46 protein-coding genes and 1 other RNA gene are annotated in these 43,700 nt (G+C 43.2%); 30 read left to right on the forward strand and 17 right to left on the reverse strand.

The window, feature by feature from the left end; translation table 11 throughout:
- Nucleotides 1-36: 36 nt before the first annotated feature.
- Nucleotides 37-1,146, reverse strand: coding sequence for a nitrogen regulation protein NR(II) (gene glnL, locus AZH43_RS01260; RefSeq protein WP_067665650.1), 1,110 nt, complete (start codon nt 1,144-1,146; stop codon nt 37-39).
- A gap of 341 nt (nt 1,147-1,487) precedes the next feature.
- Between glnL and rimO the strand changes: the two genes are divergently transcribed.
- From rimO to lpxA, 12 genes are all read left to right on the forward strand, one after another.
- Nucleotides 1,488-2,831: a 30S ribosomal protein S12 methylthiotransferase RimO gene (rimO, locus tag AZH43_RS01265; RefSeq protein WP_067665654.1), complete on the forward strand. Its 1,344-nt coding sequence runs from the start codon at nt 1,488-1,490 to the stop codon at nt 2,829-2,831.
- A gap of 63 nt (nt 2,832-2,894) precedes the next feature.
- Nucleotides 2,895-3,623: a UMP kinase gene (gene pyrH, locus AZH43_RS01270; RefSeq protein ID WP_067665658.1), complete on the forward strand. Its 729-nt coding sequence runs from the start codon at nt 2,895-2,897 to the stop codon at nt 3,621-3,623.
- A gap of 78 nt (nt 3,624-3,701) precedes the next feature.
- Nucleotides 3,702-4,256, forward strand: coding sequence for a ribosome recycling factor (frr, locus tag AZH43_RS01275; RefSeq protein ID WP_067665661.1), 555 nt, complete (start codon nt 3,702-3,704; stop codon nt 4,254-4,256).
- 6 nt (nt 4,257-4,262) lie between these two features.
- Nucleotides 4,263-5,015 carry a polyprenyl diphosphate synthase gene (uppS, locus tag AZH43_RS01280; protein ID WP_067665664.1) on the forward strand — a complete coding sequence of 251 codons (753 nt, stop codon included), beginning with the start codon at nt 4,263-4,265 and terminating at the stop codon, nt 5,013-5,015.
- A gap of 3 nt (nt 5,016-5,018) precedes the next feature.
- Nucleotides 5,019-5,843: a phosphatidate cytidylyltransferase gene (locus AZH43_RS01285; protein ID WP_067665667.1), complete on the forward strand. Its 825-nt coding sequence runs from the start codon at nt 5,019-5,021 to the stop codon at nt 5,841-5,843.
- Complete coding sequence (ispC, locus tag AZH43_RS01290) at nt 5,844-7,040, forward strand: 1-deoxy-D-xylulose-5-phosphate reductoisomerase (RefSeq protein ID WP_067665670.1); 1,197 nt, start codon at nt 5,844-5,846, stop codon at nt 7,038-7,040.
- 2 nt (nt 7,041-7,042) lie between these two features.
- On the forward strand, nt 7,043-8,398 hold the full coding sequence (rseP, locus tag AZH43_RS01295) for an RIP metalloprotease RseP (RefSeq protein ID WP_067665673.1): 1,356 nt from the start codon (nt 7,043-7,045) through the stop codon (nt 8,396-8,398).
- Nucleotides 8,399-8,487: 89 nt separating this feature from the next.
- The gene (bamA, locus tag AZH43_RS01300; RefSeq protein ID WP_406564597.1) at nt 8,488-10,983 is read left to right on the forward strand and encodes an outer membrane protein assembly factor BamA; all 2,496 of its coding nucleotides are present in this window, start codon (nt 8,488-8,490) and stop codon (nt 10,981-10,983) included.
- Between the two features lie 46 nt (nt 10,984-11,029).
- A complete protein-coding gene (locus AZH43_RS01305) occupies nt 11,030-11,527 on the forward strand; it encodes an OmpH family outer membrane protein (RefSeq protein WP_067665676.1) in 498 nt (165 codons plus the stop codon).
- 3 nt (nt 11,528-11,530) lie between these two features.
- Nucleotides 11,531-12,601, forward strand: coding sequence for a UDP-3-O-(3-hydroxymyristoyl)glucosamine N-acyltransferase (lpxD, locus tag AZH43_RS01310; RefSeq protein WP_067665679.1), 1,071 nt, complete (start codon nt 11,531-11,533; stop codon nt 12,599-12,601).
- Nucleotides 12,602-12,606: 5 nt separating this feature from the next.
- The gene (gene fabZ / locus AZH43_RS01315) at nt 12,607-13,092 is read left to right on the forward strand and encodes a 3-hydroxyacyl-ACP dehydratase FabZ (RefSeq protein WP_067665768.1); all 486 of its coding nucleotides are present in this window, start codon (nt 12,607-12,609) and stop codon (nt 13,090-13,092) included.
- Complete coding sequence (gene lpxA, locus AZH43_RS01320; RefSeq protein WP_067665682.1) at nt 13,089-13,877, forward strand: acyl-ACP--UDP-N-acetylglucosamine O-acyltransferase; 789 nt, start codon at nt 13,089-13,091, stop codon at nt 13,875-13,877. Before fabZ ends, lpxA begins: the two co-directional genes overlap by 4 nt.
- A gap of 57 nt (nt 13,878-13,934) precedes the next feature.
- Here the strand turns inward: lpxA and AZH43_RS01325 are convergent, their stop codons facing one another.
- Complete coding sequence (locus AZH43_RS01325; RefSeq protein WP_067665685.1) at nt 13,935-14,813, reverse strand: YbgF trimerization domain-containing protein; 879 nt, start codon at nt 14,811-14,813, stop codon at nt 13,935-13,937.
- Nucleotides 14,814-15,102: 289 nt separating this feature from the next.
- Here AZH43_RS01325 and ffs point away from each other — a divergent pair.
- An RNA gene (ffs, locus tag AZH43_RS01330) (signal recognition particle sRNA small type) lies at nt 15,103-15,199 on the forward strand.
- A gap of 73 nt (nt 15,200-15,272) precedes the next feature.
- On the opposite strand, the gene AZH43_RS01335 is transcribed toward ffs, so the two are convergent.
- From AZH43_RS01335 to AZH43_RS01350, 4 genes are all read right to left on the reverse strand, one after another.
- Nucleotides 15,273-15,875, reverse strand: coding sequence for a regulatory protein RecX (locus tag AZH43_RS01335; RefSeq protein WP_067665688.1), 603 nt, complete (start codon nt 15,873-15,875; stop codon nt 15,273-15,275).
- 78 nt (nt 15,876-15,953) lie between these two features.
- Nucleotides 15,954-16,997, reverse strand: coding sequence for a recombinase RecA (gene recA, locus AZH43_RS01340; RefSeq protein ID WP_067665691.1), 1,044 nt, complete (start codon nt 16,995-16,997; stop codon nt 15,954-15,956).
- Between the two features lie 142 nt (nt 16,998-17,139).
- Nucleotides 17,140-17,583 (reverse strand): RNA-binding S4 domain-containing protein, encoded by a 444-nt coding sequence (locus AZH43_RS01345; RefSeq protein ID WP_067665694.1) that lies wholly within the window; start codon nt 17,581-17,583, stop codon nt 17,140-17,142.
- Nucleotides 17,576-18,262, reverse strand: a complete 687-nt coding sequence (locus AZH43_RS01350) for an HAD-IA family hydrolase (RefSeq protein ID WP_067665697.1) — start codon at nt 18,260-18,262, stop codon at nt 17,576-17,578. The genes AZH43_RS01345 and AZH43_RS01350 overlap by 8 nt, the downstream gene beginning before the upstream one ends.
- A 16-nt stretch (nt 18,263-18,278) precedes the next feature.
- On the opposite strand from AZH43_RS01350, the gene AZH43_RS01355 reads away from it, so the two are divergent.
- A complete protein-coding gene (locus AZH43_RS01355) occupies nt 18,279-19,130 on the forward strand; it encodes a 3'(2'),5'-bisphosphate nucleotidase CysQ family protein (protein WP_067665700.1) in 852 nt (283 codons plus the stop codon).
- 52 nt (nt 19,131-19,182) lie between these two features.
- Nucleotides 19,183-19,920, forward strand: a complete 738-nt coding sequence (locus tag AZH43_RS01360; RefSeq protein ID WP_067665703.1) for a histidine phosphatase family protein — start codon at nt 19,183-19,185, stop codon at nt 19,918-19,920.
- A gap of 129 nt (nt 19,921-20,049) precedes the next feature.
- Here the strand turns inward: AZH43_RS01360 and AZH43_RS01365 are convergent, their stop codons facing one another.
- Nucleotides 20,050-20,490, reverse strand: a complete 441-nt coding sequence (locus AZH43_RS01365; protein WP_067665706.1) for a hypothetical protein — start codon at nt 20,488-20,490, stop codon at nt 20,050-20,052.
- Nucleotides 20,491-20,978: 488 nt separating this feature from the next.
- Between AZH43_RS01365 and AZH43_RS01370 the strand changes: the two genes are divergently transcribed.
- Nucleotides 20,979-23,654, forward strand: a complete 2,676-nt coding sequence (locus AZH43_RS01370; RefSeq protein WP_067665709.1) for a M66 family metalloprotease — start codon at nt 20,979-20,981, stop codon at nt 23,652-23,654.
- A 107-nt stretch (nt 23,655-23,761) separates the two neighbouring features.
- Here the strand turns inward: AZH43_RS01370 and rpsT are convergent, their stop codons facing one another.
- Complete coding sequence (rpsT, locus tag AZH43_RS01375) at nt 23,762-24,031, reverse strand: 30S ribosomal protein S20 (RefSeq protein ID WP_067665712.1); 270 nt, start codon at nt 24,029-24,031, stop codon at nt 23,762-23,764.
- A gap of 213 nt (nt 24,032-24,244) precedes the next feature.
- Here rpsT and AZH43_RS01380 point away from each other — a divergent pair, with 213 nt between their 5' ends.
- The 5 genes from AZH43_RS01380 to AZH43_RS01400 all read left to right on the forward strand — a co-directional run bounded on the left by AZH43_RS01380 (nt 24,245) and on the right by AZH43_RS01400 (nt 29,077).
- Nucleotides 24,245-24,910, forward strand: a complete 666-nt coding sequence (locus tag AZH43_RS01380) for an NAD(P)H-binding protein (RefSeq protein ID WP_067665715.1) — start codon at nt 24,245-24,247, stop codon at nt 24,908-24,910.
- An 11-nt stretch (nt 24,911-24,921) separates the two neighbouring features.
- Nucleotides 24,922-25,434, forward strand: a complete 513-nt coding sequence (gene rraA, locus AZH43_RS01385; protein WP_067665718.1) for a ribonuclease E activity regulator RraA — start codon at nt 24,922-24,924, stop codon at nt 25,432-25,434.
- A gap of 122 nt (nt 25,435-25,556) precedes the next feature.
- Nucleotides 25,557-26,336, forward strand: a complete 780-nt coding sequence (locus AZH43_RS01390; RefSeq protein WP_067665721.1) for a glutathione S-transferase N-terminal domain-containing protein — start codon at nt 25,557-25,559, stop codon at nt 26,334-26,336.
- 183 nt (nt 26,337-26,519) lie between these two features.
- Nucleotides 26,520-27,200, forward strand: a complete 681-nt coding sequence (locus AZH43_RS01395) for a response regulator transcription factor (protein WP_067665771.1) — start codon at nt 26,520-26,522, stop codon at nt 27,198-27,200.
- On the forward strand, nt 27,200-29,077 hold the full coding sequence (locus tag AZH43_RS01400) for a sensor histidine kinase (protein WP_081406747.1): 1,878 nt from the start codon (nt 27,200-27,202) through the stop codon (nt 29,075-29,077). The genes AZH43_RS01395 and AZH43_RS01400 overlap by 1 nt, the downstream gene beginning before the upstream one ends.
- Before the next feature lie 99 nt (nt 29,078-29,176).
- Here AZH43_RS01400 and AZH43_RS01405 read toward each other — a convergent pair whose 3' ends face one another.
- The 3 genes from AZH43_RS01405 to AZH43_RS01415 form a co-directional block, all read right to left on the reverse strand.
- Complete coding sequence (locus tag AZH43_RS01405; protein WP_067665724.1) at nt 29,177-30,346, reverse strand: ribosomal protein uL16 3-hydroxylase; 1,170 nt, start codon at nt 30,344-30,346, stop codon at nt 29,177-29,179.
- Between the two features lie 343 nt (nt 30,347-30,689).
- A complete protein-coding gene (locus tag AZH43_RS01410; protein ID WP_067665727.1) occupies nt 30,690-31,283 on the reverse strand; it encodes a Maf family protein in 594 nt (197 codons plus the stop codon).
- Nucleotides 31,283-31,666: a DUF2237 family protein gene (locus AZH43_RS01415; RefSeq protein WP_067665729.1), complete on the reverse strand. Its 384-nt coding sequence runs from the start codon at nt 31,664-31,666 to the stop codon at nt 31,283-31,285. Before AZH43_RS01415 ends, AZH43_RS01410 begins: the two co-directional genes overlap by 1 nt.
- A 139-nt stretch (nt 31,667-31,805) precedes the next feature.
- On the opposite strand from AZH43_RS01415, the gene AZH43_RS01420 reads away from it, so the two are divergent.
- The 4 genes from AZH43_RS01420 to AZH43_RS01435 all read left to right on the forward strand — a co-directional run bounded on the left by AZH43_RS01420 (nt 31,806) and on the right by AZH43_RS01435 (nt 35,546).
- Nucleotides 31,806-32,993, forward strand: a complete 1,188-nt coding sequence (locus AZH43_RS01420; RefSeq protein ID WP_067665732.1) for a phosphoglycerate kinase — start codon at nt 31,806-31,808, stop codon at nt 32,991-32,993.
- Nucleotides 32,994-33,145: 152 nt separating this feature from the next.
- On the forward strand, nt 33,146-33,421 hold the full coding sequence (locus tag AZH43_RS01425) for a hypothetical protein (RefSeq protein WP_067665735.1): 276 nt from the start codon (nt 33,146-33,148) through the stop codon (nt 33,419-33,421).
- A gap of 122 nt (nt 33,422-33,543) precedes the next feature.
- Nucleotides 33,544-34,581 carry a class II fructose-bisphosphate aldolase gene (gene fba, locus AZH43_RS01430; protein WP_067665738.1) on the forward strand — a complete coding sequence of 346 codons (1,038 nt, stop codon included), beginning with the start codon at nt 33,544-33,546 and terminating at the stop codon, nt 34,579-34,581.
- Between the two features lie 107 nt (nt 34,582-34,688).
- Nucleotides 34,689-35,546, forward strand: a complete 858-nt coding sequence (locus tag AZH43_RS01435; protein WP_067665741.1) for an EamA family transporter — start codon at nt 34,689-34,691, stop codon at nt 35,544-35,546.
- A gap of 84 nt (nt 35,547-35,630) precedes the next feature.
- Here the strand turns inward: AZH43_RS01435 and AZH43_RS01440 are convergent, their stop codons facing one another.
- The 3 genes from AZH43_RS01440 to nfsB form a co-directional block, all read right to left on the reverse strand.
- Nucleotides 35,631-35,867 (reverse strand): hypothetical protein, encoded by a 237-nt coding sequence (locus tag AZH43_RS01440; RefSeq protein WP_406564598.1) that lies wholly within the window; start codon nt 35,865-35,867, stop codon nt 35,631-35,633.
- A gap of 202 nt (nt 35,868-36,069) precedes the next feature.
- On the reverse strand, nt 36,070-36,234 hold the full coding sequence (locus AZH43_RS01445) for a hypothetical protein (RefSeq protein WP_227509761.1): 165 nt from the start codon (nt 36,232-36,234) through the stop codon (nt 36,070-36,072).
- A gap of 175 nt (nt 36,235-36,409) precedes the next feature.
- Nucleotides 36,410-37,063 carry an oxygen-insensitive NAD(P)H nitroreductase gene (nfsB, locus tag AZH43_RS01450; protein ID WP_067665747.1) on the reverse strand — a complete coding sequence of 218 codons (654 nt, stop codon included), beginning with the start codon at nt 37,061-37,063 and terminating at the stop codon, nt 36,410-36,412.
- Between the two features lie 261 nt (nt 37,064-37,324).
- Here nfsB and hpaI point away from each other — a divergent pair, with 261 nt between their 5' ends.
- Entirely contained in the window at nt 37,325-38,122 is a 798-nt protein-coding gene (gene hpaI / locus AZH43_RS01455; RefSeq protein ID WP_067665779.1) for a 4-hydroxy-2-oxoheptanedioate aldolase, read from the forward strand.
- Between the two features lie 323 nt (nt 38,123-38,445).
- Nucleotides 38,446-38,664, forward strand: a complete 219-nt coding sequence (locus AZH43_RS01460) for a transposase (RefSeq protein ID WP_067665750.1) — start codon at nt 38,446-38,448, stop codon at nt 38,662-38,664.
- A 45-nt stretch (nt 38,665-38,709) separates the two neighbouring features.
- On the opposite strand, the gene AZH43_RS01465 is transcribed toward AZH43_RS01460, so the two are convergent.
- Together AZH43_RS01465 and AZH43_RS01470 are read right to left on the reverse strand one after the other, a co-directional pair.
- Nucleotides 38,710-39,429 carry a UDP-2,3-diacylglucosamine diphosphatase gene (locus tag AZH43_RS01465; protein ID WP_067665753.1) on the reverse strand — a complete coding sequence of 240 codons (720 nt, stop codon included), beginning with the start codon at nt 39,427-39,429 and terminating at the stop codon, nt 38,710-38,712.
- Nucleotides 39,430-39,545: 116 nt separating this feature from the next.
- Nucleotides 39,546-40,055 carry a peptidylprolyl isomerase gene (locus tag AZH43_RS01470; RefSeq protein WP_067665756.1) on the reverse strand — a complete coding sequence of 170 codons (510 nt, stop codon included), beginning with the start codon at nt 40,053-40,055 and terminating at the stop codon, nt 39,546-39,548.
- Nucleotides 40,056-40,222: 167 nt separating this feature from the next.
- Between AZH43_RS01470 and AZH43_RS01475 the strand changes: the two genes are divergently transcribed.
- The 3 genes from AZH43_RS01475 (at nt 40,223) to AZH43_RS01485 (ending at nt 43,515) form a co-directional block, all read left to right on the forward strand.
- Entirely contained in the window at nt 40,223-41,947 is a 1,725-nt protein-coding gene (locus AZH43_RS01475) for a glutamine--tRNA ligase/YqeY domain fusion protein (RefSeq protein ID WP_067665759.1), read from the forward strand.
- A gap of 104 nt (nt 41,948-42,051) precedes the next feature.
- Complete coding sequence (locus AZH43_RS01480) at nt 42,052-42,963, forward strand: bestrophin family protein (RefSeq protein WP_067665762.1); 912 nt, start codon at nt 42,052-42,054, stop codon at nt 42,961-42,963.
- Between the two features lie 327 nt (nt 42,964-43,290).
- Nucleotides 43,291-43,515 carry an SRPBCC family protein gene (locus AZH43_RS01485; protein ID WP_227509762.1) on the forward strand — a complete coding sequence of 75 codons (225 nt, stop codon included), beginning with the start codon at nt 43,291-43,293 and terminating at the stop codon, nt 43,513-43,515.
- A gap of 7 nt (nt 43,516-43,522) precedes the next feature.
- Here the strand turns inward: AZH43_RS01485 and AZH43_RS17995 are convergent.
- On the reverse strand, nt 43,523-43,700 hold a 178-nt coding region (locus tag AZH43_RS17995; RefSeq protein WP_145914988.1), incomplete at its 5' end, for an IS3 family transposase.

Raw genomic sequence — 43,700 nt, forward strand, 5'->3', positions numbered from 1 at the left:
CAACGCATGGCGCGGTCATCATCAATTACCCATATTTTATTTCGCGACATGGTCGGACTCCCAAGGTAAATATAAGCTAAATACTGTTTTTCCAGGAACTGACTGACATTCAATCATTCCGTTATGTTGATGCATAATGTTTTGTGCAATGCTGAGCCCTAAGCCAGTGCCTTTTGCGCGGCCGGTTACTAAAGGATAGAAGACGGATTCTATGATTTCTTCTGGAACACCGGGCCCATTGTCTTCAATATCAATGCGCACAGCTGAGCGCTTCAAAACACCATTGATTGTTACAAGGCGCTGAATGCGGGTTCTAAGAATCAGCTCAGGCTGATGATCGATAAAGAACTCTTTGTTTTCAGTCATCGCTTGAACCGCGTTGACACTGATATTCAGCATGACTTGAATCAGTTGATCGCGGTCAGCTAAAACATCGGGCAATGACAGGTCGTAATCGCGGGTGATTTTAATTTTCTTTTTGGTTTGATTGGCAATCAGGGTGCGGACCCGTTCAAGCGGATCATGAATATTGACAGGTTCATAGCTTGGTAATTGGCGTGAGCCCAGCATGGTGTCTGCCAAATTGCGTAAACGGTCTACTTCACTGATAATAATATCGGTGAATTCATTATATTTCGGGTCGTTTAAGCTGCGTGCAAGCAGCTGTGTCGCGCCGCGGATGCCGCCAAGCGGGTTTTTGATTTCGTGCGCAACGCCGCGAATAAGCTGGCGGGCGACTTGATGCTGCTGAATCAGGTTTTCTTCTTTTGAAATTTTCAGCATGCGGTCAATTTGATTCAGTTCAATCAGCAGCAGCGGATGGTAAGGCTTGCCGGAGTTGAGCTGTGAAGCAGTATAGTCCACATGAATATCTTTGAAATTCACATTGATTGTCGCTTCACGGCGGGTGTAGTGCTGACCGGAGTACAGTGTGTTTTTAAGCGCCTGTTCTGTATTGAACTCGTCATTTGGCATATGCAGCAGATTAAGCACCGGCATGCCGGATGCGCGCAGCAGGCTGATGTCAAACAGCGCCTCGCATGCAGAGTTTAGATAAAATATGTTCAGATCACTATCGACCAGTAAAATAGCTGTGGTTAAATTGTCGACCAGCAAGCGGTAATCGATAGAAATAGGATGATCCATTAGCGATGGTTTCCTGTATTAAAATAGCGCAATGGCATCTTCATAAATCGGGCGGTTCAATCTGATAAGGCCTGATATGATGCAAAATACACGCCAACTTTTATAAAATGACTAAGTTTTGGTGCTTATTTGAGAAAGTGCGCTGAAAGTGGACTTATCTGAAAATGTATAGCGGATTCTGCAAAGGCTGTAAATAAATAATGTTCCAAAATGGTGCGGTGTAAATTATATGGAGAAATTTATAGCATTATTTTAGTGCGTGATATAAAGAGTGCGGATTCCACCTGTTTTTATCATACGAAAAGACATACAATATGCGCATTCTAGTGGAGCGCAGATTCATGAAATCCCCCAAAGTCGGTTTTGTTTCTTTAGGTTGTCCTAAGGCATTGGTAGATTCCGAACGAATTTTAACTCAGTTGAAGACTGAAGGTTATGATGTTGCATCAGATTATGATGGTGCTGATTTAGTTGTTGTAAATACCTGTGGTTTTATTGAATCTGCAGTACAAGAGTCTTTAGATGCGATTGGCGAAGCCATGAGCTCAAATGGCCGTGTGATCGTGACCGGCTGTTTAGGTAAAGATGAAGACAAAATACGTCAAATGCACCCCAATGTTCTTAAAGTAACGGGGCCAGCAGCATATCAAGATGTTATGGAAGCAGTGCGCGAATATGTGCCTGAAAAGCCAAAACACAATCCATTTATCGATTTAGTTCCGGATCACGGCATTCGCCTGACTCCAAAGCATTATGCTTATTTGAAAATTTCAGAAGGCTGCAACCATCGCTGCACATTCTGCATTATTCCGAGCATGCGCGGTGATTTAGTGTCACGTCCGGTCGGTTCTGTGTTGAATGAAGCGCAAGCGCTGAAAAAAGCAGGTGTAAAAGAAGTCTTGGTGATTTCTCAGGATACATCTGCTTATGGTGTGGACACCAAATACAAGTTGGATTTCTGGAACGGCCAGCCTGTTAAAACCAAATTCTATGACATGTGCGAAGCGTTGGGTCAGCTGGGTATCTGGGTGCGCTTGCATTATGTATATCCATATCCTCATGTAGATGCTGTGATTGATTTGATGGCGCAGGGTAAAATTCTGCCGTATTTGGATATTCCTTTTCAGCACGCCAGTCCGCGCATCTTAAAATTGATGAAGCGACCAGCTCACAGTGAAAATACATTAGACCGTTTGAAAGTGTGGCGTGAAAAATGCCCAGACTTGGTTCTGCGTTCTACCTTTGTTGTCGGTTTTCCAGGTGAAACTGAAGAAGATTTCCAAATGCTTCTGGATTGGCTGCAAGAAGCGCAGCTGGACCGCGTAGGATGTTTCACATATTCACCGGTTGAAGGCGCAACTGCAAACGATTTGCCGGACCATGTGCCTGAAGAAGTTAAGCAAGAACGATATGAACGCTTTATGGAAGTTCAGCAGGCGATTTCTGCGGCTAAGCTGCAAAAGCGCATTGGTCAAACCATGACTGTATTGGTTGATGATTTTGAGGAAGAGTTCCCAGTTGCTGTTGCGCGCTCTTATGCGGATGCGCCGGAAATTGACGGCAATGTCTTTGTCGAAGATATCGATAAATCACAGATTAAAGCGGGCGATTTACTTGAAGTTGAAATTACTGACGCGGATGAGTATGACTTATTTGCCAAGCTGATTCGTATCAAAACTGCTTGAATCGATATATTCGAATAAAATTTTAGATCAAATTTAGATTAGATATAGGTATTGGAGTTTTAAATGATGGACTCAAAAAAACCGCGTTATGAACGTATTTTGCTGAAATTGTCTGGTGAAGCGCTTGCCGGTAATAAAGACATGGGGATTGATGCGCAAGTGCTCGATCAAATGTCTTTAGCGATTGCGCACTTGGTTGGCCTAGGTGTGCAAGTGGGTATTGTAGTGGGCGGCGGAAATTTATACCGTGGCAGCCAGCTGCAGCAAGATGGCTTGGTTGGCCGTGTAACCGGCGATCAAATGGGCATGCTGGCAACAGTGATGAACGGTTTGGCATTGCGTGATGCTTTGGTGCGCCGTAACATTAAAACCCGTTTAATGTCTGCTTTGCCGATTGGCGCAGTGGTAGAGTCATATTCTAGCCGTGATGCGATCCGCCACTTAACTCAAGGCGAAGTCTGCGTATTTGTTGCAGGTACAGGCAACCCATTCTTTACCACAGATACAGCGGCTTGCTTGCGCGGTATTGAAATTGAGGCGAATCTGATCCTTAAAGCCACTAAAGTAGACGGTGTCTACAATAAAGATCCAAGCAAATTTGATGATGCTGTGAAGTACGATGCATTAACATTTGATCAAGTGCTTGATGAAAAGCTGGGTGTAATGGATTTAACAGCAATTTGCTTATGCCGCGATCATAATGTGCCGCTTCAAGTATTCGATATGAATAAAAACGGTTCATTGCTTTCTGTAGTGATGGGCGAAAAAGAGGGTACTCACGTCACCAAATAATGACGTGAGCCTGAAAGCGCTTTATACTGCAATTTATTTTGTAAATTACATCTTTTAAAATTAAGTAAGGAAGATCACATGATTAACGATCTTAAAAAAGACAGCGAAGACCGCATGAACAAGACTTTAGAGTCTTTAGAACATGGTTTTGCTAAAGTACGTACAGGCCGTGCGCACCCATCTATCTTAAATGGTGTGATGGTTCCTTACTATGGTTCAGACGTGCCATTAAACCAAGTGGCGAACGTCGGTGTTGAAGATTCGCGTACACTTTTGGTGCAGCCGTTTGAACGCACTATGGTTGCTGCAATTGACAAGGCAATCCGTGAATCTGACTTGGGCTTGAACCCAGTGACGGCAGATGCTATTCGTGTGCCAATGGCAGCGTTGACTGAAGAAACCCGCCGTGACATGCAGAAAGTTGCGCGTAACGAAGCTGAAAACGCTAAAGTTGCAATCCGCAACATCCGCCGCGATGTGTTGGGTGATATCAAAGCGCTGCTGAAAGAAAAAGAAATTTCTGAAGATGATGAACGCCGTGCAAGCGATGAAATTCAGAAAATCACAGACAAGTTTGTTGCTGAAGTAGACAAGCGTCTGGCTGCCAAAGAAGCTGAATTGATGAAGGTCTAAGTGTCAATGGCCTCAGCTGAAGAAACTTCCCATCTTCCAAAACATGTTGCCATCATCATGGATGGCAACAACCGTTTTGCCAAAAAAAAACAAATGCAGAAAGGCGATGGACACCGTGAAGGTAAAAATGTCCTTGATCCGATTGTTGAACATTGCCGTTCTCACCACGTTCAAGCGTTAACTGTTTTTGCATTTTCAAGCGAAAATTGGAATCGGCCTCAATACGAGGTGGATTTGCTGATGAAACTGCTTGAAGAGACCATTCGTGAGCAATTGCCGCGTATGGAAAAGTTCAATATTGCATTGCGTTTTATTGGTGATCGTTCGCGTTTGTCGCCTGAGCTTTGTGACTTAATGTTGCAAGCGGAACAAAGGACTGCTAAGTTCACAAGCATGACGTTAACGATTGCAATCAGTTATGGTGGAATGTGGGATATGGCGCAAGCTGCAAAACAGATTGCCGCGGATGCCCTGAATAAAAAAATAGATCTTGAAATGATTGATGCCGACCTTTTTGGCCGGTACGTCTGTTTAAATGATCTGCCAGCTGTAGATTTGTTAATCCGTACTGGCGGCGATTTTCGACTTTCAAACTTTTTGTTATGGCAGGCAGCATATGCTGAACTGTATTTTACAGAAACATTATGGCCTGAGTTTACCATTGAAGAGTTGGATGACGCATTTGCGGTTTTTGCAGGACGCGAACGCCGTTTTGGTAAAACATCAGAGCAAGTTCAACAAGAGCAACTTGAGAATTAATAAATGTTAGAGCGGATTATTACCGCATTGGTATTGGTAGCAGTCGTACTGAGCTGTATGTTTACTACGCAGTCACATTATCCAATGTATATGCTGATGATCATTGCAGCTGGGGTTGCTGGATATGAGTGGTTCAAACTCATGCCGAGAAAATCAAAAAATGTCATTAAGCCTGTAGCTTGGGGCTATGGTTTGGTTACAGCGGTATTGTCAGCATTAGCCTTGCAATATAACGATTTTGCATTGCTGTTATGGACAGCGTCCATTTTCACTTGGATTTTAAGCGTATATTGGGTGAAATCCTATCCGGATTATGATGGCTGGTACAATAACTCTCTAAAATTTATTGGCTTAATTCTTGTTTCTGCTGCAGTCACTGCAATTTTTTCAGTTTGGCAAAGCTCGCCTTGGTGGCTCATGTACTTGTTCCTTCTTGTATGGGGTGCAGACAGCGGCGCATATTTTGTCGGACGCAAGCTGGGCAAGAAAAAACTTGCGCCTGATGTCAGCCCGAATAAATCTGTAGAAGGTTTATATGGCGGCGTTGCTACAGCCATGATTATTGTAATTGCTGTAGAAGTCCTTTACTTGGATTTGACTTTAGCTGAGCATATTCTATTTCTGATTCTTTCCGTTATTACGGTATTCAGTTCAGTATTGGGCGATTTATTTGAATCAATGATCAAGCGCCGCGCAGGCATTAAAGACTCAGGCCGAATTTTGCCGGGCCATGGCGGAGTGCTTGACCGTATCGATTCACTGCTGGCAGCTGCGCCAATTTTTGCGGCGGGCATATATGTTTTAAAACTTATAGGTGTAGATTTATAGATGTCACAATCTGTTTGCATATTGGGTGTTACAGGTTCAATCGGTCAAAGTACCTTAAAAATATTGGATAACCACCCAGAAGAGTATTCCGTTTTTGCAGTCACGGCGCATAGCAGAATTGTAGAATTGGCAGAAATTTGCAAGCAGTACCATCCGAAAGTTGCTGTTGTTCCGTCTAAAAAAGTAGATGAATTGCGTCAGCTTCTGATTCTTGCAGATTTGGCAGATATTGAAATTCTGCAAGATGAAGCCGGTTTAATCGCTGTTTCTGAACATCCTCAGGTGGATGTGGTCATGGCGGCCATTGTTGGCGCTGCAGGCTTGATGCCGACATTGGCCGCAGTTAAAGCGGGTAAGCGCGTTCTGCTTGCCAATAAAGAAGCGCTGGTCATGTCAGGTGATCTGATGATGCAGGCAGCGCGGGATCATCACGCTGCGCTGCTGCCGGTAGACTCTGAACATAATGCAATTTTCCAGTGCTTGCCTGAAGGTTATTTTCAGGCAGAACGCAACGGACAGCCTAAAATGGGCGTGTCCAGAATTCTGCTGACAGCATCCGGCGGCCCATTCTTGAATCATACGCTTGAGCAATTGCAAAGCGTAACGCCTGCTCAAGCCTGCAAGCATCCAAATTGGTCAATGGGGCAAAAGATTTCAGTTGACTCAGCGACTTTGATGAACAAAGGGTTGGAACTTATTGAAGCGTGCCATCTCTTTTCAATTTCAGAACATTTTGTAACAGTTGTTGTTCATCCACAGAGTATCATTCATTCCATGGTTCAATATGTGGATGGTTCAACTTTGGCGCAAATGGGAAACCCTGATATGTGCACGCCGATCGCTCATGCTTTAGCGTGGCCGAAGCGTATTCAAACACATGTCCCGCCTTTGGATTTGTTTGTTCACTCACATTTAAATTTTCAAGAGCCGGATACGCTGCGTTTTCCAGCATTAAAGCTTGCACGCCAAGCCATGCAGTCCGGTGGATTGGCCCCTGCAATTTTAAATGCTGCTAACGAAATAGCAGTTGCTGCATTCTTAAATAATCAGCTAGGATTTAGTCAGATTCCGCAAATTGTTGAACACACCTTGAGTCGTCTTGAAAACTCAGCGGCAGACAGTATTGATGTGATTCTGCAGGCTGACCGTTCGGCGCGCAAAATTGCCCAGCAATTTGTAATGAATAAAGGGAACTGATTATGAACGCCTTGTTTATTATACTTGCTGCCATTTTCCTGTTAGGGCCGCTTATTGCAATTCATGAATTCGGCCATTACATTGTAGCGCGCAAATTGGGCGTTAAAGTGCTGGTTTATTCCATTGGATTTGGGCCGACTTTGCTGAAGTGGACATCTAAAAAGTCTGGTATTCAGTATCAGCTTTCGGCGCTACCTTTGGGCGGTTATGTCAAAATGCTGGATGAGCGCGAAGGGGATGTTCCTGAGAAGGACTTGCCTTATGCATTCAACCGTCAAAATCCATGGAAAAGAATAGCGATCGTTGCTGCCGGCCCATTGATCAATCTGGCATTTGCTGTAGTTCTGTTTTGGATCTTACTGCTTCCGGCACAAGAGCAGCTGAATACACGGGTAGGTAAAGTACTGCCGAACAGTCCCGCAGCGGCTGTACAAATGCATGAGGGTGATAAAATCACAGCCATTGACGGTATGCAGGTTTCAACTTGGGAAAGGTTGAATTTTGCACTGGTTGACCGCGTTGGTGAAACGGGCAGCATTGCTGTTGCAGCGGATCGCGCAGGCGAAACCAAGAACTTTAATTTGCCGATTCAAAATTTTTTAAAAGATCAATCTCAGTCACCATTAGAAGCGCTGGGCTTCATTCCTTACCGCCCGCATTTGCCAGCAGTTATCTCTAAATTAACGGATGATGGCGCGGCGGTCCGCCAAGGTATGAAGGCTGGCGATCAAATTGTTGCTATTGATGGCGTAAAAATGAATGAGTGGTTTGATGTTGTGCAGGTTGTGCAGGCATCACCTGAAAAACTGCTCAAGATTGATGTTTTAAGAAATAAGCAATTGATTCATCTTGAAGTGATGCCGCAAGGCAAGCAAGATAATATGGGTAAAGTGACGGGTGTACTGGGCGTACAGAGTGATCCGGGTAAAGTCACAATACCGGCTGAATTTAAACAGACCATACAGTATTCACCAGTTGAAGCATTTACAATGGCAGTAGATAAAACTGGACAGATTTCCAGTATGATTCTGAACTCCATTGTTAAAATGGTTCGTGGCCTGATTGGGCTGGATAATTTATCTGGACCAATTACCATTGCCAAAGTGGCGGGTCAAAGTGCAGAAATGGGCTGGCAAACCTTTATTTCCTTCATGGCGCTGATGAGTGTGAGTTTGGGAATTCTGAATCTGCTTCCTATTCCAATGCTGGATGGCGGGCATTTGGTGTACTATTTAGTTGAATTAATTCGTGGTAAACCTGTTTCTGAACAAATACAATTGGTTGGACTGAAAATTGGTATGGTACTGCTTGGCAGCATGATGCTGCTGGCACTTTTTAATGATTTTATGCGTTTATGAAACTGCGTAGAAGATGGAATAAATTAACAGCGGAAAAGACTGGCATGCAGCACACACATTTATTTATGCCTCTGGCACTGGTTAGTGCTATGGCAGCAGCACAACAAGTATACGCGGCAGATGATTTTATAGCACAAGATGTAAAAGTAGAGGGTTTGGTCCGCCTAACCCCTGAAAGCGTATACGGTATGCTGCCGATTACCAGTGGTGACCGTGTTAATGACCCTGTAATCGCGAATGCGATCCGTACTTTGTATGCTACCGGCCTTTTTGATGACATCAAATCGGCTCAGGAAGGCAATACTCTTGTATTTAAAGTGGTTGAACGCCCTGTTATTTCTAAAATAGAAATGAAAGGCAATAAGCTGATTCCTAAAGAGGCGCTTGAAGAAGGCCTGAAAAAGATGGGCTTGGCCGAAGGTGAAGTTTTAAAACAATCTGCATTGCAGACTGTGGAAACGGAGCTTGAACAGCAATATATGCAGCAGGGCCGTTACGATGCTGATGTCACCGTGACAACAACGCCTAAGCCGAACAACCGTGTAGATTTATTGATTGAGTTTGCCGAAGGCAAAGCGGCTAAAGTCGTGGATATAAATGTCATTGGCAATACTGTCTTTAAAGATAGCGATATTAAGCAGGCTTTTGCTGTCAAAGAAAGCGGCTGGAGTTCAATTGTTTCACGCAATGACCGTTATGCGCGTGAAAAAATGGCAGCAAGCTTAGAAGCATTGCGCGCTATGTATTTGAACAAAGGCTATATCAATTTTAATATCACCAATTCAAGCCTGAACTTAAGTGAAGACAAAAAGCATGTCTTTATTGAAGTTTCAGTAGATGAAGGTGAACAATTCAAATTCGGTCAAACTAAATTCTTAGGTGACGCGCTTTATACAACAGATGAATTAAAGCCTCTGCAGCTGTATAAAGATGGTGATCTGTATTCACAAGAAAAAGTAAATGGTGTTAAGCAGCTGATGCTGCGAAAGTACGGCAATGCAGGCTTTTACTTTGCAGAAGTCAATGTTGTGCCTGAAATCAACAATGAAACAAAAATTGTCGATTTAAATTACTATATTAATCCGGGGCAGCAAGTGACTGTCCGCCGCATTAACTTTGCCGGAAACTCAAAAACTGCGGATGAAGTGCTACGCCGCGAAATGCGTCAAATGGAAGGCGCATTGGCAAGCAATGAAAAAATTGATTTATCTAAAGTGCGTTTAGAGCGTACGGGCTATTTCAAAACTGTTGATATTAAGCCTGCGCGTATTCCAAACTCGCCTGACCAAATTGACTTGAATGTCAACGTGGAAGAGCAGCATTCAGGGACAAGCACCTTGGCTGTCGGTTTTTCGCAAAGCGGCGGTATCACATTCCAGGCCGGTTTGAGTCAAACGAACTTCTTGGGTACAGGCAACTCTGTATCGATTGATTTATCACGTTCAGAAACTCAAGATTATTACAATTTAAGTGTAACAGATCCTTACTTTACGATTGATGGCGTACGCCGCGGCTACAACATGTACTATCGTAAAACTAAGCTGGATGATGACTATAACGTTAACAACTATGTTACAGACAGTTTGGGCGGCGGGATTAACTTTGGCTATCCTATTGATGAAAACCAGAGCATCAGCGCAGGTTTGAATATCGATCAAACGAAAGTGACAACGGGCCCTTATGTGTCGACTTATGTCCGTGATTATTTGCTTGCAAACGGCGGTAAGGCGACAGATAAAGGATCGTACTGTCCTGCGGATTCTTCAGGTAATTCTCAGCTCACTGTTCCAGTCTATGATACAGATGGCACAACAGTCTTGTCTTATACATGCGCTGTTCCTGAGGTTACCTACGATAATGCTTTCGAAGGCGATTTTTTAACATATAACTTGAACTTAGGCTGGTCATACAACACCTTAAACCGTCCTATCTTCCCAACTTCGGGTATGTCGCATCGTGTAAATGCAGAGATTGCGTTGCCGGGCAGTGATGTTGAATATCAAAAATTAACCTATGACGCGCAAGCGTTCTTCCCATTGGGTAAAGATTTTGTACTTCGCGGCTACGGTAAGCTAGGCTACGGTAATGACCTGCCTTTCTATAAAAACTTCTATGCTGGCGGTTTTGGTTCGGTTCGCGGTTATGATAACAGTACATTGGGGCCAAAATATCCTGGTGTAACTTATAATGAAACCAATACTAAAGATTATGATCCGGAAGAAGTGGGCGGTAATGCTTTAATTCAATTCGGTGCAGAATTGGCGTTGCCATTGCCGTTTAAAGGTGATTGGACGCGTCAAGTCCGTCCAGTATTGTTTGCGGAAGGCGCGCAAGTATTTGATACCCAATGTGATATTCCAAAAGGCACTTTGTATCTGAATTCGAGCAACACGGCTGTGAATGCTAAAAGTTATTGTGAAGACAACTTTGGCTTCGATATGAATAACATGCGCTACAGTGTAGGGGCAGGCTTTACATGGATTACCATGATTGGCCCATTATCTCTAAGCTATGCATTCCCGCTGAATGACAAAGCCGGCGATGACACTAAAGAAATCCAATTTGAAATTGGTCGTACTTTCTAAGTACGGCCTTTTGGCATAAATAATAATCTAAAATTTAAGGATTAATATGAAGAAGTTTTTCGGCGGTGCAGTTGCGTTAAGCATGTTAATGACTTCTGTGGCCCATGCGGCAGGGTATGGAATAGTTGATTTAGAAAAAATTGTTGAGCAAAGCGCTTATATCAAACAGCAAAATGCTAGCATGCAGCAGCAGATTAAACCGCAAACTGCAAAAATCGAGAGCTTAACGAAAGAGCTTGAAGCTTTGCAGCAGCGCGCGCAGCAAGGTGCAAATTTATCTGATGCTGAAAAGAAAACCATGACACAGCAGTATCAAACAAAATTGCAGGAATTGAATACGCTGCAACAAAAAGTTCAAGGCACTGTGGAGTCTAGTATTCAGGCTTTGAACCGCACAATGGACTCAAGAATTAAGCAGGCAGCGGAACAATTGCGTAAAGAGAATAGTCTTGATGTTGTTTTGAATAAAAATTCAGCGCTTGCCTATGACCCTAAGTATGATTTAACTGATAAAATGATTCAAAAGGTTAATGCAATCAAATAATCAATGAATCTTCAAAATTTCAGTTTAGAAAAACTCGCTCATCTTGTACAAGGTGAGTGTGTTGGTCAGCATGATCTTCAGCTGAGCGGTTTAGCAAGCTTAGAGCATGCTGAATCCCGGCATTTGGCATTTGTAAATGCAGATAAATATATTGATTCAGCCGAGCAGTCAAATGCTGGCGCATTGATTGTTACTGACGCTTTAAAACAGCACATTAAATCTAAGCAAAATTTCATTATTGTTTCCAATCCTTATTTGGCTTTTGCTATTTTGACGCATGTCTTTGAAAAGAAGCATACGAAAATAGGCATTGAAAGCACTGCACAAATTGATCCTTCAGCAATCATCTCGGATTCAGCCTATATTGGGCATTATGCTGTGATTGGCGAACATTGTGTTGTTGGTGATGGAACTATTATTCAATCTCATTGCAAAATTGATGATGATGTTGAAATCGGCAAGCAATGCTTTATTGATTCGCATGTGACGCTTACAGGTCAGTCCAAACTGGGTGATCGGGTGCGTATTCATGCCAATACTGTCGTTGGCGGTGAAGGATTTGGCTTCGCGCCATACCAAGGCAAGTGGCACCGTATTGCGCAATTAGGCTCTGTTCGCATTGGCAATGATGTGCGCATTGGCTCAAATTGCAGCATTGACCGGGGCGCATTGGATGACACAATTTTAGAAGATGGCGTCATTCTTGATAACCTTGTGCAAATTGCTCACAATGTAAAAGTGGGCGCGAATACCGCAATGGCCGCCAAATGCGGTATTGCTGGAAGCACAACGATTGGCAAAAACTGCATCTTCGCAGGCGCGGTCGGCGTGGTAGGCCACATAAATATTGCAGATAACGTGACGGTAACAGGGATGTCAATGGTCACAAAAAGTATTTCTGAGGCTGGAAGCTATTCTTCAGGAACACCGATGCTGGAAAGTTTGCATTGGAAACGCGCAGCAGTGCGCTTTAAACAATTAGCAGATGTGCCATTGACCCAATTGATGAAAAAACTTGATCATATGCAGTCTCAAGTAGAGTCCCTTGAATCCACTTTTAAATTGCGTAAATAATTATGATGACTGAGTCGAATACTCCCGCATTCACAAAGCCTGAACTGCCAATGCAAATTCAAACTATCCGTGAATATTTGCCGCACCGCTATCCATTTCTATTGGTGGACCGTGTAACTGATATTACAGATTCAGGCATTGTAGGCTATAAGAATGTCTCAATGAATGAAGAATTTTTGCAAGGACATTTTCCTGGCTTTCCCATTATGCCTGGTGTGCTGATTGTTGAGGCAATGGCGCAAATTTCAGGTATTCTAGGTTTTGTCATGAACAATCAGAAACCGTCAAGTGACAAAATTTTTCTATTTGCAGGCGCAGAACGCGTTCGTTTTAAAAAGCAGGTTGTTCCAGGGGACCAGCTTGTTTTAAAATCAGAGCTCGTGATGCAAAAGCGCGGCATTTATAAGTACAACTGTATTGCTACAGTTGATGGTATTGTTGCTGCGACTGCGGAAATTATGATTACGCAACAGAAAACAGAGCAAGCATGAGTAATAACGAATTTATTCACCCAACAGCGATTATTGACTCATCTGCAGTAATTGCGCCAGATGTGCAGATTGGCCCATATTCTATTATTGGACCAAATGTCACTATTGGTGCAGGTACAAAAATCCACTCACATGTGGTAATTGGCGGATTTACCCGCATTGGACAGAATAATGAAATTTTTCAGTTCGCCAGTGTCGGTGAAGTTTGCCAAGATTTGAAATATGCAGGTGAAGAAACGTGGCTGGAAATCGGTGATCATAATTCGATTCGTGAACATTGTAGCCTGCACCGCGGCACAGTACAAGATCAGGGCTTAACCAAGGTCGGCAGCCATAATCTATTGATGGTGAATACCCATATTGCGCATGACTGCATTGTGGGTGATCACAATATTTTTGCCAATAATGTCGGTGTGGCAGGACATGTGCATATTGGTGATTTTGTGATTGTCGGCGGCAATTCTGGAATTCATCAATTCTGTAAAATTGATTCGTATAGTATGGTTGGCGGTGCATCGCTTATTCTGAAGGATGTGCCTGCCTATGTCATGGTATCTGGCAATCCTGCGCATGCTTATGCAATGAATGTGGAAGGCATGCGGCGTAAAGGCTGGTCTAAAGATGTGATTCAAGGCCTGAGAGATGCATTTAAGCTGATTTATAAATCTGGTTTGACGACAAATGAAGCGCTGCAAAAAATTCGTGCAGAAATTTTGCCCGAAGTGTCTGAAGTGCAGCTGTTTATCGATTCTGTAGAGCAATCCGCACGCGGTATTGTGCGTTAAGTTCATGCTCTATTGAAAAAACCGCCATCAGGCGGTTTTTTTTGTTTCTATCTGCTTTTATTTAAAATATTTGGCATCTTCTGATTGAGGATAGTTCTTTAACAGTTTTTGCTTATATTGCGCTGCTTGTGCGGCATTGTGGTCTACGTCTTTAGCAATGCTGTAGAGCTGATAGAGCGCACGTGAAGCGCGTGATGAATTGGGATAAGTATTCACAACAATACCGTAATTGCGCTTGGCTTCTGCATAATTGGTTGGCTCAATTGCTAGATTGAATTCTGCGAGCCAAAAATGCGCATTGCTGATATAGACGCTATTCGGGTTGTTTTTGATGAAATTCTGCATCGGGGCAATAGCCTTTTTAGCGCCGCCTTGCTTATAGGCATCTAAGGCCACCGTATAAGCAGCTTTATCTAATTCAGATGCATTCTGCTGTGCACTGGCAGCAGTTGGCGGCGTTTTTGCAGCAGGGGCAGGAATAGAAGCAGCAGGCGCCTTTACAGCTGGGGGCTGGCTGGCTGCGGCAGGACTGCTGGGTGCAGTACCTTGTTGGTTATCCTCCGCATTGCTGTCTTCTGCTGCAGGGTCAACTTTTTGCTGCAATAATTCCAGACGCTGATCTAAATCCGCGTAGCGGTTAGTCAGTTCATTTTTAAGCTGGAAAATTTCATTATCCTGCTCTTCAATTTTTCCGCGCAGGGTGCGCAGATCATTTTCAAGCTGCTGATTCTTTTGCATTAGCTGCCAGCTTAAATTTGTTGATGCTGGAGCGCTTTCGGCAGAATTGCTGCTTCCATTTGTATAGGCGGCAGGGGTGCTTTGACTGTAGCTTGAACTGCTTTGGCTTAAGCCGCGGGATTCAATAGGAACACTAGCCAAAACAGAGGCAGAGCATAAAAAGGCGACTGTGCCTAAAACATGCTTATGTAGCATCATAAAATTTCCATTTCGTCTTGCAGATGGTTCATTTCTTTTTAGAAATATGCATCTTTGTATAAATGAGATAAGCACATTAAAAACGTCAAAGGTCTTAAAAGCAATCACCTTTTGCAAACTTGTTGTGTTTTAAAGTAAATTGCTCACTTGGATTTTCAGGCATGGTGCTCTTTAAAACCTTTGATTTGCTGTATAAATAATCAAACGAATGAGCAGCTTAGTTAAATCGGCCAATATGCCTTGCAAGTTCAATAAAAATCTCTATACTCTGTTCTTGCAATGGTAGCCCTGCCGGTTACTTCGCAATTGTAATCTACGAACCCCGCCAGGACCGGAAGGTAGCAACGGTAGTAGACCTATGATGTGCCGAAGTCTTGCTGGCAGGGTTGCCACCATATTTAAAATAAAAAATGACATTTTCAATTTATTTACTCCTTCTATATTTTAAATCTTCAATTCCTAATCATCTTCTTTGCGTGAAATCGCCTTTATAATGGCATCCATTTCAAACCCTCTATACATTAAAAAACGAATCTGTTTGGCTTTGATCTTCGGGTCTTTCGTTACTTCTGTGCCGTATTTTCTCACTTTGAGTTCATAAGCTTGCAGAACCCAGTCTGTTTCCTTCAGTTCCTCTGCAATTAAACCGCTGTCAATTTTTTTTGTTTTTAATGCCATTTTAATGCGGTTCGGGCCTTTGCCTTTGCGCTTTTGGCTGGACAGCATGATTTCTGCCACACGCTGGTCACTTTGATAATGCTGCGCGGCAAGTTCATCAACCAGTGTGATCACCTCATCTCTGGATTCAGCATATAAGGCCAGTTTTTCAATTAATTCAGCTTTTGAATATTCTTTACGGGTCAGTACGGCAAAGGCATAAGAGCGCAAACGGGAGCCTTGCAGGCCTGTTTTTTTGTCTGTACGATCTTGATCAAAACTTAAAGCGTCATTTTCTCGATCGATATCAGTTGCCGATGGGTTTTCAGCTGAATCTGCTTCGTCTTCAAGCTGCTGCTTGAGCGCTTGATAGTTGATGAGCTTAGGGAATTTAGAATCATTCATAAGTTTAATTGGTGGGTTTTGCTGAATATAGAAAAACGCCCCGAAAGGCGTTTTATAGTTTAACGTGCAATACTGTTATTAAGCATCGAGTAAATCAGGTTCTAAGTCATCTTTTTCATCGAGCGGCAATGTGACAGGTGTCAGCAGTTTTTCACGAATCAAACGATCCAGCTCTTTCGCAATTTCAGGATTTTCCTCTAAATGGCGAATAACGTTGTTTTTACCTTGGCCAATTTTATTGCCTTGATAAGAATACCAAGCGCCGGCTTTTTGCACTAATTCTTGCGCCACAGCTAAATCAACCAATTCACCCAGCTGATTGACACCTTTACCGTATAAAATCTGGAACAGGGCTTCTTTAAATGGCGGCGCCATTTTGTTCTTCACTACTTTAACGCGGGTTTCTGAGCCGACAATTTCATCGCCTTCTTTCACTTGGCCAATACGGCGGATATCTAAGCGTACAGAAGCATAGAACTTCAGCGCATTACCGCCAGTTGTAGTTTCTGGGCTGCCGAACATTACACCGATTTTCATGCGGATTTGGTTAATGAAAATAACCATGCAGTTTGAACGTTTGGCATTACCCGTCATTTTACGCAATGCTTGGCTCATCAAACGCGCTTGCAGGCCCATATGCGAATCACCCATTTCACCTTCAATTTCGGCGCGGGGGGTTAGGGCTGCTACAGAATCGACAACGATCATATCAACTGCGCCAGAGCGTACCAGCATGTCGGCAATTTCAAGCGCCTGCTCGCCATGATCGGGCTGCGATACCAGCAGGTTGTCGAGGTCTACACCGAGCTTGCGTGCATACTGCGGGTCTAAAGCATGTTCAGCATCAATAAATGCACAGGTACCGCCAGCTTTTTGACATTGAGCAATAGCCTGCAATGTCATGGTGGTTTTACCTGAAGATTCAGGGCCGTAAATTTCTACAATACGGCCTTTCGGCAAACCGCCAATGCCGAGTGCGATATCCAAGGTGAGTGACCCGGTTGATACTGCTTCAACAGCCAAAACGGTATTGTCACCTAAACGCATCACTGTATTTTTACCAAATTGCTTTTCAATTTGGCCCAATGCAGCATTCAGCGCTTTGCTTTTATTATCATCCATCTTACAACCTCAATACGATGTCACGAAACAATATACTCAAGTGGATGTCTTAAATCGAAACGTTGTCCACATCAATATAGTGACAGAATTTAATCTTAGGTTCATTAAAAATCACAATACGTGCGACATATTGTGACGCTCTTTATTCATCATCATTATAAGACCAATCTTGGCCTGACTGCTGATCATTTTCTCTTTTAAACTTCCCGATATCACGCCGGTCTTTTTTACTTGGCCGATGCTCCGGGCGAGCAAGATTATGCAATTTTCTTTGTGAGGCAAGCAACTCTCTGCGCTCAATACTGGCCTCAGTTTCTTCATAAAGAAGCTGAGCGGCAGGCGCTGGCCCCCGTACATCCGAAAGCGCTTTAACAAGGACGGTTTTTTTCTCTATGCCTTGCTGAATGGCAAGCTCCATCCCTACACGGACTTCACGTGATACTTTTACGCGTTCGCCATTATGATGGACTTTGCCACCTTCAATGGCATTTTTTGCAATGGAGCGGGTTTTAAAAAAGCGGGCTGCCCACAGCCATTTGTCTATACGCATACCAACCGCATCTTCGGCCAGATTTGATTTACGCATATTTCTTCCGTTCCTCGGCATTTTCTAAAATAGGGATTAAATCTGTTAATGCGTCCAGCATAGGATAATTGCAAGTGCTTCGCGGCGCATTTGCAGAAGACGGCTGCGCAATGCTGTAGAGATTTTCAATGCCGAATTTTGCGGCGCCATTCAGCACCTTTTCAGTGTCATCAATAAAATAGCAGTAGGATGCATCAAAGGGATGCATGGCCTGCAGTTTTTTCCAAAAAGGCTGGAACTCTTTGGCATGGCCTAAGGTTTCACTGCTGACCATCACATCAAAATATTCAGAAATTCCGGTTTCTTCAAGTTTAAAAGCCAGCCCAGCTTCATCTGCATTGGTGGCCAGCCAAACTGGATAATCATTATTTTTTAGGTAGCTTAAAAGCGCGATGCAGCCCTCACGTTTCGCGACACGGGTTTTGTGCTCGATTTGCATGGCCAGTACATCGACATCGACTTTTGCTGTCCAGAAGCGTGAGGAGTACCAATTTAGGGTATGATTATGTTCTTGGTAGAATTCAGACAGTGTGAGCCTGCTATGCTCTAGTGAGCAATGATGTGTTTCCGCGTAGCGGATTGGAAGTAAATGATTCCAAATGAAATCATCATAAGCAAGATCAAGCAGGGTTCCATCCATGTCAAAAATAATCACGGGTTTATCTGAATAATTTGGCATATATAAAAGGCTTTCTATGTTTAAAACAGCAGCGTTGCCGCAAGATTCTATGATTTTACAGCTGGTGCCCATTGTGACACAGGCATGTGAAATTTTGCGAGAAGAATATCGGAGATATTGTGCAGGCGATGTTTTTGATGTGCTTGAAAAAGAAGATCATTCACCTGTGACGCAGGCCGATTACCGCACTAATCGTTATATTACCCGTGAGCTGGCCAAAATTTCCGATTTGCCGCTGCTGTCGGAAGAAGGTGAAAAAGATGAACGGGAGAAGTGGCAAAAATTTTGGTTGCTGGATCCGCTGGACGGTACTAAAGAATTTTTGCATAAGCGCCCTGAGTTTACCATTAACTTAAGTTTGGTTGACGGTGCAGACACGGTGTTTGCTGTATTGGCCATCCCTTGCGAGCATTGCATTTATTTCTGTCCAGAGCAGGGCCTGCCTTTAAAATACAATTATCAGGCTGAACAATGGTTCGCTTATTGCGCTTTAGATCATGCAAGCAGTGTGCAGATAGGCTTAAGCCAAAGCAGTCAGAACAAGCCTAAATATGCTGAATATTTAGACGTTTTATCCACTTTAACTGAATTCAGCGTGTTTAAAGCAGGCAGCGCATATAAGTTTTGCATGATGCTTGAGGACAGTGTGGATATTTATCCGCGTTTTCATCCAACCTGCGAATGGGATACCAGCGCGGGGCAATGCCTGCTTGAACGGATTGGCGGCGGTTTGATTGATTTCAACGGGCGCCCGTTTACCTACAATCAGCGTGATACCTTGCTGAATGGCGGGTTTATGGCATTTAAGAATCAAGAGATGAAAGATATTGCGATGCAGGCGCTGGCATTGATGCAGAAACGCCATTGAGCAAAAAATTGATCATGCTATAGTGGTTTTGAATTATTGAGTTTAATGAATTATGCCCTTAGATTTGCTCCCGCCCAGTATGCTCAAAGCAATAGATTTATTGCCGGACGCAAAAATACCTGTGACTTTATTCACGCGGCATTCCATTCGTGAAGTTGTTACAGGGCAAGGGCTTGCAGGCTATGATTTGCAGCTGACGAATCAGGGGCGTGATTTGGCTCAGTCGTGGGGATCCTATCTGATTGATAATACAGACCGCGTGATTCAGCACTGCATTTCCAGCCCGATTCAGCGCTGTGTAGACACGGCCGCGTTAATGATTCAAGGCGCGGATGTGCAAACAGTAGAGCCGAATACCCATCATATCGAAATTATAGAGCAGGGACTGCTGGTTGAGCCGGGCAGCTTCGTGCTGGATATTAAGCAGGCCGGGCCATATTTTCAAAGACAGGGCGCTCTAGGCTTTATCAACAGTTTTGTGAATAATGCCTTGCCAGGCATGAAGCATCCGATTCATGGCGTTGTTGATGTTTTGGAGCTGATCTACAACACGCATCCAACCAATTCATATGGGTTGAGCCTAGCAGTAAGCCATGACACCATTTTAGCCGCGATTTTGGCGGTCATTTCCGGTAAGCATATTGTGACCAAAGAAGACTGGCCTAAAATGATGGAAGGCTTGTTTGTCTGGTTTGAGGGCGATGTCTTTCTGGAGTCCAAATTGAAATGGATTTGGCGCGGGGAGATTAATGAGCTGAATATTTGGGAATTTCAGCATTTGCAAATATGAATGCCTTAGCTGAACAGATTTATTAAGCAAATATGTAAGTTTGGCGAGCAAAATAATTAAATAAAGATTGTTTAAAGCGCTGTCTAGATCATTGCCTAGCAGCGCTTTTTAATCATTATGGCTAAGCTGCTAAATTTTGGCTTTGATGCGGTGCGGGAAATCCTGCAAATCAATCTTCAAGTCCTCATCATTTAAAGACCAGAGCGATGTATTGACAGGCATTTGCTGCTGATGAATTCGGCTGTATTTGTCGGCGGCAATGAGCGTCGCAATATCGTGGTCTGGAATGGTGTATGCATCGACAATATCTTTTGGATACTGCGTACGTGCATAAAAGGCTTCTTCGCTTTCACCTTGGTGCAGGGCGAAAATACGCTCAACGGCCGGCAGATACACGCCATAGCTCAGCCATGAGTCTACTCCCTGAGAGGCTTGAATTTCAGCAGTGCCTTTCATGTTGGATATAACTTTAGCTAATACATCTTTTTCGCCCTTAGTGGTGAAATATTCAATATATTGCTGTTCTGCAGGCTGAAATTTTTCGAGTGTTGGAAGAAATTTGTTAATCATTAGATTCCCCGAATATTTTATTGCTTCTTGCGCGGTGTGTTCAGGATGGGTGTGTCAAAGCGCTAATCTCAGAAGATAATACCATAATTTTTTTAAGGGTATTTTATATTCATTCAAATCTTTTAATGAAGCGAATATGAATCAATATTTTTTAATTATCGATTTGGTTTTTAGAGCTTATGCTTTATTGCAAAAAAGATTCATCTTTGAAGAAAAAAACTATGACATTTTTTGCCACATTTAAAATGCAAATAAGCATGTTTGATGGCAAAGTTTTATTTTTAAATACGATATATATCACGTAATTTCATGTCAAATTAATATTTTTTTCCTATTAAAATTAAAAAGCGTCTGTTTTTGACAAATCACGTCATTTGCAATAAAAAAACAATATTTATAGGATGCTATTTTGTGTGAACTTATTGATTTTTAATATTAATGTTGGGTTCGCTTTTTTAACTATAAGTGTATCTGTATTAGGGTAAATAATGAAAAGTGTGATTTGTTTTGCGACAAGCAATTTAAGTGTCTGTGTTTTGGCATTGATGCTTGCTGGCTGCGGCGGCGGGGGGAGTGATGATGGCAGTAAAGGGGGAACAGCGTATGATCCTGAGCTGGGGAAATATCAAGAACCTGCACAAGGTGCGCTTGAAGAAGGTTCGCTTGGATTTTATGACTACGATGCAGTTGAAGATGTCAGAAAAATTCGAGAAGATTTAGAGGGTGATTTTCATGCAATGATTCAATTTGGTCAGCAGCATGTTGTAGACCCTAATGGCAATGAGGCAAATAAAATGCCTCGCTTAACCAGTGAAAAAGAAGCATTGCTTTTAGTGACACCGACGGAAGCTATGGGAACGGTTTCTGGTTTAAGCGCTGAAATTTATCTGGATAATAAGTTAATTCGCACAATTGCATTGAACGATCCTTCGCTGATACCGGCATCTGATCAGAGCGGGCAAAAAGGGCGTCCTAACGTTTACTACAGTAAAAAAGCATGGTCAGGTCATTTGAATTGGGATGAGGTAAAGCCGGGCCTTAAAATTCGTCTCATGGATAGCCAACGCAGAAGTGGTGAACTTGCAGAGGAAAAAATTGACTTTGCGCCGCCAGGGGAGCTGGTGCTGAATAATATCCGTATAGGTATGTTAAGCGACCCCCCGATTTCTACGGGACATTATATGTTGCTGGAACCTGAAAAAGCAGGAACGGATTATTTCCAAACGATTCCGGCTGCTGAGATGGTTGTAGCTAAGTACGATGATATTCAATTAGATAAAGTGATGGTGGCATCTGGTGTTATTTATGACGATGTCAGTGCAACGGATGGCGGTGTGTACTCTGGTGACATGCGTGAAAATGTAGGCAAGTCTACATTTAGCGTGGGGATCAACTTAGCGAACTGGGGTGTAACCAGCGCTTCTATGTCAAGCCAATCTCAGCCGCAGCTCACGGAGTCTGTCATTGTGCATCACTCGCGCGGCCGATATGCAAATGGCTACAGCACTCATGGCTTGAGCGGCGGTAATGGTATGCTGACTTTGGTGGATTCGGTAGGCAATGAGTTCAGTCATGAAATTGGCCATCATTATGGATTAGGGCATTATCCGGGTGCGGTAACAACAGCGGGCGTCACAAACTATTTTTGGGCATCGCACCATGCGGATAGCGGCTGGGGATATATCGCGAACCGAAACAAAATGCGGGGTAATTTAATCTGGGCTTCGACCTCTTTATGGGATGCGAGCACGGGTACGGCAAATTTTAAAAATTTATTACCATATAGCCGTGATGCAATGTCCGGCGGCTATTCAAGCAGTACTTATTCAAAATATACGCACTATACTGGCTACAGCACATTCTTGAAAATTCAACCGCATTTTAATCGTGCAGTATGGGATGAAACGTCACCTACCGGTTATAAATTGTGGGATGCCAATACGCGTAAAATGGAAATTACACAGCCAAACGTGCCTGCATCTTCCGAGATTTGGTTTAACAGCGCGGATGGAAACTATTTAAAACCTAAGCAGATCGGTGTTCCTGTATTTACGATCTTGGGTGGGTATGATCCTGAACAGCAGGTTGGTTTGCTTTATCCGGCTGCACGAAGTAACTGGGGGAATGTTTTCGATTTACCGGCCGCAAATGCAGCCAGTGCAAGTTCAGCATGCTGGCTGGATGTCAAACTGCCTTCACAGAATAAAATTATAGCTTTGGCGCCAAAACGCATGGGGTCAAATGCCAACAAGCTTCATGTAAATATTGCAATTTCAGATCAGCCTAAATCTGTAGATTTGTATTGTCAAAAAGCTGAAGAGGCTGCAAAGCTATTATCTCATATTGATATACCGGCATATGCGGAAGCCATTAAGCCAGCGGTTAAAATTGGCCGTGTTTCTGGCTATAGCGCACTCCGTTCTATAGAGCTGCCACAATTGGAAGAAGCTTTAGTTACTCAGGCAGGCAAGGCCGTTGTGAATTTAAGCTCAGCAGAAGCATTACTGTATGACTCATACAAAAATGAAAAATCACTGCTGAGCAGGGCTGCTCAACAGCAATTGGAGCGCTATGAAACTCAACAAAATACAGTTTATCGTTTGAATCGCTGGATGAATGCTTATTCTAAGGATTTATTGAATAAAGTTGCTGAGGCTGAAACCGCACTTGAAAAATTCATGCAAAAACTTTCAGTCAGCCAAGAAGGATTGTTGAATGAAACTGCGCTGATTCAAAATGGCACCAACTGTTTGAAGTCAGAAACTTTGGAAGACGGCTCTTTAAATCTATATATCAGCGGTCAGACGGGCTGCAGTGCAGATGATAGTGAGAAATGGATTTATGATGCGCTTGGGCGTATTCATAATAAAGCGCAGTTAAGCCAGTGCTTAACAGGAAATGGCAGCGGCGCTAAAGTGACACTTGAACGTTGTGCATTAAATCAAGATACGCAAGTCTGGACTATGGATGCCGCGACAACGAGTATTCGTCAAAGCGGCCAATGCTTGGATTTGAGTTCTGGCCACTTGAGCAATAACCGTGGAACTTTAATCCGTTACAGCTGTACCAATGGTTCTAATCAGCGCTGGACGAACTTAAATACCAACAATAATCTGCTGCTGGCTTATCTTTCATCATCAAACTTAGAGATGCTGAATAAATAGGGCGGTATCTGGGATAATAAAGCCTGCATTTGCGGGCTTTATTATTTCTGCCTATAAATAATAGACAATAAAAAAAGCCCGAAAAGGGCTTTTTTTATTTTTTGCGATTAGTTAGAAGCTAATGCTTTAACTTGCGCGTTCAAGCGGCTCTTATGACGAGCAGCTTTGTTTTTATGGATGATGCCTTTATCAGCCATGCGGTCGATTACAGGTACAGTTGCTTTGTAAGCTTCTGAAGCAACAGCATAGTCGCCAGCAGCAATCGCAGCTACTGTACGTTTAAGATAAGTACGAACCATAGAACGTAAGCTAGCGTTGTGTTTGCGTGCTTTAACGTTTTGACGGGCACGTTTTTTAGCTTGAGCAGAGTTTGCCACTCGTGCACTCCTTGAATTAGATTGGTCTGGGCGGGCTGAACTTCAACTGAAAACCACATCAGCAGAACTATCACCAGCCCGTAAACAAGTGGCATATTTTGATTAGATTATGCAGTTAAGTCAAGTCTTGACATGCTTTGACAACATTTTAGATGAAGAAAAATTCCAAAGAAAACGTTAGATTAATAGGAATGGCGGGAGATTGTACAAAAAATGATTAATTCTATTGAAAATGCGATTGTCATCGGAGCAACAGGTTTAGTAGGGCGGGAGCTGATTCGTCAGCTCAGTCAAAATGAATATTGCGCAAATATTACGGCAGTCGTGCGCAAGCGCGATAATGAATTTAACCATTTGGAAAAAGTGCAGCAATTTGAGCTGGAAGACTTTCTGCTGCTGAATGAACAGGATGTCAGCGGCTATACGCATGCATTCAGCTGCCTTGGAACAACCATGAAGCAGGCGGGCACGAAAGAAAAATTTTATAATACGGATTTTGTCATTAACGCGCATTTTGCTGAGCTGCTGGAAAATATGGCTACGCACTATATTCTTCTCAGCGCTTTAGGCGCCAACCCGAAATCGCCTGTCTTTTACAATCGGGTCAAGGGAGAGCTGGAGTATTACGTCAAAAACTTGGCTTTAACCCGCACATCCATTGTTCGCCCGTCATTATTGCTGGGACAGCGTCAAGAATCGCGCAAGCTGGAAGACGCGGCGCAAAAGCTGTATCAGCGCTTTTCGCATTTAGTACCCGACAGTTTTAAATTTAAGCCAGTGACAGCGGCGCAAGTGGCTCATACTATGGTCGATGCAGCGCAAACACAGACTGAAAAATTTCAGATTTATGATAATTTACGCATACAAAAAACCAAATGAGGGGATAAACCGTGTCTACAGTGCCTTTTGTAACCTGTGATCTGCTTGATGATCATCCAGAGAAAGAAATTCAGGTGGTAACGCCATCAATGGATGGAAAATTTTTCAAAAGTTATGGCGCGCGTAAAAGTTTTGGCGGTCAGGCTGTTACGGTTAAATGTTTTGAAGATAATTCACGGGTGAAAGAGCTGCTGGCGACAGACGGTGCTGGCAAAGTATTGGTTGTTGACGGCGGAGCTTCTATGCGCTGCGCGCTGATGGGGGATTTAATTGCAGAATCTGCAGTAAAGAATCATTGGAATGGCGTGGTCATCTATGGGTGCGTGCGTGATGTAGACGCGATTGCAGCATTGGATTTAGGGGTTCATGCGCTGGCATGCATTCCGCAAAAAAGCAACCGTAAAGGCGCTGGAGAAACAGATATTCAGCTCAACTTCGGCGGTGTAAGCATACAGACCGGCGATTATATCTATGCGGATAATAATGGCATTATTGTGTCAAAAAACGCATTAGCCGAGCTTTAATTCAATCTAGCGGCATGAACGCAAAAGCGTCAGTACAGCAAGCTGGCTGATGCTTGCATAAAAATTTAAAAACAATAAAAGCACCACAGCTTTGAAATGGGCTGAATAATAAGGATTCGACTATGTTAATGCATCAAGTAAAAGTTCTGCAGGCTCTGGCGTCAGCGGCATTGGAAGGCGGTCGCGGCACCAATGGCACAGCGCACCCGCAGCAGCCGCCAAATGCGCTGAAGCTGTATGAATTTGAAGGCTCTCCGTTTTGCCGCCGTGTCCGTGAGGTGATGACCACACTGAATTTAGATTATGAAGTTTATCCTTGCCCTAAAGGCGGTAAGCGTTACCGTGATGAAATGAAAAAATTGGGCGGGCGCCGTCAATTTCCTTTCTTGGTAGATGAAAATACAGGCACGCAGCTGTATGAGTCACAGGATATTATTCATCATTTATTCAAGTATTATGGCAGCACTGGACGGACACCCAAAAAATATTCTCACTACCCTAAAGTGCCTGCTTTAGCGCTTGCCGGTACGCTGGCCAACGGCGCTCGCGGTGTTTGGGTCAATAAGAAGATTCTAGAGCGTAAAGCGCCTGAACAGCTGCTTGAGCTGTGGGGCTTCGAGGCGAGTCCTTATACACGTATTGTCAGGGCTGAACTGACAGTGCTTGAACTGCCGTTTAAATTCCACAATGTCGCCAAAGAGCGCTGGCAAGATCAGGGCTTGGCGGTGCTGCGCTTAAAGCCGGGGAAATACATTCCTCTGGCAGGCGGAAAGCGGGAGCATGTGTTGAAGGTCATGGGGGAGAATATTCAGGTGCCGTATTTGGTTGACCCCAATACTGGCGTCAAATTGTTTGAATCTGCTGAGATTGTAAAATATCTCCAAAAACAATATGGTTCTTAAGCTGGCAAAATGAAGGATAAGATTGTGCCTTGGCTTTATATTTTGTGCTGCCGAAGCTTTAATGTCCAAAGGCTGAATGCGTTAATTGAAGAATAACTGGGAATATACTTAATTATAGGGATATTCTACAGTTTTCTAATTCATTAGAATCAAAAATAGTTTAGGGGCAATCAGGGGATGGCGATGGAAGTAGTTTTACCAGTACCGGTTTTGGTCGTGGAAGATGAAGAAATCATTCAGTTTCGGCTCCGTAAAATTTTGAATGATCTTGGCTATGCCAATGATGTGCTGCTGTTTGCTAAGAATGTAAAAGAAGCATTTGAAATTTTAGAACAGCAGCCGATTTCACTGGCACTGATTGATTTAGGCCTGCCTGATGGTCACGGCACAGAAATTATCGAAAAAATTCGTGCCGCTGAAAGCAATACCATGATTCTGGTGATTTCTGCATGGAGCACGCAGGAAAGTTTAATTGGCGCAATCAAAGCTGGCGCAACAGGCTATGTGCTGAAAGAGCGGGATGATGCTGAAGTATTGCTGTCCATCCGCAGTATTTTGCGCGGCGGCGCGCCGATAGATCCTTTTATTGCCCGTGAAATTCTAAAGCAAATTGCTCAGACCGAAATCGAGCAGCAGACAGAAGTTGCAGGAGGCAATAGCAGCGCTGATCAAAACATTTTGACCTTCCGTGAAAAAGAAATTCTAAATTTGGTGGCGCAAGGGCTAAGCAACCGTGAAATTGCTGAGCAGCTGTTTGTTTCACGCTATACGGTAGAAAGCCATATTAAGCATATTTACCGAAAACTTTCAGTGACTAAACGGACTAAGGCTGTCAGCGCCGCGCGATCATTAGGAATTTTATAATGTTTCGATGGAAATACTTGTGCTGCATTTTGCTGAGCTGCTTGATCAGTTCATTCTGCAGCGCTTCTATTTCCTATCAAATCAACAGCCAATGCCAAGTTATTTTAAACAGCATTAGTAAAGTCCAAACTGCATCCAATTTAGAGCTGCCGAAGCAGGGCTGGGTGCCGGTTCAAAAACTGCCCGATAATTGGAATGAGGCGTGGCCGAATTATACAGGCGGGGCATGGTATAGGCTGATATGGAGCTGGAATTGCCAAGATCATGCGCGGCTGGCGGAACCGATTGCTTTTTCCATCAGTCATATCAATACAGCAGGGGCTATTTTTTTAAATGGCGATATGCTTTGGAGTGACAAGAGTTTGCATGAGCCTTTATCCAAAAGCTGGAACATGCCCAGATTTTGGATTATGCCCATATCCGGTTTAAAGAAAAATAGCAATGAAATACTTATTTATGTAACCGGTTATTCTGCAATGAGCTCAGGAATCGGAACAGTCAGTTTTGACAATGTTATTAAAGCAAATGCCGTGAATGATAAAAGAATTTGGAATATGCGGACCCTATTCCAAATCAATTTAATTTTATCGGCCACTTTAGGCATGTTTTGTCTGGTGATCTGGCTTTACCGCCGCAGTGAATCAAGTTTTGGCTGGTTTGCAATCAGCTGTTTTTTATGGATTCTTTTTATTTCCAATATTTTAGCCACGGAAACGTATATTTTTTCAAGTTCTGTAGCCGCCGCCCGAATGAATTTGATTATATTCATGTTGTATATTTTGTGTTTTTGCACATATTTGCTCAGATTCGTGCGGGTTAAAAAGCCAAAAATTGAACGCTTTCTGCTGATATTGACTGCAGTATTCATTCTCTGTATTTGGACAGTTTCATTGAATCAGATGAAGGGGCTGTTTGATTCAGTGTTCCTGTTTTATTGCGGTATTTATTTTGTGACATATATTCATTTATGCTGGGTTGCTGTGCGTGTAAAGCGCTCAGATTATATTCTGCTGGCTGTCTGCATGACAGCCATTATGTTTATTTCTGTCTATGATTTAAGACTTGTTTTTATAAGCTCAGTTCCTGATATTACGCTTTTATCACCCTATACCTCACCCTTATTTACACTGTTTATTGTTATTCTTCTCGGTTCTCGTTTGGATCGAAACATAAAAAAAATTGAACATTTCAATGATGAGCTGTCAACAAAAATACAGCAGGTCAGTTTGGATTTAAGCAGCAGCTTGAATGATCAGCACCGTTTGGAATTGTTTAATGCACGGCTGCAGGAGCGGATGAAATTATCTCATGACTTGCATGATGGGCTTGGATCCTCCATTGTCCGCTCTATGATTTTGGTCGATCAATGTGATAAAAAAATTCCAAATAAGCAGTTTTTATCGATGCTGAAACTGCTGCGTGATGATTTACGCCAAATTATTGACAGCGGATCTGTTGCAGGGAATAAAATACCGGAGACACCTTTGCTTTGGGCTGCTCCTGTCCGGCATCGTTTCAGTCAGCTGATGGATGAAATGGATATTCGTGCGCAATGGGAGTTTGCTGCGCAATGGGAAACTGAACCCACAGCCTTGCAGTGTTTGAACTTAATTCGTGTATTGGAGGAAAGCTTGACGAATGTGATCAAGCACAGTCAGGCAACACAGGTTAAAGTCAGCATGCATTATGCCAGCCCATCACAGCTGGAATTAATCATTCAGGATAATGGCGTTGGTTTTGATGTTGATTGCGTAAAGCAAAATGGCATGAGCATAGGCATGCGCAGCATGCAAAGCCGCATAGAGAAGATGAGCGGTAATTTCAGTATAGATTCAGGAGAAGATGGCACGATTGTTCATGCCTGCATTAAGCTTTAGACTGCTCTATATATCATTCAGCGCAAACAGTTTTATTCTGCCGTAAAAAAGAGGGACATGAGCCCTCTTTTTTTACAATGCGACAGTGTTGTTTTGCCGTTAACTTTCAGATTCTGACGGCAATAGCATGATGACAGATTCATTCATCAGCTCAGCAATATCTTCTAGAATATCCTGATCAAATAAAGTTTCATCTAAAGCTATGGCTTGGCCATCTGCCAGCTTTTTCAGATACGGCGCAAACTGCTCAGAGATACAGATGCTTTCGCCGTTTGCCCAAAATAGCAATTCATCATCCTGCTCGGTATAAAGCAGGCGGGAAGCGGGTTCAAGCATGAGCAAGTATCCTTGCTCTAAAGCATCTTCCAGATCACCCGTGCCGATTTCTTCAGCATCGGGAATATTTTCAGGATATTTAGGCTCCGATATGAGGCTGACAATGGCATCTTCGATTACAGTAGAGTTTTGCAATTGTTCAAAGATTTTTTCTTTTAAATATTCCAGTTCATTTTGTGTCAATTGACCAATTGCGCTTTGCTGATCGCGGATAATGTCCAACAGCGGGTTTTTAAGCGCAGGATTTTCAGAAAATTTATCACAAACGCGATCCATCATGTCCGCCACATTCGGCATGCGGAAACCAAATGAGAACGTAAGGCAGTCATCTTCTGCAACGCCGTAATGCGATAAACCTGGCGGTACGTAGAGCATGTCGCCGGGCGCCAGCACTTCATCAAAATGCACATCCATTTCCGGCAATAATTTTAATGGCTGGCCTGCAATAAAATCAGTTTCGGCATCACACATTTGGCCCAGCTGCCAGCGGCGGTGTCCATGACCTTGAACAAGAAATACATCGTAAAAGTCAAAGTGCTTGCCGACAGAACCGCCTTTAGGCGCATAAGACACCATGATGTCATCGCGGCGCCACTGTGGAATAAATGAAAACTTTTTCCACAGCTCAGCCAAGTCAAACGAGTAGTGATCAACGGCTTGCACCAGTAAAGTCCAAAGTTTTGGCATTTTTTGAAAATCCGCTTTCAGCAGCGGAGAAGATTTGACAGACCACTGATTGGGATCGCGGTCTTTCTGTTTGATCAGGCGGGCCGTGATATTTTCTTCCAGCGCAAGCTCCATCACATCATCTGGTTCTAAAATTCCAGCAATTTCAGGTAATGCATTGCGCACGAGCAGCGGTTTTTTTTGCCAATATTCAGCAAGAAATTGTTCGGCGCTGATTCCGCCAAGAACGTCTAAAGGTTGAGACATGAAATAGCCTAAGCAGATTTAAATCAATATTGGGCTTATTGTCTTATGATCAAAGGGAGCGGTGCAAGGGGATTATATTATTATTTGAATACGCTCAGTCTGCAGACAAGCCAGCATTGCATAAGACAGCACAAGACGCGCGTTTATTGTGTGATTGAATTTGACTTTTACGCTATTTTTGAACAGCAGATGTCAGATGCTTTTAGTACTCATTGTTGAAAAGCAGGCTTGAGAATCTTGAATGCAGGCGAATGATTGATAACGCCATGTATGGCTGGATGATATCAGCGAACAGCAAGCTGTGGCTATCCGCTGAATGAGGGGTGTGTAATGAGTATGAGCCTTAAGGAACTAAAACATTCAACTGACGCAAAATATTGCACAGCTTAATCATTGGCATGCCCATTAATGTGGTTTGGTCATGACCAATCATTTCTTCAAAAAGGCTGATTCCCAGACTTTCACATTTAAAGCTGCCGGCACAGTGCAGCGGCTGTTCTACTTCAATATAGCGTTCAATTTCAGGCAGGCTCAGCTTGCGGAATTTGACTTTGTAATGCTCGACCAGCGTCTGCTCAAAGCCAGCCTTCAGATGCTGAACGCTCAGTGCGGTACTGAAATACACAATTTTGTCTGAATTGGCCTGCAGCTGTCTGACGGCTTTTTCAGGACTTAATGGCTTGCCGATAAAAATATCCGGCGCGCCTTCACGCCAAGCGACTTGGTCTGAACCTATGACAATCGCATCGGGATGCTGTTCTGCAATACGCTTGGCTTTTTCAAAGGCCAGTCGTTGAGCTAAATCATCGGCATGGCTTTCACCGCGCGGAGATTCATCTATATCAGGAACAATAGACAGGTAATCAATTCGTAAACGATCCATTAAATCTTTACGGGTTTGGCTGCTGGAAGCCAAAATGATTTTTTGAGTATTCATTACACTGCATATTCCATGAGGACATTAAGCGGCACATAAGACAGCACAGCTTGATGACATGCCTGTATTTTAATAGGCGGAGCAATGCCGGCTTGGTATGCCTCCACCCAACGGGTCACACAAATGCACCAAAAATCACCCGGCTGCAAACCCGGGAAACCGACTTCTGGTAAGGGTGTGGTTAAATCATTGCCTGCTTTTTGAGAAAAGCTTAAAAATTCAGAAGTCATTTCAGCGCACATTGTATGCTGGCCCAAATCAGTCGCGGCTGTGTGGCAGAAACCGTTGCGGAAATATCCGGTAATCGGGTCATAGCAGCAACTGGCTAAAGACTCGCCTAAGACGTTTAAACGATTGATATTTGGATCTGGATGAATAGACATAAGCTCTGAATCTTAAAGGGGCTTTTCACTATGATAGCAAAAGTTTGGCTTTCGATGCCTTTTCTGCAAAAGAAGCTAACCTTTTTCTGCATAATCATTTAAAATCTCCGCGTTTTGATATCAATAAAGAGAGCTATACATGAACTTTCAGCGTATGACTGACCTTGATTTAGCGGGCAAACGTGTTCTTATTCGAGAAGATTTAAACGTTCCTGTTAAAAACGGTGTGATTACCAGCGATGCGCGCCTTCGCGCTGCATTGCCAACAATTAAAGCTGCTTTGGAAAAAGGCGCAGCTGTAATGGTTTATTCTCACCTAGGCCGTCCTGTTGAAGGTGAACCAAAAGCTGAACAGTCTTTGGCGCCAGTTGCGGCTTATTTAACCGAAGCATTGGGTCAAGAAGTTAAATTGTTTACAGATTATTTAGATGGCGTTGATGTTCAGCCAGGTCAAGTTGTGCTACTTGAAAACTGCCGTTTCAATACGGGCGAAAAGAAAAACAGCCCAGAGCTGGCTGCAAAATATGCAGCGCTTTGCGATGTATTTGTCATGGATGCCTTTGGTACAGCACACCGTGCAGAAGCATCGACTGAAGGCGTGGCGCGTTTAGCAAAAGTTGCAGCTGCAGGTCCATTATTGGCTGCTGAATTAGATGCACTCGGCCGTGCGCTGAAAACACCTGAAAAGCCAATGGCAGCTATTGTCGCTGGTTCTAAAGTGTCGACAAAACTGGACGTATTGACATCTCTTTCAGACCTTTGCGATCAAATTATTGTGGGCGGCGGTATTGCCAACACATTCCTTGCAGCGGCAGGCTTCAATGTCGGTAAATCATTGTGTGAACATGATTTAATTGATACAGCAAAAGCCATTGCTGCAAAAGTTTCTATTCCGCTTCCAACGGATGTTGTGGTTGCGGATGCCTCTGAAATTAACTTTGACGATTTCTTAGGTTCTTTGGCTGCAGCGAAAGCTGTCGTTAAGAAAGTAGAAGATGTTGCAGACAATGACATGATTTTGGATGTTGGCCCAGAAACTGCAAAAGCATTTGCAGAGATTCTAAAAACATCTAAAACCATTCTTTGGAATGGCCCAGTAGGTGTGTTTGAGGTTGATCAATTTGGCGAAGGCACGAAAGCATTGTCTTTAGCGATTGCTGAATCAAATGGATTCTCTATTGCCGGCGGCGGTGATACTTTAGCGGCAATTGATAAATATGGCGTTGCAGACAAAATCGGCTACATTTCGACTGGCGGCGGCGCGTTCCTTGAGTTTGTAGAAGGCAAAACGTTACCGGCAGTAGCGGTATTGCTTGAACGCGCTTAAAGCGTAAAGCAAGTTAAAAAAGGCTGACAGATGTTCAGCCTTTTTTATTGCTCTTTTTTTGATATTTAATCGATTCATTTTATAGTCATCAAAATGAAATATAACTGCAATAAAATTTTCTGCAGTTACTCATCTACCTGTAGGAAAATCTGATGAATCTTAAACTGGCACTTGCTGCATTAATCATTGCGCCACTTGCATTAACAGCATGTTCTAAGAAAGAAGAAGCGACTAAAACTGAAACTGAAGCATCTGCCCCCGCTGCTGATGCGCAGACAACGCCTGAACAGCAGGCTGCAATTGATGCATTGGACAAGCCAGTGCTTGATGAAAAAAATCAGGATGTGCCTGCAGAAGTGGCTAATGCGCCAGCAGATGAAGCGACTGCGGATGCCGAAACAGCGCCTGCTGAGCAGGCGGCTCACTAAGTTTGTTGTTTTTATTTTAAAAGTCCCTGCATAAGCAGGGATTTTTTTTATAAAACGGCTTTTTGATGCTGATTTGAAACCATTGTACATGTAGAATATGTCGCATTACCTGGGAGGACACTATGGCTCTTATTTCATTGCGCCAGCTCTTGGATCACGCCGGCGAACATGCTTACGGCGTACCAGCGTTTAACGTAAACAACTTAGAACAAATGCGCGCAATTATGCTTGCAGCAGATGCAACAAATTCACCTGTTATTGTGCAAGCCTCTGCAGGCGCGCGCAAATATGCAGGTGCGCCTTTCTTGCGTCACCTTATTTTAGCTGCGATTGAAGAATGGCCGCATATCCCGGTCGTTATGCACCAAGACCATGGTACCGACCCTGATGTATGTCAGCGTTCTATCCAATTGGGCTTCTCATCAGTCATGATGGACGGTTCATTAGGCGCAGACGGTAAAACACCGACAACATATGAATATAATGTTGACGTAACACGCCGTACAGTTGCAATGGCGCATGCATGCGGTGTTTCAGTTGAAGGCGAAATCGGCTGTTTAGGCAGTCTTGAAACCGGCATGGCGGGTGAAGAAGATGGCGTAGGCGCAGAAGGCGTTCTTGACCATTCACAGCTTTTAACTTCTGTTGAAGAAGCGCGTCAATTCGTTGCTGATACCAATGTAGATGCTTTGGCTATTGCAGTAGGTACTTCACACGGCGCTTACAAGTTTACCCGTCCGCCTACAGGCGATATTTTGGCCATTGACCGCATCAAAGAAATTCATGCGGCGCTGCCAAATACGCACCTTGTGATGCACGGCTCAAGCTCGGTTCCTCAAGAATGGCTTGCGGTCATTAACCAATACGGCGGCGACATCAAAGAAACTTATGGTGTTCCAGTTGAGCAATTGGTTGATGCAATCAAGCACGGTGTTCGTAAAATCAACATCGATACAGATTTGCGTTTAGCCTCTACAGGCGCAATGCGCCGTATGATGGCTGAAAAACCTAGCGAATTTGACCCGCGTAAATTCTTTGCTCAAACTGTTGAAGCAATGAAGCAGATTTGTGTGGACCGCTACGAAGCTTTCGGTACTGCTGGTAACGCAGATAAAATTCGCCCAATTTCTTTAGAGAAAATGGTTGAACGCTATAAATAATCTGTTATAGATTATTTGTTCTGAGAAGCCCGCACTATGTGGGCTTTTCTTTTGAAGCATTAAAAAATAAGGCGTAGCTGCGCTGAATTTAGAATAAAGAGATTGCTATGGAACTGATATTTGCAGCAGCATTATGCAGTGTTGCGGTGTCAATTTTGCTGAAAATATGCAAAGAAAAAGGCTTCAATACGTTTCAGATGATTGCATGGAATTACGCCGCTGCGAGCATTTTATGCTATCTGTGGTTTAAACCCGACTTACAGCATATTTCTGTGCAGCAAACGCCGTGGTGGCTGATCCTGATATTAGGCATTTTATTGCCTTCGATTTTTTTATGCCTAGCCAAGTCGTTGCAGACTGCGGGTATTTTAAAAACAGAGATTGCGCAGCGGCTATCGGTGGTGCTGTCGTTAAGTGCGGCTTATTTTATATTTCAAGAACAATTTAGCCAGCTGAAAGTGATTGGCATTGTATTGGGTTTAATCGGCGTTATATGTATTTTGGTATCACAGCGCACGGCCAGTCAAAATACAGAAAAACCATACGCAATTATTTACTTAACCTGTGTTTGGGTCGGCTATGCGCTTATTGATGTGCTGCTGAAATATACAACCGGTTTGGGGCTTCAATTTTCAGTCGCATTGAATTTGGTTTTTATCTATTCATTTATCCTTTCTATTTTGTATACAACAGTCCGCAACAAAAGCATTGGCACTGTAAAGGATGTTCTGGCAGGTTTAGGCCTAGGCATATTGAACTTTGCCAACATTGCGCTGTATGTCAAAGCCCACATGCTGCTGAAGGATACGCCAGCGATTGTATTTGCAGGCATGAATATTTTAGTGGTGCTGTTTGGTGTGCTGGGCGGCTTGATTATTTTTAAAGAAAAACTAAAAGTCTGGACAGGGTTGGGTTTGTGCATGAGTATCGTGAGTGTTTTATGTTTGGCCTATGCGATGGCTTAAAAATTTGATTTGACTGCATTCATCAAAAGGAAAGCCTGCATAAGCAGGCTTTTTTATAAGCTTGGCAAGACAAAAAATACAGCTTTAAGATGCTTCGGGATGCGCCGACTTCAGCATGCGCACATAGCTGGATAGAAACTGGATGGGATGATGAATCAGATCTTCAGTTTCTGCAATGCCTTGCAGCAGGCCAGCCTGCTGCCAGCTGGGGCAGGCAGGGTAATGATGATTATCCTGTGTGTAAGGATGCAAATAGCTCTGTTTGCATGTCGAACATTCAAATTTCATGGGCATGCCAAAAATGGCAGATCGATGACTCAATTTGTAAATGCTTAGCGCCATGGTGCACCTCATCATCAATATAATTATACTTGATTAAATATTAAGCAAAATGTGAGCCAGTAGCTGAGATTTTTTTGAAAGCGGTAAACATCAGTTTCTATTTAAATACGCAGGTCTGACGCTTACCGTATTTTGCATGTTTTTAAATTGAGTATTTACAATGTGTTGGTTGCTGCGCAACTTAACGGCTGAGGCGGAGCATAGGGCCTTGCAGATAGCTTTTTGCCACAGCGATAGGGTGTTTGATCAGATCTTGAACTTCAATTGTGCCTTGCAATTGCCCAGCGTGCTGGCAATCTGGACAAGTCGGATAGTTTAAAAATGCGTCAGAATTGTATTTATGCATATATACCGTTTTGCAGGCAGTGCATTTAAATTTCATGGGCAATTTTGGTGCAACAGGCATAATCAGTGACCTATTTTGTATTTGCGCAAAATATACTCGATAATTGTTTAAAAAATAAGTCCCGAAATGACAAAAAAAGGGAGAAAGTCTCCCTTTCATCGCTTTTTTATAAAGTTTATAGCAGTGTAAAGATATCTTCTTTAATCAGGCGCGATTTTGGCAATTTTGCATTGAAGTCATTTTCGCTGCGGTAGCCTAACGTCAGTAGTACAGATGGAATCAAGCCTTTTTCAGCCAAGCCGAGTTCTTCTGCAATCAGTTCTTCGTCAAAACCGCCGATCGGGGTGGCGTCAATGCCTTCAATGCCGGCTGCCAGCAAGGCCTGACCTAAGGCAATAAAGGTTTGGTTCTCTGCCCAGCGCTGAATATCGCCTTTTTCATTGCGGTAATAATCGACATAACCTGTGCGGCTGTCTTTTTGGCCTTGCTTGGCTTTTTCATCTTTAAAACGCCCGCTGATTTCATCACGGCTCAGTAAATTTTCAAGATGAGTTTCACTGATATCTGCTTGAGTGCAAAATAAAATGGTATGTGATGAATCCAATACCTTCGGCGCGTTGTAGGCATATTTACCAACCAAGGCTTTAGCAATACGCGCTTTAGCTGCTGTATTGTCTGCAATGAAATAGTGCCAAGGCTGAATATTGATTGAAGATGGGGCAAGGCGCAGAATTTCTAATAGGCGTTCAAACTGCTCTTTCGGAATTTTTTTATTTGGGTCATAGGCCTTAGTGGTATAGCGGGTTTTAGAAACATTCAGCAAATCCATGAAAACGGTCTCCATTAATCAATTTTCTTTATCTTACCCGATTCAATGCATAAATTGATTAGAAGAATTTTCATATAACTTAGATTTAGCTTTGAAATGGCGGCCGATATCTTAAGCAATCACCCGGCAGATGAAATGGCGGCAGCATCGAACCTGCTTGCTCATAGCTCATTTCAATGAAGAAAGAGGTTTTCGCTATTGGTGATTTTCATTAAAAGGAGTTTAATCAAAGGAATACCTCATCCTGCAATGAGCAAGCAAATGATTGATTATACAAACCACTTTAAGCGTAAATTGAAAACCCAGCAGCAGATTGGCTTATGGGTGGGTTTGGCGGATGCCTACGGCACTGAAATCGCCGCCAATGCCGGTTATGACTGGCTGCTGATTGATGGAGAGCATGCGCCCAGCGATTTAAGAACGACTTTGGCCCAGCTGCAAAGTATTGCAGCGTATTCTTCTCAAGCTGTGGTGCGTCCACCGATTGGCAGTGTGCAATTAATTAAGCAGCTGTTGGATATTGGCGCGCAGACACTGCTCATCCCAATGATTGAAACGGTTGAGCAAGCCGAATTAATGGTGAAAGCGGTGCATTATCCTCCGCTTGGCGTCCGCGGTGTGGGCGCGGCGTTAGCGCGGGCGACCCGCTGGAACAGCATTCCTGACTATTATGCAAAAGCGCATGAAAATATCTGTCTGCTGATACAAATAGAATCTGTCACAGGATTAGAAAATCTTGATGAAATTTTAAAAGTTGACGGCATTGACGGTATCTTTATCGGTGCCGTTGATTTGTCTGCAACCATGGGCTATGAAGGCAATCCAAACCATCCGGACGTGCAAAAAGCAGTCATTGATGCCATAAAGCGGATTCGTGCGGCGGGAAAAGCAGCGGGCATTTTGTCAACTTTGCATGAAGCTACACAGCAATATATTGACTTGGGGACAGAGTTCGTTGCTGTTGGCGTTGACACCAGTGTATTGATGAATTCGCTGCGCGAGCTGCTGCAAAAATATAAAGCAGATGCAGAAGTCGTGAAATCTGAGGGTGGCTATTAAACTTAAATATTAAGTTTGTGTAAAAGCAGGTTGGTGGCTTAACCTGTGCCTGCTTTTGCTTTATTTTTTAATAGAGACAAATTGAATATTTATAAGGGAAATTCATTATTTTGCTAATTTTGTAATGACACTGTACAATGAATCTATTCGTCTAGGCAGGTATTGTTCCTGCTTTTTATTTATTATTTAGCTAATTGTGATTAATCTTGTCTTAAGCCATTATTGCTTAAACATTATCCTTGTAACTGCAGAATTACTATTCAATCTTCGTTTTATTAATCTCTTTGTTCTATCACAAAAAGCTCACAAGTTGAGTCAATATTTTGGAAAATTTAAATGAATGGCGTACAGCCGTCGCTGTCAATGGCGATAGTATAAACGTTAAATTAATACCGCTGAAACGCAAACAAAATACCAATGATGGATTCATTTGGGTGTCTGTTGGGCAAATGGTTGAGCTGGAATCCGGTGAAACTGTGCCAATGAATTTGGATGGTCTAAGTTTTTATGCGGGACAAAATCAGCTGTACCGTTTGAAATAAGGCATACAGCTTTTATATTCAGTTTATAGATCAAGTGGCGCTAGATTAATAGCGCCATTTTTTTAATTCAAAATGCTGTCTAGGCGCATCGGGGTTTATTTCCAAAATTTGAGCGTGGTCTTCACGCCAATCACCTAAAACAATTCTAGGCTTACCAAGAATGTCATGAATTTTCGGGCGGTGGGTATGGCCATGAATGAGGACATCAGCTTGCTGTAACACCTGTTCAACGGCATGCGGATTCACATCCATGATGTCATAGCTTTTAAATTGGTTGGCCTGCTGGCTTTTTTTACGGAAACCGTCAGCCAGTTTTTGGCGGAAGCTTAAAGGCATTCTTTTTAAAAAGCCCAATAACAGTGGATTGCGGATAATTTTGCGGAATTTTTGATAGGACACATCATCAATGCAGAGCAGGTCGCCGTGTTCAATACGAATGCGATACTCTGCAATTTGCAGTATTTCAATTTCTTTCAGCAATGTGCCATTGAATTTATTAAGGAATTTTTCGCCCAATGCAAAATCGCGGTTGCCCGCTAAAAAGTAAACATGATTGCCTGCATCGCTAAATTGCTTTAAGGCCGTGATGATTTCTTCTAGCCACGGCGCGCTGTAGTCATCGCCAATCCAGGCATTGAACCAGTCGCCTAAAATGTACAGCTGGGTATTTTTATTTTTGTATGCGTCTAATAAATCTAAAAACCCCCGAACGAGTCGAGGGTGATTGGGTGACAAATGTAAATCGGCGATAAACAGATAGGTCACGGATCTTTTCCTTCTTAAGAAATCTCCCTAAATCCCATCTTTGATGAAGAGGGACTTTCCACCATAAATATTTGGTAGAAATTCCTCCCTTTAAAAAGGGAGGCTAGGAGGAATTCTTACTCAGAAATAATTTTAGCTGATTCGATAACGACGTTCTCTAGAGGAACGTCAGCGTGGTAACCGCGGTTGCCAGTGCGAACGCCTTTAATTTCGTTAACAACGTCTAGGCCTTCAGTTACTTTACCAAATACTGCATATCCCCAGCCTTGAGCATTTTTGCCAGAGTGGTTCAGGAAAGCATTGTTGCCAACGTTAATAAAGAATTGCGCTGATGCAGAGTGAGGTGCTTGAGTACGCGCCATAGCAATTGTGCCAAGGTCATTGGTCAAGCCGTTATCAGCTTCATTTTCAATTGCATCACGTGTTGCTTTTTCTTTGAAGTTTTCATCCATGCCGCCGCCTTGGATCATGAAGCCATCGATCACGCGGTGGAAAATTACGCCGTCATAGAAACCGTCACGAACGTATTCTAAAAAGTTAGCTACAGTTTTTGGCGCTTTTTCACTGTTAAGCTCGAGAACAATACGACCTTTATTGGTGTTTAATTCGACTTGAGGAAAACTCATTGTGTAATCTCCTAAACATGGACAGCAAAGCCATGGGTTTTTTGGTTGTGAGAAGCATAAGCAAACTGTAAACTACAAGGCAAGTAAAAACGTTATTTTCTTTGTTAAAATGATCAAATAGCGTTTTAATTCTCTTAATTTTTTATTTTAAAAGTGATTTTACTGTTATGAAGCCAAATGATGTTGTTTCAACACTGCCTAACACCCCGACACCAAATAGTAACGCCGTCGATGCTGTGCAGCAGGAACAACAGGCAGGCTTAGACTTTGTGCGGCAAGTGATTGCCGAAGATTTAGCTTCTGGGCGTACACAGCAAGTAGTTACACGTTTTCCGCCAGAACCGAATGGCTATTTGCACATTGGCCATGTAAAGGCGATTTGCCTGAATTTTGGTGTAGCGCAAGAGTTTGGCGGTTACTGCAATTTGCGTTTCGATGACACCAACCCAGATGCCGAAGAACAAGAATATGTAGACGGCATTGCGAATGATGTTAAATGGCTGGGCTTTGAATGGAAAGGCGAGCCTTGCTATGCATCAAGCTATTTTGATCAGCTGTATGCATGGGCTGTGCAGCTGATTCAGCAAGGCGATGCTTATGTCGATTTGCAGACGCCGGAAGAAATTAAGCTGAACCGCGGCAACTTTGTAGAGCCGGGTAAAAACTCTCCTTACCGGGACGCTTCAATTGAAGAGAATCTGGCGCGTTTTGAACAGATGCGCAACGGCGAGCTGGGTGAAGGCCAAGCTGTACTTCGCGCTAAAATTGATATGGCATCTCCGAATGTGCATATGCGTGATCCAATTCTTTACCGTGTGCTGCATTCAGAACATCATCAAACGGGTGATAAATGGAAAATGTACCCGATGTACGACTATGCGCATCCTTTATCAGATGCCATTGAAGGAATTACACACTCTTTATGTACATTGGAGTTTCAAGACCATCGTCCATTCTATGACTGGGTTGTGGAAAAGGTTCATTCTAAAGCAGTGCCGCGTCAGTATGAGTCTAGCCGTTTAAATGTTGACTATACGATTACCTCTAAACGCAAGCTGCGTAAGCTGGTCGAAGGCAATTATGTCAATGGCTGGGATGATCCGCGCATGCCAACAGTGGTCGGCATGCGCCGCCGCGGCTTCACTCCTGAAGGCCTGCGTGATTTCTGCAAGCGTGTAGGTGTTTCTAAAGTTGACGGCAGTATTGTCGATGTTGCAATGCTTGAATACTGCATTCGCCAGTCTTTGGAAAATACAGCTGCCCGCGGCATGGCTGTGTTGAACCCGCTGAAAGTGACGTTAACCAATTTGCCGGAAGCAATGGATCTAGTGCATGCGCGCCATCCAAATGTTGATATGGGCGACCGTGTTATTCCTTTGACTCAAGATATTTACATTGACCGTAAAGACTTTGAAGAAATTGCGCCAAAAGGCTTTAAACGCCTTATTCCGGGCGGTGAAGTGCGTCTTCGCCATGCCTATGTAATTAAGTGCGATGAAGTCATTAAAGACGATCAGGGTGAAGTGGTTGAGCTGAAATGTTCAATTGACCCGGAAACTTTGGGTAAAAACCCTGAAGGGCGTAAAGTGAAGGGTGTTGTGCACTGGGTGTCTGCAAGCAAAGGCATACCCGCAGAAGTGCGCATTTATGACCGCTTATTTACTGAATCTGACCCAGAAACTGGCGATGATTTCTTGGCGAACCTGAACCCGGATTCCCTGAAAGTTGTTCAGGCGGTCATTGAGCCTGCATTGGCGGAAGCCGCGCCTGAAGACCGTTTCCAATTTGAGCGTGAAGGCTACTTTGTTGCCGATCAATATGCTCATACCCGCAGCAAACCAGTGTTTAACCGTATTTTAGATTTGAAAGACAGCTTTAAACCTGGAAAATAAAATCTTTCATTTTCCAGAAGGCTCACTGTTGTTGAGTTGCCCATAGTTTAAGATCAGGCTCAACTTCGGTTGGGCTTTTTCGTGCCAATTGAAAAGGACATCATGTGATTATTAGAGATAAGACCAATAGTTTTAAACTGCTGTTTGCATGGCATGGCACTATTTTGCCAAAAGTTTTTTGGGCGCTGATGGTTGTAATCATGATTTCGGCAATGCTGGTCTACATGGCTGCGCATCATTATGTCTCGGTGCCGGAAGTGCCTGCCATTGGCTTTACCATCTTTGGTGTTATTCTTTCAATTTTCTTAAGTTTCCGCAATACGGCCTGTTATGACCGGTGGTGGGAAGGCCGTAAACTGTGGGGCGCACTAATTGCAAATGCCCGTCATATCATACGTGACAGTTATGTGCTGAATGATTCACAGCGTGAAGTGCTGATCTACCGCATTATGCTGTTTACGCATTTGCTCCGCGACCGCTTACGTAAAAAAACCGATGACTTTGGTTATTATCAAGCGCATTTACAGCTGTCGGAACTGCAATGGCAAGCACTGTTGCAGCATTTAAATCAGCCGCAGTACATTCTGGAAATTGTGCAGAAAGATTTGGCGGGTTTGTATAAAAACGGCCAAATTACGGACATTATTTATTGCGCTTTAACCAAGCATACAATTGCCTTAGGCGATATTCATGCCGGCTGTGACCGTATTTCATCTACACCATTGCCATTTTCCTATTCAGTGCTGCTGCACCGCGCCGTCTATTCATTCTGCTTTATTTTGCCTTTCAGTTTAGAATCCAGCCTTGGGATTTGGACACCGGTTATTGTTGCGCTCATCGCTTATTTGTTTTTAGGTTTGGATGCCTTAAGCGCCGAATTGGAAGAGCCATTTGGTGAACAGGAAAATGATTTAGCGCTGGATTCGATTGTGCGCAGCATCGAGCGTGAAATGCTGGATTCATTGGGTGCAGATTTACCGCCAGCAGTGGAGGCGCATAAGGGTAATCTGATGTGATGCTTATTTTTGTATGAATTTCACCCTTGAGAATAAATCAATCAGACAGCTTAATAACATCATCAGGAAAACTGGCGGCAGCATAAATTTCTTGGACGCTTTCTTATTGAAAGATTTTATTGAGCCGCCTGCCTCTATTTTTTGATTCTGTTCAAAAAGATTAAATTTTAATTTCTGCATTGTGCCTTTGATTTTCCAGCTTAATCATTTGATTTAAATGAAGCTCCCTTATGTAGTGATATGCAGCCTCCAGATAACAATTCAACGCTATAACGCTGGCCATATCCTATGCTATCACTGAATGAAAATCTGATAGCAGGGGCAGAGATGAGTATTGCAATTGAAAGTCAAATGCTGATCCGAAAATCGATTAATATCGTGTTTAATGCTTTTGTTGACCCCGTGATTGCGAGTCAATTTTGGTTCAGCAGTTCTACCGGGTACTTAGAGAAAGGAAAGACGGTTAAGTGGACGTGGGAAAAATATAAGGCGGTAACGGATGTTCATGTTTTAGATATTAAAGTGGACTGCTCCCAGTATCCTAGACATTGAAGTAGCCTCATTTTGAAGCTGCTTCAAAGGCTTCTGGGCTCATTCCATCAAGATGCGAATGGCGCCTGATTCGATTGTAAAACATCTCGATGTAATCAAACACATCCGCACGCGCCATTTCGCGTGTTTTATAGATTCTCTTTTTAATTCTTTCCTTCTTCAAACTACTAAAAAAGGATTCRGMA

The sequence above is a fragment of the Acinetobacter pragensis genome, from assembly GCF_001605895.1.
Classification (GTDB): Bacteria; Pseudomonadota; Gammaproteobacteria; order Pseudomonadales; family Moraxellaceae; genus Acinetobacter; species Acinetobacter pragensis.

Coding starts and splice junctions, on each gene's coding strand:
- glnL (WP_067665650.1), bottom strand. CDS start 1,146: ATGGATCATCCTATTTCTATCGATTACCGCTTGCTGGTCGACAATTTA.
- rimO (WP_067665654.1), top strand. CDS start 1,488: ATGAAATCCCCCAAAGTCGGTTTTGTTTCTTTAGGTTGTCCTAAGGCA.
- pyrH (WP_067665658.1), top strand. CDS start 2,895: ATGATGGACTCAAAAAAACCGCGTTATGAACGTATTTTGCTGAAATTG.
- frr (WP_067665661.1), top strand. CDS start 3,702: ATGATTAACGATCTTAAAAAAGACAGCGAAGACCGCATGAACAAGACT.
- uppS (WP_067665664.1), top strand. CDS start 4,263: ATGGCCTCAGCTGAAGAAACTTCCCATCTTCCAAAACATGTTGCCATC.
- AZH43_RS01285 (WP_067665667.1), top strand. CDS start 5,019: ATGTTAGAGCGGATTATTACCGCATTGGTATTGGTAGCAGTCGTACTG.
- ispC (WP_067665670.1), top strand. CDS start 5,844: ATGTCACAATCTGTTTGCATATTGGGTGTTACAGGTTCAATCGGTCAA.
- rseP (WP_067665673.1), top strand. CDS start 7,043: ATGAACGCCTTGTTTATTATACTTGCTGCCATTTTCCTGTTAGGGCCG.
- bamA (WP_406564597.1), top strand. CDS start 8,488: ATGGCAGCAGCACAACAAGTATACGCGGCAGATGATTTTATAGCACAA.
- AZH43_RS01305 (WP_067665676.1), top strand. CDS start 11,030: ATGAAGAAGTTTTTCGGCGGTGCAGTTGCGTTAAGCATGTTAATGACT.
- lpxD (WP_067665679.1), top strand. CDS start 11,531: ATGAATCTTCAAAATTTCAGTTTAGAAAAACTCGCTCATCTTGTACAA.
- fabZ (WP_067665768.1), top strand. CDS start 12,607: ATGACTGAGTCGAATACTCCCGCATTCACAAAGCCTGAACTGCCAATG.
- lpxA (WP_067665682.1), top strand. CDS start 13,089: ATGAGTAATAACGAATTTATTCACCCAACAGCGATTATTGACTCATCT.
- AZH43_RS01325 (WP_067665685.1), bottom strand. CDS start 14,813: ATGATGCTACATAAGCATGTTTTAGGCACAGTCGCCTTTTTATGCTCT.
- AZH43_RS01335 (WP_067665688.1), bottom strand. CDS start 15,875: ATGAATGATTCTAAATTCCCTAAGCTCATCAACTATCAAGCGCTCAAG.
- recA (WP_067665691.1), bottom strand. CDS start 16,997: ATGGATGATAATAAAAGCAAAGCGCTGAATGCTGCATTGGGCCAAATT.
- AZH43_RS01345 (WP_067665694.1), bottom strand. CDS start 17,583: ATGCGTAAATCAAATCTGGCCGAAGATGCGGTTGGTATGCGTATAGAC.
- AZH43_RS01350 (WP_067665697.1), bottom strand. CDS start 18,262: ATGCCAAATTATTCAGATAAACCCGTGATTATTTTTGACATGGATGGA.
- AZH43_RS01355 (WP_067665700.1), top strand. CDS start 18,279: ATGTTTAAAACAGCAGCGTTGCCGCAAGATTCTATGATTTTACAGCTG.
- AZH43_RS01360 (WP_067665703.1), top strand. CDS start 19,183: ATGCCCTTAGATTTGCTCCCGCCCAGTATGCTCAAAGCAATAGATTTA.
- AZH43_RS01365 (WP_067665706.1), bottom strand. CDS start 20,490: ATGATTAACAAATTTCTTCCAACACTCGAAAAATTTCAGCCTGCAGAA.
- AZH43_RS01370 (WP_067665709.1), top strand. CDS start 20,979: ATGAAAAGTGTGATTTGTTTTGCGACAAGCAATTTAAGTGTCTGTGTT.
- AZH43_RS01380 (WP_067665715.1), top strand. CDS start 24,245: ATGATTAATTCTATTGAAAATGCGATTGTCATCGGAGCAACAGGTTTA.
- AZH43_RS01390 (WP_067665721.1), top strand. CDS start 25,557: ATGTTAATGCATCAAGTAAAAGTTCTGCAGGCTCTGGCGTCAGCGGCA.
- AZH43_RS01395 (WP_067665771.1), top strand. CDS start 26,520: ATGGAAGTAGTTTTACCAGTACCGGTTTTGGTCGTGGAAGATGAAGAA.
- AZH43_RS01400 (WP_081406747.1), top strand. CDS start 27,200: ATGTTTCGATGGAAATACTTGTGCTGCATTTTGCTGAGCTGCTTGATC.
- AZH43_RS01405 (WP_067665724.1), bottom strand. CDS start 30,346: ATGTCTCAACCTTTAGACGTTCTTGGCGGAATCAGCGCCGAACAATTT.
- AZH43_RS01410 (WP_067665727.1), bottom strand. CDS start 31,283: ATGAATACTCAAAAAATCATTTTGGCTTCCAGCAGCCAAACCCGTAAA.
- AZH43_RS01415 (WP_067665729.1), bottom strand. CDS start 31,666: ATGTCTATTCATCCAGATCCAAATATCAATCGTTTAAACGTCTTAGGC.
- AZH43_RS01420 (WP_067665732.1), top strand. CDS start 31,806: ATGAACTTTCAGCGTATGACTGACCTTGATTTAGCGGGCAAACGTGTT.
- AZH43_RS01425 (WP_067665735.1), top strand. CDS start 33,146: ATGAATCTTAAACTGGCACTTGCTGCATTAATCATTGCGCCACTTGCA.
- fba (WP_067665738.1), top strand. CDS start 33,544: ATGGCTCTTATTTCATTGCGCCAGCTCTTGGATCACGCCGGCGAACAT.
- AZH43_RS01435 (WP_067665741.1), top strand. CDS start 34,689: ATGGAACTGATATTTGCAGCAGCATTATGCAGTGTTGCGGTGTCAATT.
- AZH43_RS01445 (WP_227509761.1), bottom strand. CDS start 36,234: ATGCATAAATACAATTCTGACGCATTTTTAAACTATCCGACTTGTCCA.
- nfsB (WP_067665747.1), bottom strand. CDS start 37,063: ATGGATTTGCTGAATGTTTCTAAAACCCGCTATACCACTAAGGCCTAT.
- hpaI (WP_067665779.1), top strand. CDS start 37,325: ATGATTGATTATACAAACCACTTTAAGCGTAAATTGAAAACCCAGCAG.
- AZH43_RS01470 (WP_067665756.1), bottom strand. CDS start 40,055: ATGAGTTTTCCTCAAGTCGAATTAAACACCAATAAAGGTCGTATTGTT.
- AZH43_RS01475 (WP_067665759.1), top strand. CDS start 40,223: ATGAAGCCAAATGATGTTGTTTCAACACTGCCTAACACCCCGACACCA.
- AZH43_RS01485 (WP_227509762.1), top strand. CDS start 43,291: ATGAGTATTGCAATTGAAAGTCAAATGCTGATCCGAAAATCGATTAAT.